This is a genomic window from Pseudomonas sp. 05L36, from assembly GCF_056398125.1.
In genome coordinates this window covers 1-57,671 of record NZ_JBFTOU010000025.1, presented here as the reverse complement: position 1 = coordinate 57,671, position 57,671 = coordinate 1, and the positions used below count along the sequence as shown (strand labels likewise).

The window sequence follows — 57,671 nt, the reverse complement described above, 5'->3', positions numbered from 1 at the left end:
GGGAAGAAGGCATTGGATCGCTCAGGGTATTCAAAGACAAGGTCATAGGGCGCGTGCTCGTGCCGGGCTTAGAGAGACACCATCCGGCAGGGTTTCAATGGCGTGTGGGTGGCGCTTCAAGGCCGTGCCGTCGGCGTCGAACAGGTGCAGATTGCCGAGCTCCAGCTGCAGCTCGACCTGATCGCCCACCTGCCATCCGGCGTTGACCTCACAACGACAGATCAGTGGCTCGTCCTGACCTGTATCCAGGTGCACATAGGTTTCACTGCCCAGGTATTCGACCCCGGTCACGACGACGCCGGCAGTTCCCTGCGCCGCCTTGAGCGACACGTGTTCCGGGCGAATCCCCAGGCTCAGTGGGGCGTCCACCGCCAGGTTCGAGCTGTCGAAGGGCAGGGCGGTCATACCCAGGACGGGAGTATCGACCAGGCTGGTTTCACCCGGTACATGCAGGCGTGCCGCCAGAAAGTTCATTCTGGGCGAACCGAGAAAACCGGCGACAAAGCGGCTCGCCGGGCGCTCATAGAGTTCGCGCGGTGAGCCGACCTGCTCTACGCGACCGCCATTGAGCACAACAATTTTATCGGCCAGGGTCATCGCTTCCACCTGATCGTGGGTGACGTAGATCATGGTCGAGCCCAGTCGGGCATGCAGCCGGGCGATTTCGTTGCGCATCTGCACCCGCAAGGACGCATCCAGATTGGAGAGCGGTTCATCGAACAACAAGATGTCCGGTTCCCGCGCCATGGCCCTGCCCATGGCCACACGCTGACGCTGCCCTCCAGACAGTTCCTTTGGCTTGCGTTGCAGCAGTTTGTCCAATTGCAGGATTTGCGCCGTTTTCAGCACGCGCTCGCGCAGGCTGGTCTTTTCAGTCTTGGCCAGTTTGAGACCAAAACTGATGTTGTCGTAGACGCTCATGTGCGGGTACAGCGCATAAGACTGAAACACCATGCCGACGCCACGCTCGCGCGGTTCCAGGTCGTTGACCCGACGCCCGTCGATCAGCAGGTCGCCGCCGCAGATCGAATCCAGTCCGGCGATCAGTCGTAGCAGGGTCGATTTTCCGCAGCCCGAAGGGCCAACGAACACCACGAATTCACCCGCCGCGATTTCCAGGCTGACGTCGCGAAGAATCCGTGCGCCGCCCAATTGTTTGTTCACGTTGTCCAGTTTCAATTTGATCACGATGCTGTTCCTTGTCTTTGTTGGGCATCAACCCTTTAACGCGCCGGCAGTGAGGCCGGAAACGATTCGGCGCTGGAAGATCAGCACCAGAATCACCAGTGGGACGGTGACCAGCACCGATGCGGCCATCAACAATCCCCAAGGCAACTCATGGGGGCTGCCGCCGGAAATCAAGGCGATGGCGACCGGCACCGTGCGTTGGGTGTCGGTGAGGGTGAAGGTCAGGGCAAACAGGAACTCGTTCCACGCTGCGATGAAGGCCAATAAGCCCGTAGTGACCAGTGCGGGCCAGAGCAGCGGCAACAGCACGCGGGTCAGCGTGACCCATGGGGACGCGCCATCCATGATTGCCGCTTCTTCCAGTTCATGAGGCAATTGCCCCATGAAGGTGGTCAGCACCCAGACGGTGAAGGGCAGGGTGAAAATCGTGTAGCTCAGGATCAACGCCCAAGACGTGTTGTACAGACCCAGGGCGCGGATCACCTCGAACAGCCCCGACAACACCGCGACCTGAGGAAACATCGACACACCAAGGACCATCATCAACACCGTGCCACGCCCACGAAACTTCACCCGGCCCAAGGCATAGGCGGCGGTCACACTGAGGAACAGCGCCAGCGTTACCACGCACAGCGCAACCACCAGCGAGTTACCGATAGCCCGCAGGAATGAGGCTTGATGGAGTACCGCTGCGTAATTGGAGAAGTCGGGGTTATCGATCCAGTAGCTCACCTCGAACAAGGCGCTGGACGGCTTCAGCGAAGTCACGATGGCGTAGTAGAAAGGGAAGACCGCATACAGCAGCAATACCCCGATCAGACACCAGAACCCGAGGCGCAACAGTGCTTTTTTCAGTAGGCGCAGGTTCATGACCGGACCTCCAGTTGACGGCGTCCGAGGTAGAGGTAAAGCATGGCGATGACCGCAACCACCAGAAACAGCAGCGTCGAGGCCGCGCTGCCGTAACCGACGTCCTGGAACTCCACCAGGTGCTGGCGGGCATACACCGACATGCTCATGGTGCTCGACGAGTTCGAGGTCAGCACATAGATGACATCGAACACCCGCAACGAGTCGAGGATGCGGAAGATCGCCGCCACCAACAATGCAGGCATCAGCAGGGGAAGGGTGACACGCCAGAACACTTTCAGCGGATGAATGCCATCGACCCTGGCGGCTTCATAGCAATCGCTCGGCAACATCTGCAAGGCCGCCAGCATCAGCAGCGTGACAAAAGGGACGGTCTTCCAGACATCGACGATGATCACCGCCCACATCGACAGGTCCGCATCGGCCGTCCAGGCCAGGGGCGCGTCAATCAGGCCGACGCTCAGCATCATGTGATTGATGATGCCGAACTGGTCGTTAAGCATCCATGACCAGATCTTCGCCGAGACAATCGTCGGAATCGCCCAGGGAATCAGAATCAACGCACGCACCAAAGAGCGTCCGGTGAACTTGATGTTCAGCAGCAACGCCACCAGCAGTCCCAGTACGACTTCCAGTCCTACCGACACCACGGTGAAATGCAAGGTGTTGCGCACAGCGTTCCACCATTGAGGATCGACCAGGATGCCCGACCAGCTGGAACCGTTGTGGAACAGATAATTGCTCAAGCCGACGAAGGATCCGCCACTCGTATCCGACAGGCTGGCGTCGGTCAGGCTGAACCAGAATGTGCGCAGCAGCGGCCAGGCTGCCACCAGGACCAGACACAACAGCATCGGTGTCAAAAACAGCCAGGCAGCGCGTACTCGGCGACGTTGTACGGGCGTTTCCCTGGTGAGCAGAAGCTCCTCACAGGGGACATGGGTAGAAGAGACAGACATGGTGATTTCCTTCCTTGTGGCTTACCAGTTCCGGCGTTTGATGCGCGTGAGTTCGCTTTCCAGTTCGGCCAGCGCCTGATCGACAGGCAACTCGCCCGCCAGCACGCCATGCACTCGATCGAAGAACGCATTGGAGACCCTTGGATAGCGATCGGCAGTGATTGAGGCGGGGCGCATGACCCCATCGTTGAGAATGCTGTGCAGCTGAGCGTAATAAGGCATTGCCGCGAGCAATTCGGGATCTTGATACAGCGACTCGATAACCGGGTTATAGGCGCCTATCAGGGCACGACGTTTCTGCTCTTGGGCACGGGTCAGGTAGCTCACCAGCTCGGCGGCAAGTTTTGGATGGGCGCTGTAACGCGATACCGCCAGACCCCAGCCACCGAGGGTGGAGGCATGGCTGCCGGTCTCGCCGCCGCGGGGCAGGGGGGCGACCCCAACCTTATCCTTTACTGCACTGTCCTGGCTTTGCACCAGGGCCCAGACATAAGGCCAGTTACGCATGAACAGCGCATTTCCCGACTGGAATACGCCACGGCCTTCCTCCTCGGTGTAATTGAGTACCCCACGCGGGGAGATGTCTCCCACCCAGCTTTTCGCCAGGGTCAAAGCCGTTCTTGAGGCCTGACTGTTGACCACGATGTCGCCTCGTGGATTGACCAGTCCACCTTCCGGTTGGCTGCTGATCCACTCCAGCGCATTACACGTCAGGCCTTCGTAAGCGCGCCCTTGAAAGATGTAACCCCATGCATTGGGGTTCCCGGCAGTGCGCTCGGCCTGTTGAATATTCCTGGCGGTAGCGGTCATTTCCTCCCACGTCTGGGGAACCTGCTGGTTGTATTTCTCGAGCAAGTCCTTGCGGTAATACAGCAGGCCCGAGTCGGTGAACCACGGCATCGTCACCAGCCGTCCGTTCACCGTGGCGTTATCCACCTGTGCCTGGAAGTAGCCCTGGGTCGCATTGGCAGGAAGCACCTCGCGCAGATCCATCAGATGTTTGGCCAGCATCCCCGGCCACACCATGTCGATTTGAATGATGTCGATGTCGCTGGACTGCGCACTGAGGATCTGTTGGTAGAACGACAACCTCTCGGTTGCCGAGTTAGGTGTTGAGACCACCTCGACGTGGTTGCCGGTCTGTTTCGACCACGCCTCGACAGCCTCTTTGCAGAGTTGTAACTCCGCACCCACCGCGCCGCAGGAGATCGTCAAATCAGCTGCGTTCGAGAGGGATGGAAGCCCGGCACAAAGGGTGAGCAGTGCTGCTGGAAGAAGAGATTTAAGCTGTTTCATAAAGCCCTCTTTATTTTTGTTTTTAGAAAAGTTAACGTTAACATCGCCAAATGTAGCAGCGTATTCGCGATGAGGCATCCTTTTTTTCGTCGATTGCGACAATTCGCAACTCAAGAAAAATGGCCGGTCGCGGAAACTAGACAATAAAAACAAAACAGGAAATCCACATGCAGAAAGCATCAAGCTGGCTACTCGCAGGCGTGCTCGGCACCTCGGCGGTAACCTCTCAGGCCGCGACTCTGGAAGAACGCATGGCCGCGTTTGAAGCCCGTACCAGCGCAGCGGAGAAGCGTGCAGCCGCGGCCGAACAGCAAACCCAGGCACTTGCCAGGGAATTGCAGCAGATCAAACTCGCCACTGCTCCCTTGCCGCCCGCCGCGTCTACTGCGGCAGTAATTTCGGCGCCCGCTTTGGATACCCGAGTGGCAAAACTCGAAGCTCGTCAGCAAAGCCTGGAGAAAGAGGGCAGTACCGGACACCTCACTGATGGGTTCAGCTTCAACGGCTACGCCCGCTCCGGATTGTTGATCAACGATCGGCTGGGTGGTGGTCGTGGCGGCCCTTATGAAACTCCTGCCGGTTCAGTCGGTGGTGCAGTCGGGCGACTCGGTAACGAGGACGACACCTACATGCGTATAGACCTGTCGAAAGAAATCTATGCGCAAAACGGCACCCGTTCCAAATTCACGGTCTCCATCGCCGATGGTGTGGAAAGTTCCAATGACTGGACGGCCGACGAAAGCAAACTGAACGTGCGCCAGGTATTCACAGCGCTTGACCATGTCGCTGCGTTCAAGGGCAATTCAGTGTTCGAGAACGCCACCCTGTGGGCAGGCAAGCGATTCGATAGAGATAATTTCGATATCCACTGGCTGGACTCGGACGTTGTCTATCTGGCCGGCACCGGGGGTGGAATCTACGATATGCAGATGAACAAGAATTGGCGTTCGAACTACTCTTTGATCGGGCGTAACTACGGGGATTTCAGTCAAGGCGATCTTAGTGCCGATGTAGAAAGCTACATCCTGACCTCCAACCAGTTCTTCGAGGATGGTCAGTGGCAGTGGATGTTCAATGCCATCGGCGCAAAGAAAAACGATTTCGCTACCCGCACCAATGCGGCGGGTTTGACGCCTGCGGATTCCGGCTTGCACAGCATGCTGGCCAATCACCAGAAAAACTTTTTCGGCAGAGAAGGCTTCTTCAAAACGGCGCTGCTCTATGGGCAAGGTCTGGGAGCCGAGGTCAAGAACGTCGGCTCGGATGGTGAACTGATTGATGATGCCCGCGCTCTGCGTCTGGCACTTTACGGTGAGACACCCCTTGCGCCTGACTGGCGCATCGGCCCCAGCTTGCTGGCCGAACAGAGCAAGGATAGATACGTCAAGGGTGACGACTACCGCTGGCTGACCCTGAACGTGCGATTGGCCAATAAAATCAACAGCAACTTCGAGATGGCCTACGAAATAAGCTGGCAAACCATGAACCTCGACCCGAAGGACTATCTACAGCGTAATGCGGTCGACGGTAACTTTTGGAAATTCACTGTCGCCCCGACCTTCAAACCTGACGTTGGAGATCTTCTCACACGTCCCGAATTGCGAGTGTTCGCAAGCTTCATGAACTGGTCTTCGGATCTGGACAAGTTCAGTACCACAGACTCCTTTGGCATGACGGACTTCAAAGCCGGAGGTGTATGGCAATACGGTATACAGATGGAAACCTGGTTTTAATATTTGAACGGGTCCGGCCAACACGCCTTCAGCGCACCTGTCGGCAGTTCCCTACGACAAAATATTGAGGAAATGACGATGGTATTGCCTCGCGCAGTAGTGTTTGGCGAAGCCCTGACCGATCTTGTCCAAGGCACTCCTGGACAGTGGAAGGGTTACCCGGGTGGTGCTCCCTGGAACGTTGCACGAGCGCTAAGTCGCTTGGGTGTCAGCAGCGCTTTTGCTGGGGCGGTGAGTATGGATTCTCTGGGTGACGAGATAGTTTCGCAGTCGGAAGCGGCAGCATTGGATATGAGGTTTATCCAACGGGTAGACCGAGATCCTTTGGTCGCCATCGTTCCATCGAGCCGTCCTCCAAGATACTTTTTTGCTGGAGATGCCGATCTGTTTTTTGATCCGGATCTGATGCCCGAAGGATGGATCAACCAAGCAGAGCTGTGTCATTTCAGCTGCATCAGTTTGGCCCGACAGCCACTCGCAGACAAGCTGGTTAAAATTGCTCAGCAGGCCAAAGAAGCCGGTAAACGGATTAGCTATGATCCGAACTGGCGCAATTTAATGGATAGCCATTATCGGGAGCAGACCTTCCCTACGATGACCACCCTTGCTGACATGATCAAGCTTTCCGATGAAGACCTTCGGCAAATTTATCCAGGGCTGACAGAACACCAGGCAATGGATGAGCTTCGCGCTCTTAATCCTCAGGCGCAGATCCTTTTTACCCGAGGAGAACACGGGATGATTCTCCACACCCCGGACAGCCAACTCGATCAGCCGGCGATTGCCGTGAAGGTGGAAGACACGGTTGGAGCAGGAGACGCTTGTATGGCTGGTTGGCTGGCTGCGCAGTTGCTGGGGATCGCGGACTTGAGAGAACGCCTGCAATTTTCAGCGGCTTGCGCATCCATATCTTGCCGCCATGCCGGAGCCCATGCTCCAGCGCTAGCTGATGTGGAAGGTTTGCTGCAGCTGCTGAAACATACTTGACCATGGTTGCCGGCGCCGAGGAGTTGTCTAAGTAAAAAGACGCGGCACCGCCCCTGACCATAAGCGTTGCTGGCTCGGGGTTCTGGGGCTCAATGATTACGCACGAGCGAAAGTTGCTCGGTATGTGCGTTGAGATCATTGCGCAGGTTGGCGAGCATACTCTCTATTGCACGATTGCTGTTGAGCTCGGAACAGGAGATGCCGGTAGAGAAAAGATCTATCCGGCCTGTCTCTGGACTGTAGATACGAACAGTAAGACAGTTGTCAGATGAAACTGAGCATGCGCAATACATCGGGAGAAAGCTTCTCTCGACCAGGTATCGAAGCTCTAGACTGGAAAGCATGGTGGCTACCCTCAACAGGAGCCAACCAAGAGACTCATGCTATAGCGCGTAAAATCAGGAGCGTGTAACGATTACACGCTAGATCACCTTACCCTTGACCTTGGCGGAGAAGGTTACTTTTCAGTCTATGCTTTATCCGGCACCGACCGTTAGATCGTTTGGCAGCAGCCTGCAATCGGCTAGACAGAATCATCAGGGGGTGCAATATGCGCCTGATCACACCCTCGCCGGGCTTTTCGTATCTGCGACATGCTTTTCACGAAACGCTCACGGAATGGAGTGCAGATTGAACGAACAAAAGGATTTGACCCCGTACAGAAAGCCCGCCACTGAGCGGGCTTTTTGCTGCCTGCTACGCTTTTCGTCACACAAAGGAGGTGTCAGCAAGTTGAACAAGGTGCGCTCGCCATTGCCACTGCGCAAAACCGGTTATCCAGCGTGAATCGAATCATGGTCTGGAGGCTAAGCCAGTCCCGCGGAACTAGCTTGTGCGTTCCTGAGTTGAATACCTGACGCGACGCTCGCTCAACATCAACGTCGCTATGGCAACCAGCACAGGTACAAAGGCAAGCGCACAGATAACGGTCCAACCGTATCGATTCAATATACCTCCCGATGCAAACGAGCCGAGTACCATGGCGCCAAAGACAATGAAATCATTGAGCGCCTGGACACTGTTTCTTTCGCTTGTTTTATGGCACTGAAGGACGAGCGCAGAGGCGCCGACAAAACCGAAATTCCAGCCAATCCCTAGAAGCACCAAACATAAATAAAAGTGGTAGGACTGCACGCCGGCAAGCCCGACAGCAACAGACGCGCCGGTTAACATCAACCCCATCAACACAACGCGGTTTGCTCCAAAACGGCGGATCAGATTTCCAGTGAAAAAACTGGGTGCGTACATTGCAATGACGTGCCACTGCAATGCCAGATTCGATGATTCCAGTGAAAGATCCTCATGCTTCATTGCCAGTGGGGCCGAAGTCATCAGGAAATTCATCAAGGTGTAAATAATGACACCACAGAGCATGGCGTTGATGAGTCGAGGCTGCCGAACAATCACCGCAAGCGGGCGACCTGGAGTACGAACAGCCGCCTCATGGCGTGGCAAATCGACACCTGACAGCACCGCCGCCGAAACCACTGCCATTAATGCGGCTGCAACGTAAGTAGCGATAAACAGGTGTGACTCCCATAGGTCCATCGTATAGGTGACCGTCTGTGGACCTAGTACACCCGCCACCAGCCCGGCAGCCATGACGATTGAAAGCGCCCAGGGCTGCCTGTTTTCTGGAACGCATTCTGCGGCGGCGAAACGAAACGTCAGCACCACAGCGGCATAAGCGCCACCAAACAGCATCGCAGCACAGAAGATGAAAAAGGAGGACCAATAAATGCCAATCGCAGCCAGCACTCCCATCAGGGTGCCGCACAACGCTCCCAGCATAAACACGGGACTGCGCCCATAGCGCTGCGCAATGGCACCGGCAGGTAGCGTGCAGCTCGCCATGCCCACGACAAAAATGGAGATAGGCAGCGTCGCCAATGCTTTATCCGGTGCAAGCATGTCTCCCACGATAGCGCCGGTTGCGTAGACGATGACTGAGTTACCACCCGCCAATGCCTGGGCGGTTGCCAGGCGAAAAATGTTGCTGTTTCCAGATGTGGCTGACACGACTTCTCTCCCTTGAATGAATCGTCCCTTAATGCAGCTGCAGCGTGCCGATTATCAATGAAAACTAATGGCCGCGCTGCTCCTTTCGATATCCAGGCGCCGGTACCGCGCAGGTCATCGACAAGGGCCTCCCGACAGCGGGTCTGCTAGCCCACGTCATGATGGCCAGGTTCGCCGACCATCTGCCGCCTCTTACACACCATCGTACTGATACACGGTCGCACTCCAGTACTGACTGCCGTTACGTTTTTGGCGAGCCCATCCGTCGGCCACCAGTTGATTGGCGATCATTCGATTCATAAAGCCATGACCGAGCAGCAGAACCGGTCCATCGCTGGCAAGGGACTGCAATCGTTTGGCTGCCACACTGGCGCGCATCCTCGCAGTGCCGGCGGATTCGACGTTGCGTGAGTAACCGCACAGCCATAAGACTCGAAGGATAAATGCCCAGGTAAACGGCGATAGCCGTGGCCGTTTCCAATGACCACAAGGCAGTTGTGCTTCGCAGAAAAGTGCGTCGACCAGTGCAGGCTTCAGGCCGAGCGCCTGGACGGAGGTCAGCGCACGAGGCGCGCTGCTTGAAACAATCACCGTGGCGGTTGCGGCGAGTTGCAGACTGGCAGGCGGGACCGGGTGGCGGGTAATTTCGGATCGATCGTATTGCTCGATCCAGTCTTTCATCTCGAACGCTGAGATTTTGTCGGTTGCGGCCAGTTTTGGCTGGCCGTGACGCATCAGGATTATTTCCCTGTTCACAAATTTACGTCCTTGTTCTTGCATGTGGTAAATGACCAGGAAGTGCGGTTTCGGGAACTCCAGGTACGCCTCGCGTGCCAGCATCAAACCGCACAATGAGGCTCGAGACTATCGGCTTTGGGGCTAGACGGTAAATCCGTTTCCGAAAGTCAGTTGTCGACCATGACGGATGAGCTTTTTTTCTTCGAGGCACGCGCACTGTGCTTTTCAAACCAGCCGTGATCGCGGTACCAAGCCACGGTATCAGTGATTGTCAGCTCTAGCGCCCGGAAACTCAGGCCAAGCTCTTGTTCACTCTTGCGGTGGTTGAAACAGGTGCGGTCCTTCTCTCGTACCAACAGGCGCAACGTGGCCATGCTCAGCAGAATGGGCTTGCCGGTAAGGCGCGCATAGATCTCCTGCACAGCCGCCAAGGTGTATAGAAGGGGGAGCGGTAGTTGTCGAACGGGTGTCTTGACGCCCGCGATACGTCCTAGAACAGGGACCAGCTGACGCATCGTCATATGCTGGCCCGCCGCGAGATAGCGCTCACCTCGTCGGCCCTGTTTGGCGGCAGCAATCAGCGCCCATGCCACATCACGGGCATCGACAACGGAGAAGCTGCCAGGGATCAGCCCGGGCAACTTGCCGTTCACGACATCGTTGACCAACTGTCCCGAGGAGGTCGGACCAATGTCGGCAGGACCCCACATCCAGCCGGGCAGGACCATGCAGGCATGCATCTCGGGATGTGCTTCCAGGAACGACAAGACGACACGGTCGGCGAGGATCTTGCTGCGGTAGTAGTCATCCGCGTCGGCATCGGCCCGCAGACATGTCTCATCGATGGACGAGCCAGGTGCGCCGTCGAGCACGGCAATGGAAGACGTATGGATGAACCGTCGTATACCGGCGCGGTAGGCCTGGTTAAGCAGGCGCCGCGTACCAGACACGTTGATCTTTTCGAGTTCTTTCCAGTGGCTGCCACCCTTGTAGTTATCGCGAAAGAACGCCGCGGTGTGAAACACCGTATCGCAACCTTGCAGCGATGCTGCGAATGCGTCGACATCGGCCATGTCACCCACGACCAGCTCCACCCCCGGCAGATTGTTGAACTGCTGTTCACCTTTGGCTCTTGAGCGGACCAGGCCTTTGACCGTGTAGCCACGAGCGACCAATTCACGCACCAGGTTGTTGCCCAGCAAGCCGGTTGCTCCAGTAACGAATGCGCTGCGCATGGTTCAACCCTCACCCTGTTCGGCTGACGGCATCAACACCGCACTGTCGAAGAAGACCTCTTCACGGATGGCCAGCCCGTTTCTGAAGGTGAAGTGTGCGGCGTAGTGCACGGTAATATGGCGTCCATGGGGTGCAATCACCCGGCCTGGCAGCACCAAGGGTGCGGCGAAGGTGCCAGTCAGTTTGGCAGTTAGCGCCAGAAGATCGCCAGCGACCATGAATGGGGTGAAGGTCACTTGGGCATCAGGGAACGCTTCGAACAGCGCAGTCTCTCGTTTGCGCATGGCGTCGCGACCGGTTTGAATCCCCATACCATCGAGGTAGATGAAGTCTTCGCAAACCAACGCAAGCATCGCCTCCACATCACGGCGATTGAAGGCTCTTGAGGCGCGTTGCGCATAGTCGTTGGGGCCAGTCGTCATTACAGTCCATTCCATTCGTGTCGAGGGCCTGTAGATATACCGTTGTGGCCTCTCCCGAAAAACAGCGACTACTGCATAATGGATTTGCACATATGCAGACCAGGGAGGACAGGACGCATGGCGTTGCAAGCAAATTGGGACGATCTTCGTCTGCTGTTGGCAGTCTCGCGGCGTGGCAGCTTCCTTCAAGCTGGCCAGTTGCTGGGTATCGCGGCGTCTACCGTGTCCCGCCGCCTGACCCAGCTTGAGGTCGCACTGGGCGAGCCACTCGTCGAGCGGGGCGTTGAAGGATGCTGGTTGACCTCGCGGGGCCAGTCCCTCGTGGAAGTTGCCCTGGCGGCGGAAGCGGGCTTGAGGCGTCAAACCGCTGCTGGCATATCCGAGCTACACACAGAGCTATCTGGCAGTGTCCTGGTCAGTGCAGGAGAGGGGTTCTCGTCTTGTGTGCTGGAGGCCGCGAGTCGCTTCACTTCTCTGCACCCGCGTTGCTCGGTGGAGCTGATGGTAACAGCCGACTTTCACAAGATCGTCCGCGGCGTGGCAGACATTGCTGTACGTACGGCTCATCTGGGTGAGCCGTCGCTGATTTATCGACCCATAGGCCGGCTCGCCTACGGTGTCTTCGCTGATGCAGGTTATCTGAAGCGGTTTCCAGGGGTGACCCCGGCCACTGCGGTCAATGTTGCCTTGCTTCCCCCGCTGGACATGTTGCCGCAAATGCGTGCGGCAAAGGCCGGTGGTCTGGACCGCGCGCAGATCAGCGTGAATTCGTTCGCCGTGCAGCTCGAATCGGTGAGGCGAGGTATGGGGGTGGCCGTACTGCCCCGTATACTGGCGAAGGATCTGATCGGGTTGTTCCCGGATCTCCACCTTCCAGATATGGAGGTCTATCTGGTGACCCGGCCTCAGGCATTGAAGCAGGCCCACATCAAATGTTTTTTTGCCATCCTGGAGCAGGTGTTGCTCGAAGCCCTGTCCATGGAAAATGTCGAAGGTTACCTCTTGGGGGGCGACCCGCGAGTATCGGAGCAATAACGACCTCTACCGCGTACGGGTCACCGTGCAATAGACTGGGTTTTGCGATGAGCGTGGAGCGCTTGTCAAATACCCACTCAAAGGATGAGCACATGAGCCGTACCGGCCATATCTGCCTGATGGCGACCTATAACAAATGGATGAACGAAAAGATCCATGGAGCGGCCAGGTGCTTGTCCGATGATGAGCTCTCAGCTGATAGAAAAGCATTCTTCAGGTCGATTCTCGGGACGCTAAACCACGTGGCAGCCGGAGACACCGTGTGGCTAAAGCGATTCGCCAAACATCCAGCGAACCACTCGGCATTGGAGCCGGTGAGGCGACTTCCTGATCCGAAAAACCTTGACCAGGCGTTGTTCTCTACTATTCGAGAACTCTCAGTGTATCGAGAGAGGCTTGATCAGATAATCGTCGAATGGGCCAGCTCTATTACAGAGTCCGATCTGGACCACACCCTCCATTACGCCAGCTTGAAGGGTGTCGTGTCCGACAAGGACTTTTACGGTCTGGTGATGCATTTCTTCAACCATCAGACCCATCACCGTGGCCAGGTTACTACGCTGCTTTCACAGGCTGATGTCGACATAGGCGATACAGATTTAGTCGTCCTCATCCCATCCCATCCCATCCCATCCCGATCCGTCGGGGGCTTTCGTTAACCCGCGCAGATCTTTTTCCAGCGTGCCCGATGCGCCAACCGCAAACAGCCCGGTTTAGCGCCCAATGCTGTTCAGTTAAGCGAATGTGGTCCTCTGTAGGAGCGAGCTTGCTCCGGGCGGCGTTCCGACGATGGTCGTTAACGATAGCGCGTATTTACTGGCTAAACGCGGCGCTCTTGAGTCCATCGCGAGCAAGCACGCTCCTACAATTTCCTTAACTGAACAGCATTGCGGTTTAGCGTCATCCTTCGACGGTCATGCGCATGGCCAAGCCCGCGAGGACCGTCCCCATCAGCCAGCGTTGCACGGTCTGCCACACGGGCCTGCTGGCGAGGAATGTCGCAATGGAGCCAGCCATGATGGCAATCAGGGCGTTGACGCTCACGCTAATGACGATCTGCGTAAAGCCAAGCACGATGGATTGCGCCAGCACGCTGCCGTGGCCGGCGGGGTCGATGAACTGGGGCAGCAGCGACAAATACATGACCGCGACTTTGGGATTCAGCAGGTTGGTGACAAACCCCATCATAAACAGCTTGCGCGGGTTGTCCTTGGGCAGCTCGCGCACCTGGAACGGAGAACGGCCGCCGGGCTTGACCGCTTGCCAGGCCAGGTAGAGCAGATAGAGCGCGCCGCCGAGTCGCAGGGCGTCATACGCATAGGGAACCGCCAGGACCAGGGCTGTGATGCCCAGTGCGGCGCAAAACATATAAACGACGAAACCCAACGCCACGCCACCCAGGGAAATCAGTCCGGCCATTCGCCCCTGGCAGATCGATCGCGAGATGAGATAGATCATGTTCGGGCCGGGAGTCAGCACCATGCCGAGTGAAATCAGGCCGTAGGCAAGCAGGTTGGACAGTTCGGGCATGGCGTAACTCCTGAAGGAAGAGATAACGAATTGAAGCTGCGCTAAATCTGTATAAAACGGCTTTCGCGATCGCTGAGGTATGCACCTGGATGGTGCGGACGATAGTAGGGCGGCCAAAGGGAGAACGTTAGATACAGATTGACTGACAAAACGTCATACAGCCGTCGCAGCACTTGATGTCGGTGGCTCGCGCCAACCGGGCGATGGCCGCCGCGCACGGCCGTGGTCCGGTTCACGCTGGACAACCGGTTTTGCGCGGTGGCGATGGCGAGCTCACCGGCAGGGTGCCAGCGGCTGTCTCGCGACCCACCTTGAACCATGCGGCGTACAACGCCGGGACGAAGAAAATCGTCAGCAGCGTCGCCACGGTAAGGCCGCCCATGATCGCAATTGCCATCGGCCCCCAGAACACACTACGCGTTAGCGGGATCATTGCGAGCACAGTGCGATCGGCAGCCCCGACGCCTATTCGGGCGAGGTGCCGGTCGCCTACGTTCAACTGCGCCCCGGGTACACCTGCAACGCTGAAGAACTTGAGTCGTTCGCTCAACTCAACATCAGCGAGCGGGCTGCAGTTCCCAAGCGCATTGAAATCCTCGAAACGCTGCCACTGACTGCCGTGGGCAAGATATTCAAGCCCGCCTTGCAGCAGCGCGAGATTGCCAGGGTAGTCCAGCTGGAAGTGGAGCACCTGTGTCTGCGGGAGATTGCGGTGGACGTGGTACAGGACGGTCGTCGCGGGCTAGTCGCATGCATACGGGCTGGGGCCGATGAGGAGAACCTGGCCCGCCTTCTGGGTCGCTACAGCTTTCAAGTGGAGTGGCTTGAATGAGCGCGAATTTGCCACCGTAAGCCCGGCAAACATGCCTTGGTGCTGTTCCGCCAGGGCCTTTACACAACTTCGGTCAACTTCAACTGGCACTGACAAGTGCACAGGAAGGCGAAGCCTTGCCTGCGTGCAATCAAAAAAATAATAAAGAGGTGGAAAATGAAACTGAATAGCCGTGCGATTCCTTATTTCTCCGCTCCGCGAGCAAGTGCTGCCTGGATTAAGTTTACCGGCGCCATCGCAATACTCACCGCCTCAACAACCGCGGGCGCCAATGGCATTGCCCTTAATGAACAGAGTGCAAGCAGTGCGGGAACGGCGTATGCGGGAAGGTCGTCTTCGGCGCTGGACGCCAGTACCATCTTTGGAAATCCTGCGGGCTTGACCAAGTTGAAGCGTAGTGAGATTTCCGGCGGAGCCGCGGTCGTCTCGGTGAGCGACGACATCAGTGATGCGCAGAGCAGTGCCTCAGGAACGAATAAAGGGGACTCGGTACCTTTGGGGGTCGTGCCCTTCGCCTATATGTCGACGCCGCTTGACGATCGTTTTTCGATAGGTCTGGGTCTTTATGCTCCGAGTGGCCTGATCAATGACTACGAGAGCAGTTTTCAGGGTCACTACCATGGTTCCTATAGCACGACCAAGGAAATAACCCTGCAGCCCACCATTGCCTATCGGATCAATGATTACGTGTCCATTGGTGGCGGACCGACCATAAACCATTTCAATGCCAAGCTTCAGAACTACCTGGCCACCGGCGCCCTGAACAACGGCGAGGACACACGGGTCACCATCAAAGGCGATGACACGGCATTTGGATACAACATCGGCGTCTTGTTTGATTTGAGTGATGCGACCCGTTGGGGGATTAACTATCACTCGAAGGTGAGCTATGAACTCAAAGGGCATACTGAGGTTTCCGGCTCCCCGAGCGTTATCCCGCTGGACGGAAACTATGACAACAAGATAGACATCACTATGCCCGAATCCGTGGACACGTCCATCACCCATCATTTCAATAGTCGCTGGACGGGATACCTGGGGACCACCTGGAAACGGTGGAGCCGGATCAAGAAGGTCGAGGCAGTCAACAGCGGTCTTTCCCCCCTGGGCCAAGCGGCTGGCCTGGGAAGTGTGACCGAAGAAATGAACTGGCACGACACGTGGTCCACCGCAGTCGGCGCCTCCTGGCAATTGAACCAACAATGGCTGCTGCGCGCAGGTTACGCCTATGATCCGTCGCCCATTGGCAATGCCGATCGCAGCGTGCGCGTTCCGGTTGGGAATCGCCAGGCCGTGACCTTGGGCGGTGCTTATTCGCCGAATGCCGATCTGACGATAGACTTTGCTTATGGTTATCTCTGGGATTCCAAAGTATCAGTAAAGCAGTCGAACAACTCCGGTCTTCAACCGGAATACAGTGCCGACTACGAAAATAGTGCGAATGGGATTTCAGTGCAGGCAACCTATCGGTACTAATCGATGCGACTCAATTCTTGATAGAGTCCATTTTTGCGAGCCTTTCCGAAGATTCACCTTTAATCGTTAATCAACTATCCAACTGGGGTGTGAGCAGTTCTGCTTGTTAATCAGCACCCTGGCCGTGGGTGGATTGGGAATGGTGGGCATCCAGAGGGTTTAGCGATCCCGCGATTGAGAGTCTATCTGGGTCGAAAGCCCTTGCCATGATTTATTCATTAGTCACGCCGCAATGGAAAGTAGGGCAGCAATCGTTCGGTTTCTCTTCTAACCACGGCGTAGCATTCGCAACTCAGCTCCTCGAGCCTGGCCCTGTCCAGGATCCTGATGTGCCCCCGACTGTATTCGATAACACCCAGGCGCTGTAGCTTGCCGGCGGCGTCGGTCACGCCTTCGCGGCGTACACCCAGCATGTTGGCGATCAATTCCTGGGTCATGGTCAGTTCATTGCCTTGCAGGCGATCGAGGGACAACAGCAACCAGCGGCACAGCTGCTGGTCGATGGAGTGGTGGCGGTTGCACACCGCCGTCTGGGCCATTTGCGTGATCAGTGCCTGGGTGTAGCGCAGCATCAGCAGCAGCATCTCTTCATGGCGGTTGAACTCGTCCTTGAGCTGCTGGCCGGGTAACCGGTAAGCATGCCCGGCACTTTGCACAACGGCGCGGCTGGGCGTGCTTTCGCCGCCCATGAAGACTGCAACACCGATCAGGCCTTCATTGCCGACAACCGAAATTTCGGCCGAGGCGCCGTTCTCCATCACATACAACAGCGACACGATGGCGTCGGTGGGGAAGTAGACGTGCCGCAGAGCGCCGCCGGACTCATAGAGCACTTTGCCCAGTGGCAGCTCGACCGGTTCGAGGTGGGGGAGCAGGCGATCCAGCGCATGCGCCGGAAGCGCTGCCAGGAGGTAGTTCTGTTGTGGCTTGGGTACAGCAAACATATCAGCCACCGTTCAAGGGCGAATACCCTGATCGGGACAGGTTACTCCAAAGCGCACTATGCGGGGCAACGCACCGAAGCAAGCCCGGCAATCTGCGATGCTCAAGGGTACGGCGCTGCATCTGCAGCGCCAAACGTTGGAGGTTGTCATGAGCAAGCACATTGACCCGAATCTTCGCCAGGGCCCCGGCAAGCCCACTGCGAAACAGCCACAGAACATGCCGATCCCCCTTCATTACAAGCCTGGCCAGTCTGCCAACCAGCCGGTACACACCAAGCTGGGTGAGGCCGTGCAGCCGCACCACCAGGGCCCGAGTTTTCCTGTCTGAATCCAGGCCTGCCAAGAGCGCTGTATCTCAGCGCTCAAGATCGGCTTCGACGGTTCTATCCCACCCTGGGGTTTCGGGTTGGTGCGCTTTTACCGGGCATGTCACCAGGACCTGGTGTTCTTTACCGTCATCGAGCAATTCCAGCGTGTCATTGCCCAGCAGCTCGCCGTCCAGCGTGATCGAAGCTGTAGTGCTTGTGCCGGGGCGTACATTGATTTGGTAATGCGTCGCTCCATAGCGGTAGCGCAGCGTGTAGCCAGGCCAGCCCTGCGCAAGCAGCGGTACGATATGCAATGCAGTCCCGACTCGCTGCACGCCGAGCAATGACTCCACGATGAACCGGTACGTCCAGCCGGCCGACCCGGTGTACCAGGTCCAACCCCCACGGCCCGCATGGGGCGGCGTGCCGTAGACGTCGGCAGCCATGACATAGGGCTCGACCTTGTAGGTTTCGATCCGGCTGGCGATTTCATGGCCCGCGGGGTTGATCATGTTGAGCAACCGCCAGGCCCTGGCGTTGTCGCCAAGCTCGGCGAACGCCATGCCGGCCCAGACTGCGGCATGGGTGTACTGGCCGCCATTTTCCCGTACGCCCGGCACATAGCCCTTGATATAGCCGGGCTCGAGCGACCCTGTGTCGAAGGGCGGATCGAGCAGCAGTACCGCACCTGTGTCGGGCCGTACCAAGTGCTGCTCGAATGAAGCCATGGCAGTGCGGCACCGCGTTTGCGAGGCGGCCCCCGACAGTACCGACCAGCTTTGCGAGATCGAGTCGATGCGGCACTCGTCATTGTTGGCCGAACCCAGGACCTGACCGTCGTCGAACCAGGCGCGCCGGTACCATGAACCGTCCCAGGCATGCTCCTCCAGACTGGCCTGCAGCATGGCGGCCTGCTGGGTACAACGCTGTGCGAAAACAGGGTCGCCATGCAATTGGGCGGTGATGGCGAACTGCTGGAGAACATCAAAGCCGAAGAAGCCCAGCCACACGCTTTCCCCTTGGCCCAGATGGCCGACCCGGTTCATCCCGTCGTTCCAGTCGCCCGTGCCGATCAAGGGCAAGCCGTGGCTGCCACGCTGCAGGCCGTGTTCGATGGCGCGTACACAATGCTGATAGAGGCTTTCTTCAAGGTGCGACTTGCCCGGCAGGTCGTAATAGGACTCCTCCCCGGCATTGAGCGGGCGGCCTTCAAGGTAACCCACGGGTTCGGCCAGCACGCTGAGGTCTGCGGTGACGCTGACATAGTGGCTGGTCGCCAGCGCCAGCCACAGATAATCGTCCGAACAGCCACTGCGCACACCCCGATCGAGCGGCGGGTGCCACCAGTGTTGAACGTCGCCTTCGGCATATTGATGGGCTGCACACAGCAACAAATGGCTACGCACGCTGGCGGGATCGGCATGGATCATCGCCATGCTGTCTTGCAGTTGATCGCGAAAGCCGATGGCCCCGCCGGACTGATAGTAGCCACTGCGGGCCTGGAAGCGACAAGCGATCACCTGGTACATCAGCCAGCCATTGACCATGACATCGATGCTCGGGTCGGGGGTCTGGACCTGAATCACGCCCAGCTGCGAACGCCAATGCTCGCGTACCGCCTCGAGTTGTGCGGTTGCCGCCCCCAGGCCCCGGTACTGCTGAACCAGGCGCAGGGCTGACGCGGTATCCCTGGCTGCACCGAGCCGGAAAACCACGTCCTGGTCATCACCGTTGTCGAGGTTGAGGGCAACCTGTATCGCCGCACAGGGATCCAGGCCACCACCGGTACGGCCCGACAGCCGTGCCTGCTGTAATCCGGCAGGAGCCTTGAGGCTGCCGTTGCGACCGATGAATTCACTGCGATCGCCGCTGATGCTGGTGTCGGTCGAATCGGTATCGAGGAACGCCACCCGTTCGCAAAACTCGATCGAATAGGCGTTCCTGGCGAAAAATGCGCCGCTGCTGGGGTCGGCTTCCGTCACCACATGCATCGCTGATTTGCTGCGCAAGTCGCCCAGCACCCACTCGACATAGCAGGTTGTCGACAGACGTCGGGCGCGGCCTGAGCGATTGCGAATCTGCAAATGCGAGAATTTGATCGAAGCATCCAGCGCCACATACACCCACAACTCGGTGTGGATACCGTCTTCATCGTGCTCGAAGACGCTGTAGCCGAAGCCGTGCCGAGTACGGTACTCACCGGTACCGGGACAAGGCTGTGGCGTCACCGACCAGAAATGCCCGGTTTCTTCATCGCGCACATAGATCGCCTCGCCACTGGCGTCGGTGATCGGGTCGTTATGCCAGGGGCTCAGGCGAAATTCGTGAGCATTTTCCATCCAGGTGTAAGCGCCACCACTTTCGGACATCACCGTGCCGAAATGCGGGTTGGCCAACACGTTGGCCCATGGCGCCGGCGTCGGCCTGCCAGGCTGCAAGGTCATGACGTACTCGCTGCCATCGGCACTGAAGCCGCCATAGGCGTTGCCCAGGAGCAAACCTTCGATAGCGGACAGGGGAGCGGCCGCCGTTGCTTTTGCCTGGCGCTTGAGTGTGGGGACCAGCGCCGGGTACACCGGGCTGGCGTGACGCCGATGAACCTGCTCGGCAATGCCGCCGTTGCCTTCGCTCAGTACCAGGCGCGCCACCGACAGGATCAGCGTCCGGTCCTCGTTCGACAACTGCTGTGCCGGACGCACGAAAATGCCCCCGGGATGGTCGATCAACGAGGCTTCGCTGCCGGACGTCACCACACCCATGATCAGGTCCTGGAGTTGCTGGCGATAGCCGGCCTGGTCTTCGTTCCAGATGACCAGGTCCACCACCAGCCCCTTTTGCCGCCAGTAGGCATGGGCCTTGACCATCTGCTGCACCAGCTCGATGTTCTCGACGGTGGCGATCTGCAGCAGAACGATGGGCAGGTCGCCGGAGATCGCCTGGCCCCAGAGGCTCGATTGATTACGTCGATTGGCCATCAATACGCTGTTTTCCGCGCGCATCGAGGCATTGGCGTAGAGGATCGAAGCGGCCATCTGTTCAAACAGGCGAGCATCTTCCGGCGCTACATTGAGTTGACGCAGCAACACCTGGCTGTGGGTCCAGGCTAGGTCGAAGACGCGATCGGCGAGGTGCCGGTCGCGGTATTTATTGATCAGGTACAGGCAACCCTCACGGCTGTCCGCGACGCCGGTCACCAGGTCGATGGTCGCCGTTTGCCCGGGTTCCAGGGCAATGCGGCAGCGGATCGCCACGATCGGGTCCAGCACCGAGCCGGCGGTGCCGGAAAGCTGCTGGACATGGCCATCGAGCGCCGCCGGTGCTGCAACGTCGCGCCCTCGACCGATGAATCGCGCTCGATCGGTCTCGTAGGAAATGGCGTCGATGTCCACGCCATGGGCAGCCAGCAGATGGCACATCCAGGGCACGGCTTCCTCACTGGAGCGCCGCCTGCGGGTGCAGACGATGGCTTGCAGCGCCGGCAACAGTTCGGTCTGCACGAACAGGTTGCTGAAGGCCGGGTGCATGGCATCACTGATGGCCGGCGCCAGGACCACCTCGGCGTAGGTGGTGATCTCCACGCTACGCCGTACGCGGCCGCGGTTGGTGATGTGCAGCCTGCGCAACTCGATATCGTCTTCGGGAGACACGACGATCTCGGTGTGCGTATCGAAATCGAGCTCGCGAACACGAAACTCGGCCCGGGCATCGCTGAAAATCGCTTCATGGCTTTCTGGCCGGTGCAGGGTCGGCTGGTGCGCCGAGGACCAGAACACGCCGCTGCTGACATCGCGCAGGTAGCAGAACATGCCCCAGTTGTCGCGGGTCGCGTCTTCATGCCAGCGGGTCACGGCGATGTCGTTGCAACGGCTGTAACCGCCGCCGGCACTGCTGAGCATGACGTGATAACGGCCGTTGGAGAGTAGCTGGACGGCGGGGCGCTTGCGCCCGGGATCGGCGAACACGCGAAGCCTGGTTTCCTGCATCCCTGCGTTGTCTCCCGTGGCAGGCGCCTGGGTCGCATGCAGGTAGGGCGCGGCGGTTTTCGGTACGCGTTCCTGCAGCAACAAGAGGGTGGCCTGGAAGGCCGGGATCGACTCGAAACGTCGCTGCATGGGTCGGTCCAGCAGCAGGCTGGTCAAGGCCAGCAGGCTCATGCCCTGATGGTGCGCCATGAACGAGCGCACGACCGCATAGCGCTGGCCGCGTGGCAGGCGTGCCTCGGTGTAGTCGACCGCTTCGTACAGGCCATAGCGACCGGCCGACCCCTGGGCAGCCAGGCGTTGCAGGTTGCGACAGGCCGCTTGCGGTTCGACCATCAGCGCCAGGGCGCTGGCGTACGGCGCAATCACGGTATCCTCGGCCAGCCCGCGCTTGAGGCCAAGGCCTGGCACACCGAACGCCCGATACTGATAATTGAAGTGGGCATCCAGGGTGTTGTAGCCCGACTCGGACACGCCCCAGGGGATGCCCAACTGGTGGCCATGCTCGATCTGCAAGGCGACGGCCGCGCGGCATGTCTGCTCCAGCAGCGTGCCTTCATAGCTGGGCATGACCAGGTTGGGCATCAGGTACTCGAACATCGATCCGGACCAGGAAAGCAGTACCGGCACCCCGCGATTGTTGCTGAGCAAGCGTCCGAGGGTGAACCAGGCCTGTTGCGGCAGCTGGCCCTGGGCGATGACCACGAAATTGGTCAGGCGCACCTCTGAAGCGAGCAGGTCGTAATAGCCGTTGTCCAGCCGGCGTTCGTCGGCGTTGTAGCCTATCGAGAACAGGTCACGCTGGGCATCGTAAAGGAAGGTGAAGTCCATGCTGGCCAGTGACGCGGACAATTCGGCCAGGCGCTCCAGCTGGCTGATTCGTGCGCGGGCCAGATGTTGTACCGCCTGCACTTGCGCCTGATCGGTGGGCAGCCACAGCGCGCAATCGAGCTCGGCCATGTGTCGCAGGGTGAGTGCTGGCGACTTGGCCCGGGCGGGTGCCTGCGGCAGCTCGAAGCGCAGTCGTTCTGCCCGCAGATCCGCACACTGCGCCTGCAATGCCTGCAGCCAGTAGTGTGCTTCTTCAGCAGAGCTGGCCGGACTGTCGATTGCCAAGGCCTGCGCCTGATCGAGTAACTGCAGGAGGTTGTCCGGGGTGTCGTGGACAATCGCCGACTCCACCTTCGCGCGCAGTTCAAGCACGGCAACGTCATCGAGGTCCGCGTCCTGCAGCGCCTGCTGCAGCACATCGAGGGTGTCGCCCAGGCCGCCAAGGGTGCGTCGGTCGAACAGGGGCGTGTCGACCAACCCCAGCAGCCCCGGCCGCAGGGTGAGCAACAGGCCCGCCAGGTTGCCGCTGTCCACGGTGGACACATACCGAGGCGCCAGCGGTTGCAGTGTCTGGGTGTCGTACCAGTTGTAGAAGTGCCCACGATGACGCTCAAGGCCGGCCATGCTTTCAAGCGTTGCCGTGATGCGTTCGAGCAAGCGTGAGCTGCTCAGATAACCGAAATCGTGGGCCGCCAGGTGAGAGAGCAAGGCCATGCCCATGTTGGTCGGTGAGGTGCGATGGGCAATGGTCGGCTTGGGTATTTCCTGGACGTTGTCCGGCGGCAACCAGTTGTCCTCAGGGCCCACATAGCGATCGAAGAACGCCCAGGTCTGGCGTGACAGCATGCGCAGGAATCGCAGGTCTTGCGCTGACGGACTGAACCCCGTCGGTGTTGTCGGCAGGCTGATCCACCAGGCAATCGCCGGGCTCGCCAGCCACACCAACAGCAAGGGCGCCGCCAGTGCGAGTACATGGAGAGAGGGGAGCAGGGCCGCGAATAGCAGCAGCGCCAGCGCAGGGGCAATCCACATGCTTTTATACATGCCGGACAGATCGTTGCCACTGGAACGCTCCACCTCACGGGAAGGTTGCCATTGCAGCAGGCGGCGTTTGCTGACCAGCATGCGCCACAGTGAGCGGCCAATCGCATCGAAGCTCAACAACGCATCGGAGGGCAACCAGACAATCGACAACAGCGCTCGCATGAAATGCTGGCCCGAGGTCCGCAATGCCGCGCTCAGGTGGTGCCCCAATGGAATATCGGCAGCTTTCTGTACCAGCGCGAGTACCGACTGCAGTACCGGTTGGAGAAATACCAGGCCGAGCACTGCCAATGTCCAGGAGACGGCCTCGCTCGAACCCAACCAGCCCCATGCCAGCATGGCCAGGAAGGCGCCTGGCTCCAGGCTGCGGCGCAGATTGTCAAAAATCTTCCAGCGGGCAAGGTTGCTCAGAAGGTTGGGCGCGAATCCTCCCTGGGGTTTCGGTGCCCAAGGCAAGGCCCAGTACAGCACTTGCCAGTCTCCGCGAATCCAGCGGTGTCGGCGTTTGGCATCGGCGCTGTAGCGAGACGGGTATTCCTCATACAGTTGTACATCGCTGAGCAGCCCGCAGCGGGCGTAGCACCCTTCGATCAAGTCATGGCTGAGGATGCGGTTGTCGGGCAGGCAGCCTTCGAGTGCCTGTTCGAAGGCGTCGACGGCATAGATGCCCTTGCCGATGAAGGAACCGTTGTAGAACAGGTCTTGATAAACATCGGAGACGGCGCGGGTATAGGGGTCGATACCTGCATCGCTGCCAAACAGGCGGGCGTAGGTCGAGCGTGCCGTGCTGGGCAGGCTGATCCCCACGCGTGGCTGGAGGATGGCGTAACCGCTGACGATCTTGCCGCTCTGTTCATCGAATACCGGATGGTTCAGCGGGTGCATCATGGTACCGATGCACTGACGCGCGACATCCCGTGGCAGCAAGGTATCGGTGTCCAGGGTGATGACGAAGCGTACGGCACTCAGTGGCGCGACATCACCGACGATCAATGCAAAGCGCTGTTTTCCTTTACCAGGCAGTCCTTTGTCACGCAGCAATGCGTTGAGCTCGGCGAGTTTGCCACGCTTGCGCTCATGCCCCATCCATACCCGCTCGGTAGAGCTCCAGTGCCTGGGTCTGTGCAGCAGGAAGAACCGGTCGACCTGGCCATCGGCATATTTGTGGTTGAGCGCCTCGATCAGTTGGCGCGCCAGTGCGAGCAATTCGGCATCCTCGGGCATCACCTCGGCAGGGGCGTCCATGAAGTCACTGAGCAGCGCAAAATGCAGGTTGGCATCGCGATTGGCCAGGAATCGCACTTCCAGGCCTTCCGCCAGGGCCTCGATGTCGCCAGCGTTGGCAAACATCGTAGGCACCGCCACCAGCGTACGCGCCTCGGCCGGTATGCCCTTGCTGTAGTCCAGGCGGGGCAGTAGCGACGGGGCTACCGTGAGGGTTACCAGCCAGTTGACCAGCCCGATCGCCAGACGGCTGGTCATCAATAGCGCGGGCACGGCGAGCAGGACCAGGCACCAGGTTGGCGTGCCGCTGCGATAAGCACTGCTGAGAAATGGCCAGGCCAACAGCAGTGTCAGCAGCAGTGCAGGGTACAGGTAGAACTTCAACGGGGCGCTCTGGAGCAGGCGCTTCCATCGTTCGAGCAGCGGCACGCTGGCGTGCAGCGCCTGCTCCAGGCTGAGCAACCCGTCAGCCACCAGGTAATAGCCCACGTGCGAGGTTACACGGCCGGCGGGCTGTGGGGTGCTGGCCAGTTCAATGGCGGCTTGTGCCACCTTGGTTTCAGACTGCACACAATGCCGGGCGAGGCGTTCGACCACATGGCGGTAACGATCGCGGGTAGCAAAATCCATGTTCGCGTAGACACCCGCCGGGTCCGTGCACAATACCTGTTCGACATGACTGAGCAGCTCGACGAACTCGCGCCAGTCGGTCGCCGCCAGCAACCGCAGGCTGGCGATGCTGTTGCTGATGGACACCTGGTCACCGGATTGCTGCTGGGCATCCATCTGCACCAGGCGCTCGACGGTAAGGCCGGACTCGCCGAGCGTTTGTTCTATCCACGCCATGGGCAATATCAGCGCGGCGCTTTGCCCGTGCAGGCGGCGCGCCAGCTCTGCAACGAATGAAGGCGTCATCGGCGGTGCCGACCGCGCCATGTCGGCAACGGTCAATACCACGCTCTTGGCGTCGCGCTCGGCCATTTCGATCAATCGATCGGCCCAGTCATCGGCAAGGTTACGGTCATCCCGGTTGGCCATTACCCGGGACGCCACACGCCGCAGGTTCTCGATCAGCGCCAGGCGCAGCATGATCGGGATTGCCCATAGCTCGCCCAGGGCCAGCGGCGTGATGGTCTGATAAGAGGCGATGAAACAATCCAGGCTTGGCGCGTCGACCCGGCCATCGCCATGAGCGATGGTTTCCAGGGCGATGTCGTAGACCCGCGGCAGGCCTGCCGAAGGACCTTCGGCCAGGCGTGGCAACTCGCGACTGTAGCCGTCGGGCAGGTGGGTCCTGGCGGTACGGATGTTTTCTTCGATGAGGTAGAAGTTGTCCAGCAGCCATTCCGCCGCAGGGGTGGCGCGCCGGCTGGACAGTTGTACGGTCTTGAGCGCTGCGCAACTACGTTCCAGAAGCAGTTGGTTGTCAGTCAGGCGGCCCAGCAAGGCGTCCTTTCTTGAAAGACGCCCGAGCACATGTTGGCGTGCCAGTACGATACCGTGGTCTGCCATCTGCTGCGCATTGAACAGGTCGGAACGCAGGATGGGCTCGTACTCGAACTTGTGCCGCGCTGCACTCCACCTGAGCCAGATGGCCGGTGAGCGCCAAAGGCTGGACAGCGTGCGAGTCAGGATATTTTGCATGAAATCCTTCGTACGACCCGCGCAGGGCAGGTCGCATGTGGAATGAAGGCGGTTCTACGCCAGGCTAGGTGTGCGGGCGTTGCGCCGCCGGGCGCAGCATTCCACCGATGAGTGTGGGTTATTCATCGGGGCGAAGTCTGTTCGCTAGCGAACATAGACAATGCCAGCCGCGGGGGCTGGGTGATTAGCGAACGATCCAGGCGGCCGCTTTTGGTCCAGGCTGTGTGAAAACGCATGCGCCGTATTGAGGTCTGCGTTGTTGGGTAAAATCTGCCAGTGTTTGGTTAATCAGCGATTGAAAGTTTGCGTAGAAACGCGAGGTCCCAAGCTCCGGTACCGAGATCTTCCAGTCCCATCTCAGCTTGCAGACTTCCTGCTCCCGCGTGCCGGTGTTCACCTTGAACAGCGCCATCGTTTGCAAGTTAGACGGTAACTCTCCGAAAAGGATCTATGCCTGAATTCCTATCTCACCCTGTGCAGCTTGTAACGCGCGCTCCTCGGTCAGCGGCATGAAAATCGGCTGTGTATTGCTGGCGTGCTGGTAAAGAAAGTAGTGCCCGGAATCGTCTAACAATATCCGGTACAGTTCTGATGGCCGAAAGTTGTTGCCGATAAAAATACTTTCCTTGAGGATCTCGAAAGACTTGATTTCATGCTGTCGCATTGTGGTTTCAAAGGCTTGGTAAAGACCTTCTCGGCGGCGTCGATTGTTTTGAGCATTAAGCTTGAAAAAAAGCACCATCAGCACCGCATAACTGATAAGGAGAATCACAAGGGCGCTAGTGCGCATGCGTGGAGCTCCATGTCCGCTCAATCGTTGTGCATTTCAGTGTAGGCGCGCTCCTGGTGTTCTTCGTCGAATGGCAAGTGTCGCGACACGTTTCGCGTATCAGCAAATTGTGTCGCGACATTGGAGTCGGCATGGCGAACATGAATGCGGCACAGATAAATCAAGGTTTTGAGTACTCAAGATAGAGTTTCTCAAGCGCTTCCTGGTACTTATCTCCGGATAGTGTTTCTTTCAATATCGCCACGGCTTCGAGAGCCTTGACTGCGGCCATGGCTTCGTTTTCTCCCCGACAGCTGGCGCGAAGCCTGGCTGCTGCGTACACAGCTTCTTCAGTCGTTGGCATTGCTTTGCCCTCGAAGGATTCGGATTCACTGATCAGCACCGCAGCGTGGTTCATGGAGGAACACGCGCCCGACTTGATCCAGCGCATGCTCAATGAAATTAACAACAGCCAATCGCCAAAGCTGCTCTTCTACAGGCGTTGCGATCTTCATACAAGCGCCAGAGTTTTGATGCAAATACCGATCAACCACAGCATTCGCCGATACCAAGAGGATGATTTGCTTTTTTTTACCGGGCTCGTCAGAGCGCTCCAAGTGTCAACTCCATCGCCATTGCAGCGGACAACGCCAGCATAATCAGCAGCGCGATAAACATTAGGCACAACTGAGCGACCTGCTTATAAAGGGTTATCGGCCTTTTCGTGATACGAGCAATTGATTTATTAGAGGATGCCATCACCAGTTCTCACTTTTGCGCGGAACATTAATAGCTCCAGAAGGTGTACATCAGGATCACCTGCAGGATGAACAGCGCGCCGATCAGGGCGAGCATAAACGGCCCGCGCGGCCTTGGGGGCGGCCAGCGGGTTGGTAAACGCCGAGGGGGCTATCGGTGGTGGCGGGCCGAAATCATCCAGCGGCACGGCGTTGGCGGTGGTCAGGGTAAGGAGCATCGCACAGGGCGGGCTTGACCTGAGCAGCAAGGTGATGGAGCTGCATGGCGATGTCGCGCGTTTCATTTTTCACCCCTCGCCTCATGCCGAATCTGGCTAGCCCCGCTGTCTCCATGATGTCCGGGACGACAGCTGTTGCGGGTACCAGGGGGGGCTGCAACTAATGAGCCATTTCAATAGGGCGAAGAAAAAGCTCAAATTAATTAACGGGCTGTTTTTGAGTGTTCCAAGCGAGAGAAAGGGTGAGGGGGGAATATTCCTCAAATTAGGTGGTAACCGCCCGGTTGGGTGGGTGTAATGCCCCATTTATGGCGATGGTAGCGGCCCTGTTTCACCGACCGCTTTTGCTAGGGGCTGCGAGCTCATCGCGGTTGTGGCTGTCAATGCGATAAGGCGTGCCGGCAATAGGCTTACCGCAGCGAGCGATAGGCAATGGGGTCGATGTAAGCCGACTGCAGGTCCCGCTCCGGGATCTCCCAGATGATTTGCTTTGGCGGCGTTTCTTTGGAGGCCGGGTTGTTGAGGTAGCTGTTGGCAGCACCAGAGAACGCTCCGCCGTCTTTGGCGAAGTTACCTACGGGGGCGCCCAGTGCCTGCTGCACAAACCCTGCGAAGTTGGAGTTGCGTGAGAATGAAGTGCCGATGAGCACGGTATTGGGGAGGTCGGCATCGCCAAAGAGGTCTGCCTCGGTGTCAGGGCTGGCGGCTGACGCAACGGGAAGTTCGTGGGTGCTGGTCTGGGCGACCATTTCGGGTGCGGGTTGCCATTTGAGCGGCAGCCAGTCGATGCCCGCCAGATGGACCAGGTCGCCAGGCCGCACCGCGAGCGAGGCATGACTTTCGTTGAACGACCTGCGTGGCGTTGCGCTGATGCCCAGGGTCTTCAGGCGCTGCGCGATGGCCTCGGCCGCTGCCTTCGCGCCAGATTCGCTCCAGTGCGTATCGGTGCGCAACCAGGCACTGGCCCCCAGTGGCGTCAGCGCACCGGTGAGGTCCAGATTCGACACACCACCCACATCCAGCTTCGAGGTCCAGGCCTGGATGCGCCCTTCGAGAGCGGCCGGGCGGTGCAGTGCGCAACGCTGCCCGGCAGCGATGCGGCTCTTGTCTGGAACGATGACCACCAGCAGGCTGATGTCACGCTGGGAGAGCTGCTGCTTCAGATCAATCACTGCCTGGACTTTGGCATCGGCATTGCGCTGTGCTTGATGATTGACCTTGAGCTCATCGGCCAAAAACAACCAGTCAGGACAACCCGAGCGAACCCTCGGCCCGGTGTCATTGAGGAGCAGCCAACTGGCACCGCGCTCCAGCTCGGCGAAGGTCGTGGGGAGGTAAGCGTTCGACAGTTCCTTGGCAATCCGATGGGTGATATCGCCATCAAGAATCTGCGGGGCCAGTACCTTATCGGGTAGCAGCGAGATCTGCCCTGAAACGATCAGACGGCCAGTGGACAGCAGCCCGACGACCAGGAATATCAGCAGCGCCACGCCGGCCAACCGACTGTTGCGTGTCGCCAGATCAGGCTGAGTGGAGGGCGGGGTGTGCTTGGGGATCGTCATCAGAATTGGAAATACAGGAAGGGTACGGTTTCGCGACTGGCGATCAGTGCGAACGACAGCATGAAACCGGCGATGGGCCAAAGGGCGGCGGTGTAGAGCGAAAGGCCGCCCAGTCGTTTCTCACAGTAAGGGCGCAGCAGCGGTGCAACGACACCGAACACTCCCAGCAAACCCGCAAGGCCGTGTACCGGGCGCAGGGTCGTGGACAGTTCGTCACCGAGGGCGATGCCCTGCAGGCCGAACTGTCCGGCATACAGGCTGAGCGCGCTGTGAAAGTCGGGGGCGCGGAACAGTGTCCAGGCCAGGCACACGAACAGCAGTGTCAGGCCATGGGAAAGCACCGGCGGCACCGGGGGCAGGGAAGAGCTGTTCCAGGCACGATTCACACACAACGCAATGCCATGGGCGCTGCCCCACAGCAGATAATTCCAGCTATCGCCACCGTGCCAGAGGCCGGCGATGGCCATGATCAGGAACAGGTTGCGGTAGGTTTTCCAGGTGCCGTTGCGATTGCCACCCAGCGGAATATACAGATAGTCACGTAACCAGCTGGACAGCGACAGGTGCCAGCGACGCCAGAAGTCCTGGATGCTGTTGGCCAGATACGGACGGTCGAAGTTCTCGGGAAAGTGAAAACCCAGCATCAGCCCCAGCCCGATGGCCATGGCACTGTAGCCGGCAAAGTCGAAGAACAGTTGCAGTGAATAGGCAAGGCAGCCAACCCAGGCGTCGGAGAAGCTGGGGTTCGGCACATTGAACGCCACATCGACTACCGGCGACAGGGTGTCGGCCACCAGGACCTTCATGCACATCCCGACCATGAATCTGCGTGTGCCCAGCGAGAAATTCTGCAGGTTGAAGTAACGTTGATTCAGCTCACGCCGAACCCAGTCATAGCGAATGATGGGGCCGGCGACCGAATGGCCGAACATCGAAATATAGGTGGCGTAGTTAATGAAGCTGCGTTCGACCGGCACGGTACGGCGATGCACATCCACCAGATAGGAAATCGCCTGCAAGACGATAAACGACAGCCCCGCCGGCATGATGACCCGCTGCCAGTCCGGGGGCATGGCGCCGTACCCGGTGATGGTATCGATCAAGGTGCCGGTAACGATGTTGGCGTACTTGTACCAGCACAGCACCGCCGTGTTGAGCACGATCAGCGTCGCGAGTAGCCGCACGCGACCCTTGCCTTCTTCCCGCAAGGCGTCAATCAGCAAGCCGCCGATCCACGCCGTGATCGTCAGCACCACATGCACCGCGAGGAACCGTGGGCTCAACCAGCCATAGAACAGCCAGCTGCCGATCAGTAACGTGACGTTGCGCCAGGCGGCTGGGCACACGGCATAGGCCGCCAGGAACAGCGGCAGGAACAACGTCAGAAACTCGAGCGAGGCAAAAACCATGGTGGTGGCGCGATCCGATCAGTGGGCCAGGATGTCAGTCGCGAGCAACAGGTAAGGGCCATTTGCCCCAGGCAGCAGCACAACGCTGTAGCGCTCGCCAGCCTTGAGCTGGCCCAGGTCCAGCGGGGCACCGACGTTGGTTTGGGCGCAGACCAATTGCACCGACAGGCTGACCGGGTTGATCGCTCGGCGTTGTACGCTGCCGTCGGCCACCTCCTTGAACAGGTCGGCGTTCTTCCCCGCAGCGCGCAAGCCGGCCTGGATGCACGCTGGATCGGCGCTGATAAACGCCAGCGAGGCTCTCAGGCTATTGAAGTCGTCGGGTTGCTCACGGATGACAACCTGGCGGATACCTTGAGCGCTGTCTGACAAGGCGATCACACTGGCGAATTCGCCGGCTGCCACCTGGATGTCCAGCGGCTGGCTTTTGCCATTGCGTTCCAGGGTGCCCTTGATCGGCTGGTTGGCGGGCACGGGCAGGTAGTCGGACACGGCATTCGAGCCTTCCAGTTTGAGGCTTGCGCGCGAGCCTTCGGCCAGCAGCTGCAGCGGTTGGTCGGCGGCGTTGATAAAGCGCAGGAAGGCCGAGTCCTGATCCGGGCCCGTCGGGTACAGGGCAATGTCGGCGGCCTGGACGTGCAGGCTCAGCATCAAGGGCGCGAACAGCGCCCAGCCACAGGCGGATCGGGTCATTTGCCGGCTCCTGTGCTGCTGACAGTGTCGGCGGGCAGTTTGGCCAACGCTCCACCAATCGCATTGCCCCAGGATTGATAACCGGCGACGGTGAAGTGCTGACCATCGGTGGTGATCCACTGCCCGGGTTTGGAGAACGTCAGCGAATCGATGTAGGTGCAAGGCGCCACGTTCGCGGCCAGAAACTGCGACATCAATTGGGTGCGGGGATCATTCTTCTGGTACATGCCACCGGCTTTGCCCCAGGCCGGGCCCACCCAGGCGCAGCGGGTTCCGGTGGCGGCAATGGCCTTGGCCAGGCCGGTGACGCTTTGCCATGCCCAGGCCTTCGGAAACACCGGTTTGTCATAGGACGCCATGGTGTCGCCGATGACCAGTACCACCAGGTCGGGCTTGTCGGCGGCGATCAGGTCCTGGATCGGTGTGGTGGTTGCTTCGCGCCCCTTGATCACGATCTTGTCGTTGCCTTTGCGCTCGGCACCGCAGTCGACCTTCTTGCTGATCAACCAGTCACCGGCGCTGGCGCCGCAGGCACCGATGGAGTGGACCTGGGCGCCTTGGCGGGTCAGGTTGTCGTGTAGCGGCTCCAGCAAATGGTCCGCAAGGCTCATGTGGCTCTCCCCAAGGACAAGGAGAGTCAGGCCGGCAAGGGCAGAAGTGGGCATCGAAACCTCCAGAATGATCAGTTGGAATAAGGCGAGGCGTACGGGCTGACCGGCAGGCTCATGGGGCCGCTGATCTCCTCGAACTGGTAGCGCAAGGACAGGACACCGCTGAGTTGTTGGTAGTCGCGGGCGTTGTCCAGGCCCAGATTGGCGCCCAGCAGGAAGTTCGAAGCGACCTTGTATTCAGCCGCCGCGGCGACGCTGTAGCCGATCCCGGTTTTGTTTTGCCCTGCGTAACGCAGGCCCGAGGCCGCCTGCTGGGCTTTGTCGGTCGGGAAATAGTCGACGCTGTCCTGCTCGAAATGCTGCACGCCGACCGAGCCCTTGACTTGATACGTCAAGCGCCCGGTGCGTTGTGCCCAGGTCACCGGAATGCCCAGGGCGAAGAACGTCTGCGGGCTGAAATAGCCGCCGTGGCCGTAGGTGAAAAAGTCCTGGTTGTTGGCGTAGCTGATGCCGGTCATGCTCAGGCCGACGGTCAGTTTGCTGTCCGTTGCATTTTGCAGGTACCAGTACACACCGCTGCCCAGTTCACTGCGGCTGTTGGACTCGACATGGTTGCCCAATAACTGGTGCCAGGAGGCGTAGCCATAGGCGCCGACTTCGTTGTCGTCAAAGCTCAACTGACCACGCCCGCCGTTGGCGGTTACGCCGCCCCAGGACTGCCCGCTGCGTTTGTCCGTGGTGCCGGCAAACGAGGTGAGGCTGTCAGTCACCGGACGCCGGGAAACGTTCACGCCGTAACGGACATTAGAGCTGTCGCTGATGGGGCGATCAACGCTGATGCCGCCCGTGGCGGTGGTGTATTTGAAGCCGAGCGGGGTGGTGCCGAGATCGGCCTTGAGCCCATCCGCGGGCCGTTGAATGGCGACGGAAAGGCCGACACCCTCGGCTTTCTGCGAACCGACGCTGCCGCTCTGCGCACCGTTGCCAAAACGCGACAGCGCCTCGCTGCTGGCACTGCCGGCGTTCAGCGAGACCGGCGTCACGCGCAGCGCAACGCGGCTCTCATCCAGCGGAATATTGATTTCCAGCGGTGTTTCAATGTCGGTGAGTTTGCTCAGTCCCGACTCACTGTTGTTGCTGCGAATGCTCACGCCCTGGGTGACGTAGGCACTGCGCTCCTGAAGGATTTTATTGAGCGCCAGTTGCGCGGGGCTGATGTCCTCGCTCACCAGCGCTGCGCGGGGCAACTGCGACTCGAATGGATTGCTCGCCTGCTGTGGCCTTGGCGGGGCGTCGATGGCAAAAGGGGCGCTGCCCGGCATCTCCTGAGCCGGTGGCGGGATGGCTGCCAGCAAGGTGTCGCGACTGACTTCATTACGTGAACCCGACACCCCGGCAAAAGGGTTGGGCGCCACCGTCGAGCCGGCCAGTTGGCCGCCCTGGCTTCTGCGTTGCTCGCTCTGTTCGATGGCCACGGCTTTGCGCAGCAGATCGGTCGCCGTGCCGGACTTGCCCATGTTCTGGTAGAGGCGTGCGGCCTCGGTCAGCGTTTGAGGGTTACCGGATTCGGTCTTGAGCAGCTGTTGCAGCGCCTGTTCGGCAAAGGCCGTGTCATGTGCCAGCACCGCCGCGTCGGCAGCACCCAGCAGCAGTTGCGGGTCGTTTGGCTGGCGCTGTAACAGCGGTTTGTAGAGTTCGAGGGCTTTTGCCGTGTCGCCGTTGGCCGAGTACATCCGCGCCAAGGCCGCGACGGCAGCGCTGTCACCGGGACGTTGCGCCAGTGCGGGCGCCAGCGTGTCATAGGCGTTGGCCAGATCGCCGCGTTCACGCAGCTGGTCAGCCTGGCGGATGCGATAGAGATAGAGCAGGTCGTCGAATCGCTTGCGAGCTGGCGCGTTCAGGGGCTTGTTCTGAAGGTCGCGCAGAATCTGGTTGACCTGCGTGTCTTCTCCGGTTTTAAGCAGGACAGCGGCGTATTGCAGGATGAAGTCCGCCGAGGGCGCTGTAGTCTGTTGCAACCGGCCGCGCATGAGGGCCAGCGCACGGCTCGGCTCGCCGATGTCGACATAGGCCGAGGCCAGGCTCGCCGTGCGGTCTGGACTGTTGTTGGCCATCGGCTGAATACGCTCGAGCAAGGTCAGGGCTTCCTGGCGTTGTCCGCGCTTGCCCAACTCGATCGCCTGGCTGAGTTGCAGGTTGAGGCTGACGTCAGCGGCCAGCGCTTGCATGTCCGGGGTGCGCTGGTCGGGGCGCAAGCGTGCCAAGGTTGTCTGGGCGGCTTTCCACTCACCCATCTGGACCGACAGCAAGGCGCTGACGTAAAGCGCATCGGCATTGTCGGGATGGGCCTGGAGCATGGCGTTGATCAGGTCCCGAGCCTTCTGGGGTTCGCCCATCGCCAGGTTCAGGCGGGCCAGGGCGAAACGCGTCCAGATGTTGTCCGGCTCAACGCGCAGCGCGTCTTGCAAGGCGTTGCGTGCAGCGGGCAGGTCGTTGCGTTGTTCGGCGAGCGCGGCCAGTTGCGTCGCACGCAAGGCTTGCAGGCGTGCGGACTGGCCGATCTTTGCCTGGCCGGTGGCCGGCAGGCTGTTGATCAGTTGCAGGGCTTCATCGTTCTTGCCGCTCTTGAGCAGCACGTTGACCAGCCCTTCCTGTGCTTGAGGGTCGTCACGGCGCAGGCTCAGTACCTGGCGATAGTTGCGCTGTGCGTCATCGAACTGGCCCGCGTTGGCCTGAATATCCGCGAGGGCGAGGCGAGCGTCCACCCCGTTTGGATTGAGCCGCAGCGCCTGGTTTACCAAGGCCACTGCCTGGGCTGTCTGGCCTTTGGCCTGGGCGTCGCGGGCCTGCTGCAACGCCGACCAGTAGCGCACGTCGTTCAGCGCAACTTGCCAGTGGCTGCCGTCCTGTTGTCGCGTGGCCTGACCCAGGAGCTTCTCCGCTTCGGCCAGTCGGTGTTGCTGCTGGCGAACAACCCCAAGACCACCCAGCGCGTCGGCATCGTCGGGCCGGGTTTTCAAGCGCGCTTGAAAAGCCTGTTCGGCGGTGGCCTGATCGCCTTCTTTGAGCGCCTTCAGACCGCGCGCAACTTCGGCGGGCGGTTGCCATTCCTTGCTGGCTGTCGTCGCTGCCTGTTGCTTGCCCTTGTTCATCTGTGCCCGGATTTCCACGTCATCCGGATGCGTCTTGAGGTACGCCTCGAACAACGGCACTTGTGCCGGACTGGGCGGGCCGATCCAGGTCAGCGCCAGGCGCCAGCTTTCGTCGGCATCACCGGCAATGTCGGTACGCTGGGTCAGCGCGGCCAGGGCGCGGATGCCCTCGGCACGGCTGTCTTCATGGCGCACCAGATGCTTGGCGTAAAACAGCGCGACGATAGAGTCGTTGGGCATCTCACGTTGCAGGCGCTGAAGTCCGCTGCGTGCCTCAGCCCAGTCAGCCTGATTGAAGGCAAGGTTGTTGTAATACTCGCGGCCGATCGTGCCTTGAGGCGGATGGCCATCGAACAGCGAGCGAAACTCGGCGGTCGCCTTGTCGCGCTCACCAGCATCGACGAGGCGCCGAGCCTCTTCCAGGCGCTGCTGGTTCTGCGGTTGTGCCAGGGCGATGTCCTGTGCCAATTGCAGTGCCTGCCGAGGCAAAGGCTGGATGGCCTGCAAGCGGGCGAGGTATTGCTGAGCCTGTTGTGGCTTGTCCTGTTGCACGCCGATCAAGCCCAGGCCATACAGTGCGTCAACCTGGACCGGGTCCAGCAACAGGACTTTCAGCCAGACTTCCGCCGCGCGTTGAGGGTTTTTGTGCAACTGCCAGTACTGCCCTTGCTCGACGAGTAATGTCTGTGGCGTCGGACTTTGAGCGTGGGCAGCAGCGGCCGTCCATGCGCTCATGACGGCGATGGCTAGCGTGCGGTGGTGCGGGTGCATGCGGTCTCCCAGGAAAGTTTCAGCGTTCCGTCTTCCCGGAATCGATAATGTTTATCTGCCCAGCCGAGCGCGAACAGGCTGAGCATCAAGTCGTAGTAACGCGGCGGACCAACGTCGGTATCAGGCCTGGCCAGTGCTTCGCGCAAGGCGAGTTCCACGCGGCCTCGTTGCTGATCGGCCAACCTGGGTTGCCCCTTGGCCTGAAGGTAGGGAATCAGTGCAGCCCGGAATCCGAAAGGGCTCTGACCCTGGACACTGCCGTGCAGAACCTGGACCGTTTCCGGGGGGGAGCCCGTCGAGACAGTGCTGCGGGCCATACCGTCCAGCCGTTTGAGCAGCAGCGCTGCCTGCGGTTCGGAGGTATCACCCATGCCCAGCCAGAGGTACACGCGAATGGCGTCGTAGCTGCCCGTGTCGCCGTTGATCGGGTCGCTCACGAAGACACCCGATTGTGTTGAAATGCCTTGATAACCGACCCAGTCAGCGATGAAACCGTGGCGGCTGGATTGGGCAATCATCGTCGCGGTGTTATCGGCAATCGCTTGCCAGGGCCCGGAGGGTGCTTCCTTGGCCAGCCGCCGTAACAGCGGCAGTGGCAGGTAGCTGGGATTCAGGCGCCAGAGAGCGTCCGGCTGGACGAAGCCCTGTGGTCCAGGCAATACCATCGGACCCAGCCCGGGCAAATTGACGACCAATTGCGCTTCGATCGTCGCCATCAGGTGCAGGGCGTCCTGGTGATAGTCCGGCCGATGCCACAGGCGTGCGGCTTCGAGCAGGGCGTAGGCGATCCACAGGTCGGCGTCGGCGGCCGAATTGGCGTCTTGCAGGCGCCACTGACCGTCCGTGCCTTGTCCCCATAACCAGCCCGGCAGGCGTGTGGCAGTGTCTGCGCCTGCGAGGTTGGCTGACGTCCAGCGCCAGAGTTTGTCAAAGCGTGGCTGATCGTTGCCGATCAGCGCGAAGAGCATGCCGTAGGACTGCCCTTCAGAGGTGCTGTGATTGTTCTCAAGGCTCGATTCCAGAACCCGGCCGTCGGCCTGGACGAAGCGTGTTGCATAGGTTTGCCACAGCGGCCAGGCCGGCGGCTCGCAGGATTGTGCGGCCGCTATCGTTGGCGCCAGCAGGGCGAGCGCAAGCACAGCGCTCAACCTGCGCGCGTTACCGCGCAGGCTCTGGCGAAGTGAAGTACCCCGGCTGCTCATGGACGTCACAGGCCTGCGCGGCTCATTGGCCAAGACGGCGTTTGGCCCGTAGGCGCAGGGCCAGGTAGGCCATGCAAGCAAGCAGCAGGACCCCGAGGAGGGTGAACAGCATGAGCGCCATGACGTTCTGCGAGAGGTACCACTGCAGATAGCGCAACGGACCCAGGCGACCGACGTAGTAATCCTGCTCGGCGACCAGCGAATCGACCTGCTTGCCCCTGACCACTACCAGACTGCCTTGCAATTGCCGGGCATTTTCTTCGCTGCTGAGCAGGGCACTGGTCACGTCGGCCAGGCCGCCGGGCCTTGTGCCGGCGATAAACACCACGCTGCGCCCACTCTTGAGCGGCGATTCGAATCCGGTCAGATAAGCACTGCCGTCCTCGGCGCTAAACCTGAAGCTGCTGCGCGCTTCACGCCGATTGGTTTTCGTATCCGGGCTGATCCAGTTGCGCAGACGCAAGGGCAGGTCAGACAGTTCAAAGTACTGCGCAGCGTCTTCGCCCTTGGCGGGCAGAAGGTGCTGCCATTGATCCAGCAGAGGCTGGTTGTTGCCCGAGGCGAGCACCAGCAAATCCCGGTCGCTTTGCTCGGCGAGCTGGTCGGCGTGGACCACCTTCACGCCGGTGGCCGGATAACCGGTGGAGTCGCCGAAGCGGCCCAGCAGGGTCAGATAGGCGCTCAGATCGGCCGGGCCCGGCTCGTTGGGCAGGATCACCGATGTTTCAGACAGGTCGGCCATGCGGGTGAACGGGAAGCCACTGTCCTTGAACACCCCGAGGTTGGGCATGGCCATGAAATGTTCGTATTGGCTGAGGTCCAGGGTCGAGTCCGGGTCGATCACGCCGCGCATGTTGTCGATGATGATGTCGCGGCATTCGCCCTGTTTGATGTAGTCATACATGAAACGAAATTGCAGGCGCGATTGCAGCGCGACTGAATTGAGCGGCAACAGCATGCGCGACGTGCGGGCCAGGCTGTCGTCGGTTTTGAGCATTGCCAGCAGGCTGTCGCTGTTGCCGAGTTTCTCGATCGAAGGCAGGTCGATCGACTTGATGAAGGTGTCGTTGAAACTGATCAGCAACGAAGAATTGGTGGAGACCGGTTGCGGCGTAAAGCGGTACTTCAGGTCAAGTTGCGCACCGGGCTCACGCCAGTTGAACAGATCGGGTGGCAATCGCAGGGCAACGGTCATTTGTCCCGGGTTATAACCCGACACATTGAGTTCTGCGGGTTTCGCCAGTTCACCCAGGCGAACCGGACGATCGGAGGGCAGCCAGTTGGGCGCGTCGTACGGTTGGCGTGGCTTGAGCGAGTCGATCCGGTCGATCACTACGCTCTGCCCGGAAAAGGCCGAGCCGCCGAGGGCCAGCGCGGTCGCGGCGACTTTGAGATCGGCGCCATCGCGCCCGGAGACGATCAACAGTTTGCCCTGAGCATCATTCGGGTTGCTCATGAGGGTCAATGTCGGCCCCGTGGCCTCTTTGATCGGCAAACCACTCAGGGTCGTTGATTCGCTGCCGCTGACAAACACCACTGCGTTGCCTTTTGCCGGCAGGCTGGTGAGGCTGGCGGGGAAGGTTGCGCCGCGGTAGCTGGCCAGGGCGCCGAACCAGGAAGACAGGATGCCGGCGGCTTCAAGCTCCGGACCGCTTGGGCGCGCGGCGAACACGAAGGGCAGCTTCAGGGGCGAGGCGTCTCGACGATCGAACAAGGGCAGCGGCAGAGCGGACAGGTCGTTGGGCTGTTTAATCGAGGACACCTGGAGACTCAGTTGGCTCTCGTTGCCGATCCTGGCCCACAGGCTGGAGTGCAAAGGGTCTTCACATTGCATCGTGTAATGACCGATGAACTGCAGGCTGAGCCGGTTGAATTCGGTGATGGTCTGCGGCGGAATCTGCACGGTCCGGGTCTGCAATTTACCGGCCTCTTCCTTCGGGAGGGGCAGGCTGGCGGCCACTTGATCGTTGATCAGCACGTTGATTTGCGAAAGATCGGCCAGCAGCGCCGGTGAGTAGCTGTACTGCAGCGTGACCTGCGCAGCCGTGACGACTTCATCGGCGCGCACATCGAAATTCACGCTGTCGGTAGCCTCCACGCCTTTAAGGGTCATCGAATAGCTTTTGCCCAGCTCCTTGAGGGTGCGGGTATAGCTATTGCCCGGGGCATCGGTCCCGGGCAACGATGCGACCGGCATCACTGCCGGGTCTGTGGCGCTGATTTGGGCGGCAGCACTCAAGGCACAGCCGCTCCAGCCCACTAGCGAGCAGGCGATCAGCATGAGTGTGCGGCGAGGAAGAAAGGTCCGGCGAGTGGAAGGCTTCAAGATCGTTGCGTGTCCGCGGTGGAGTCGATAGGTGATGGAGCGACCGGGCGTTTGCGCAGCAGCGCGTGGCTGTCCTTCAGGGTTACAACGAACAAGCGCAGGATGGCGCGCAAGCCAATGCTGCTGACCTCGCGCAATGCCGACATGGGCGCGTCGAGGCGGCCGTTACCCCAGGTGTTGGCCCAGGTGTCGGCCCGTGAAAAGGTCAGTCGCACCAGTTCACTTTGCTGGCGCAGGGTCAAAGCCTCGAATTGCACGCCCGTCACGTTGTCGTTGTTGAAGATCGTTTTTGCGGGAAAGAGGCTTGAGGGCGGTGTGCGCAGAATGCACAGCCGCAGCTTCTCCTCGACGCTGAGCTGAACCTGCGGTGGCAGTACCAGACCCACGCCGTTTTGTGAGAAGTCCTGGGTTTTGCAATCGAACGAGGTGCCGTCTTCGCGATAGACGCGCACAGGCAGATCTGCGGGCACCCTGGGTTCGTTACGCACCTGAGAGGACTCAGTGGCCACCGCCACGGCGGTGCTGACGATAATGATGTTGTACACAGTCCAGGCCAGGTTGATCAGCAGGGTCGTGACCTGGGCCGAATCACTCCCGATCAGTTTCACCACGCCGATCACCAGACCGATCATGTTCAAGGTCAGCAGGACGATGTAAGGCCGCGCGAGCTTCCAGTCGAAATAGTCCTTTTCGATGGTGCCGCCCTTGTCGGTCACGTTGAACTTGCCCAGCGTAGGGCTGATCAGGGCCAACAGTACCGGTCGCATGATGTACCAGGCCAACACCGACTCATACACTTCGTTCCAGAAGGAGTGGCGGAAGCGCCCCTGAATGGCGGAGTTGGTCAGGCTGGAATGGAAAATATGCGGCAGCACATAGACCATGACCATCAACGCCGATGCATGAAAAATCTGCGCGTCGAACATCAGGTAGGCCAAGGGCGCGGTCAAGAACACCAGGCGGGGCAGGCTGTAGAAAAAATGCATCATGGCGTTGAGGTAGCAGATGCGCTGCCCCAGGTTCAGTCCTTTGCCAAACAGTGGATTGTCGGTCCGAAAAATCTGCGCCATACCCCGAGCCCAGCGTGTGCGCTGACGGATGTGCCGGGAAAGGCTTTCCGTAGCGAGTCCTGCTGCTTGTGGAATGGCGAGGTAGGCGGTGTTGAAACCACGGCGATTGAGCTTGAGTGCCGTGTGCGCATCCTCCGTCACGGTTTCGGTGGCGATACCGCCCACTTCCAGCAAGTGAGTACGCCGGATGACCGCGCAGGAACCACAGAAAAACGTCGCGTTCCAGAGGTCGTTGCCGTCCTGCACCAGGCCGTAGAACAGCTCACCTTCATTGGGCACCGAGCGAAAGGTATCGAGGTTCTTTTCGAACGGATCGGGTGAATAGAAGAAGTGCGGCGTTTGCAGCAACGCCAGGTTCGGGTCCTTGATAAACCAGCCCATGGTGATCTGCAGGAAGGAGCGGGTGGGCACGTGGTCGGCGTCGAATATGGCGATGAACTCGCCATCGGTGACTTTGAGCGCCTCGTTGAGGTTGCCGGCCTTGGCATGTTGATTGTTGTCGCGGGTGATGTAGTTGACGCCGATTTGCTGGCAGAAAACCTTGAACTCGTCCCGACGTCCGTCGTCGAGCACGTGCACCCGCAGCTTGCCCTCGGGCCAGTCGATGGCCTGGGCCGCAAGCACCACCAGTTTGACGATGCCCAACGCTTCGTTGTAGGTGGGGATGAAGACATCTACCGTCGGCCATTCAGCGGGCGGTTGTTGCAGAAACTGCGGTGTGCGATGCAGCGGCCAGGCGGTCTGTACATAGCCGAAGACAAGGACGAGCAAGGCATACAGTTCGGCCAGCACCAATCCGTAGCCAAATACGGCATCCTGCCAGTTGTCGAAGCCCAGGGTGTCGGTCAGGCGCCAGTACATGTAGCGAAACGAAGCGATCAGCGAGAGGGTGACCAGGGTCAGGATCGCCAGACGCCCGGCTTGCTTGCGGATGATCAGGCTGGCGGCAAAACAGACGGCGGCAAACGCGGCCTGGGAATACAGGTTCAGCGGCGCAGTGAGGATACCCAGCACCAACAATGCAGCGATCAGCCCGGCCGAGATCTTCAGGCCTTGACGCCAACGCAGGGGCCAGCGACTGACGCTTGCCACGAAAGTATCCAGTAGCTCCTGCAACCACCACGTCTTTGCAGGTAGCTGATTGAGCCGGGCGGTCATGGCGTGCCCTGCTGGCTGCAAGCATCCGCAAAAAGCAGGGCATGGACCGCGCCTGACAGCGAATGAATGTCCTGACAGCCAATGCTCTCAGGTGCGTACTGCAACAGGTCCCGACCATAGGCCAGCGACTCGTTGAACTGGTGATCGAGACGAATCGTCCCGATCAGGTTAGCGCCGAGCCGCCGCCGAAACAGCACGCCCATGTCCCTGCAGAACGAACGCGAGTCATCCCGTTGGTTGAGTACATACCGGTGCCACTGCGCGCGTCGTCGGCTGGTTTCCAGCCACTGGGTCATGGTGTCCAGTGCCAGGTAGGAAGCCGCGTCGGCCACCGTCATCACCAGCACCAGATCGGCGGCATCGAGTGCCTGTTGCGAATAGACGGTCGCACCCGAAGGCGTGTCCAGGATCACGGTATCGTTTTCGCTGAGGTCCATTGACGCAAGGTGCTGATTCAACCAGTCAGAATCTTCAAGCATCAACTGCTTGAGCAATCGGCGATCGCTCACCTCGCCAGTGCCGAAGGGCAGGCACTCGCTGTCGCCAAAGCCCGGCAGGCGATGAGCGCCCCAGTCGGCGCCCTGCTCTTTGAGCTGGATCAGCCCGGGAACCTGCCTGGTGATACCCAAGTGGCAGGAAAGCGCGTTCTGAGGGTCCAGATCAATTGCGATGGTTCGCCCGCCAGGGCGCCGAAGTGTTTTTGCGAGGCCAGCGGCGACGGTGCTTTTACCCACCCCACCATTCGCCGAAACGATAGCAATGACCTTTGCCCTGGTCCGCTTGCGAGTCGTTTCTGGCAGACCGTCTCGACGAACCTGGTTGAGTTCACGTAACAAGTCGCTCAATCGCTGACGGTCACCCGTAGCAGAACTCGCAGGTGGCTTGGTCAGGAGAGGGGATATTGGCGAAGTTAGCGAGAGGGCAGCATTCTGCACAGGCTCGACCGGCGCGCCAATCAATAAAGAAGGCTGTGGCTCGTCCAGTAGAAACACAGGGGACGTTGGCGTTGGTATTGGGGGAGGCAAGGCCACCGACGGTTCTGGCTCAGTCAGCGCAGGTGTAACCGGGTCGTCTTTGAAATCTTTATAGTTCGGTTGTATTTCCTGGTAGCTCTGCGCACTGGCGCCAAAATGTGTAAAAAGTTTCGTAATGTCGTCTACATATTTCATGCGTTGTACCAGGAATGAAATAGCTCAGAAACTCAGCATTCCATTAACTTGACAAAGTTGATGCGTCGTCGTGGTGTTGGCAGAGTGCCACTAATGTAGGGTGGCTGCGTGTTAGTGTCAACGAATGTTATAATAAGTCAGTGAGTTTTATTGGTGTTGGTCTGAGTGTTATCAGGGGGTTATGTTATTCGTTGAAAGTGCAGGTGTTAGCGTGCGTCCAATAATTACTGTCCAGTGAGTTGTAATATGATGATAGGTAATGGATGTGTTTGTCGGGATAAATAACTTTCGGTGCGATGGGGTGTGAGTGTTGATCGCCTTCGATGGTTTTATGACGGATTATTTATTAATGAAGTTGACTGCTGTATTTGAAGGAATAGTGGCGGTTTCCAGCTACCGGAAATGAGCTGGTACTGCTGGCCTGGCACAGCGAAGCCGTGGCACTCGCCGCACATGACGCTTGCGAGCGGTGGGCGTGGGTTCCATTTGAAAATCGGACATGGCGATTCCTCGCCCGTCGTTCACCGGCAGGCTCAATGTTAATTTTGTTCAGGGTTGTCTTCGGGACACTTGGCGCTGCGCTGGGTAAAGTCATGACCGCTTGCCCGGCCTGGTGTGTTTCAGATGGATTACTGAATGGCCAGCAACTGGTCAGGGTGGGCACCAATTCAGACAAGGTGCAGGCGACAATCCAAGTCGTTCAGCTAACGTTCGATCGTTCGCCTCGCCAGTGGCGTTACACACACTCCCCCTGAGGTGACTGGCGGGGTGAACCCTTGGTGGCGTGGCCCCTTGTAGATGAGCCAGAGCATCTAGAACGGCGCTGCTATCAGTAAGATGATCATGGGGGCACCGCCCCGAGCAGGCCTTGGGCATCCACCCAAAGCGGTGCCCTGACGCCTCCATTGCATGCGCCACCCTCCGTGACTGAATGCGACGGAGGTAGTGGCATTTTGATTTCTTTTGAGCTATTTATCTCTATGGCCGGCATGGAGCCGGTTCAAGGAGATGAAATGGTCACTGATCGCGAAATTGCACTTGAGCAGGCCCTTGTAGCAATTATTGGAGAGGCCATCGCCAGCGGGCTTGATGTCAAAAGCCTGATGGACAACGCGGCAGCCGGCTTACTTGGAAGTGCTTCATACCGCTGGGTTGGGCATCCGCATGTGTCAAACGCCCTTCAGGTGATGATTGATGCTCATGCGCAGGCATTGGACGCCATGCCTGCGCAGTAACTGCGATTTCAGGTCGCGACATGCTCGCAATGCGGGCGGACTCTTCGGCCGGCACCGTAGCGAGGGTGATCAGGAGCGTTGACACAGTCTCCTGCCATTCCGTGACCTGAAGCGACAGGTGGAGATTCCAGGTTTTGGTGTTCAGCTATGCTTTCAGCACTTTGTTCAAGAAATGGATTTCACTATGAGCAGCGTAAGAAAACCGACACAGCGAGAAATCTCCGATGCCTTGGAACTTAGCGAAAGCGAGGTCGCGTTGTACGTTGCAGACGTAGAGGAAAAGGCTGACGGCTCGGGGCACTGGATCTTTTTCAGCCCATTGACGCCTAACGACATACTGTTCTGGCTCAGGGTCGGTAACAACCTGAGGCTTGAAACAGATGCCATAAACCTCCTCTGGACAAAACAATCACCGAGTATCGCTCGGTAGGTTTGCGGGATCGCGCTTTAACTCCGCCAAGCTCGCCCCTGCAATTTCCTTAACTGAACAGCATTGCATCCATGAGCCGGAGACTTAAAACTCATTCAGGATTTATTGTTTGGATAAGGCAGTAACCGCGACTTCTTACTGAACGGAGGAGGTTGTCGCCTTTGGTGAATTTCTTGAATTTCGCTTGCAGTCTACTGAGGCACATGGGCAATCCTTTGTAATTATGAGGGTCCTTATTTAACTTCATAAGGATGTCCTCGTTGCTGATGACGCGTTCCTCGCTGCTTGTTAATAAGTCAAGCACTACGCATTCCATGCGAGTTAAATTGATAGTCGTTAGATTGTTAGAAAGCAGGCGTTGGGGTTTGTTGAACACCCAGGTATGTAACTTCGGCATATTGATGCGATCAGACACACACGTAGAGCCGCGGTGGTCGATCCAGGCCGCAACCTCATCGATAGTATGCCCGAGGGCAATAGAGTCTTCGTCGCAAGAATTGAGCGGGGTGGGGGCAAGATCTTCTGGCATCGCGCTTCCTCCATGCACAGGAAAAGCGTAGCACCCAGAGCTGCGCCCACTGTAAGTAGCGCGTGAAAAAACCGCATTGGCGGACTTAAAAGGGGTCGAAGACCCCCTGAAGGATGCCAGTGATTGTCGAGCAAGGTCTTCAGCATTCGGTGAGTCACTGCTGCCGCCAACTCTGCCGACTGGCGTACAAACAAGTGGCTGACCGTCACCAGTTCAGGCCGTAGTACTGTCACGTCGCCGCTTACCTGCCTGGAAAAATCCAGAGTGAAACTCTCGAAGCTTTCAAGAAGTATGAAAAAGAAGATGGGGAGCCAGGGGGGGATCACTCCGTCCCGCCCCCTTTTTATTTTTGAGTGTTCGGCTGACATCCTTGGCAGTCAGCGACTCGAGATCTTTGAAAAAATACCGCGTCGCGTTGAATCAGTTTCGCTGATCAGGACGGCTGCTCCAAAAGCATTAGTTGGCCAGCATCACCCGCTTGAATTTTGCTTTCGAAAGCTGCGACCCGTAACTTCTAAGTGGAGTTTCCACAAATTGGTAGGAAAACTCTGCAATCACTCCAGTTAGTACTAGTGCGATGAGGACGGCAAATATTTTATCGGTTTCAAGTGTGAGATCCGTATACCCTGATTGAAGGCATATTTCTCTTACAATTGCAAATATAGGGTTGTGAACAAGATAAATGGAGTAAGAGCGCGATCCGATGTGAATGGCGATCTTTCGGAGGCGGCCATTTGAGCCCGTAAGGTTTAGATTTCCCGAACACAGGAGCACAACCAGGCTTGAAGTGATTGCGACAAATCCCATGAAATAGGGGGACCAGCCGATTTTTGCTGTGATGATGGGTAAGGGAATACAAATCAATAATGCAAGTTGTAATGTTTTTTTGTTCTTGGTAGAGAAAATACTTGATATCCGCTGTGGGTAGTAATGCCAGGCCAGCGCGATGAGGGTGCCGTAAAGCAATGCGTCGCTTCGAATAAACCAAAGCAATGTACCCCACGGACGTATCTGTGTGGAATGGTAAATTGCCACTGCAAGAAAAGGGATGATCAATAATTTGCGATTAGGGGTGAAGAACAAAATGATGGGGAGAATTACATAGAACTGTTCTTCTAGCGACAAGCTCCAGTAGTGCCATAGTGGAGTTGCGCTGTTTGAATTTTCAGTGTACCAGATGTATATATTTTGGATATTCAACATGCCGAATGTCCAAGAGTTTACCATGTTCTCTTGTGAGCCAAATGTCCTGGAGACGTCAAAGGCAAATGAAATTGCCAACGTTATGGTCGACCAGAAAATCGCGGCGGGCCACAATCGAAACAACCGCCTTGTCCAAAAAGATCCGGCAAAACGCAGGAACTGATCTTGCTGGTTCGAAGCTTTTATCAATGATGTCGTTATAAGGAATCCGGAAATGCAGAAGAATAAATCTACCCCTCCACCCAGCCAGAAATAGGTAGTCCATTTAAACCAATCCGGATTTAAAAGACCCAGATGGGCAACGAAAGTAATAGCGATGGCATAGGCACGCAATACTTCGATGTCCAGATTCTTTGTTTCGCTAACGGAGGGTGTCATGCGCTACCTGCGAATCAAGAAAGTTTTATTTTTTTCGGCGCACGATTCTATAAGCTAAGCCATGCGCTGTCGATAAGTCGGTGGCCAGTCGTTTTTATTCAGGACGATCTACATTCGAAGCGATGCAGACATGAGCATCACACCGCAGCAATTGCTGCAAATCTTACCCCGTGGCCGGCGCCTGATCCGGCTTTTTACGCTCGCTCTAACCCCGCCTGTTCCCGATTTCAGCATGTTGGCGCCAGGCGCGTAGTCGTGCGGGCACCATGGCATCAAGGAGTACGCAGTGCTGTGGGGGCGCCCCCCCCCAAGAAATATCACTTTTTCGGCGATTTACTGCTGGAAGGAATATGCAGGTAAGACATCACGCTTTCGGTCAGCTCTGTCGCCAACTTGACGGCTTCTTTATTGCGGGCCATCACACCCGCCACCAATCCTTCGATCAAGGCGAGCACGGCGATGTTGGAGCTGGTCATGACCGGATGGTCGGCGGGGGCAAATAGCACGTGTTCAGCAATGCTGGTGAGAGGCGAGGCAGGTGAGTCGGTGATTGCCAGCACCGAGGCGCCGCGCTCATTGGCAAAACGCGCGAGTTGCAGGGTGTCGAGGGAATAGCGCGGCAGGGAAATCGCCAGCAATACATCCTGATCGGTGATTGCGGCCAGGCGGTAAGCGGCGTTTTCGTTGCCGCCTTCCATGCTGATGGCGGTGGCGTCCGCACAGAAGGGCATCAGGGTCGAGGCGGCCAGGCCTGCGAAGTAGACGCTGTTGCCAAAGCCGAGGATGTAGATTTTACGCGCCTCGGTCAGGCGGGTGACGAACGCTTCAAAGGCATCTTCATGGTTGTTGGTCGCCGCCGTGGCGAGGTTGCTGGTGGCGCTCTGGATTTGCTCATGCAGGCCAAATGCGCCACCCGGTCGATGCGCCAGTTCATTACGAAGCTTGTCGACCGGCGACACCATCTGCTGCAAAGTCGCCACCAGCTCGGCCTTCATGCCGGTGTAGCCACCCAGGTTCAGAGCCTTGGCCAAACGATTGACCGCGGCTGGCGAGGTGGATGTTTCATGAGCCATTTCTTCGATAGTCAGCGTCGCAGCCCTTAGCGGGTGACGCAGGATGAAATCCGCCACTTTGCGCAGTGATGGCGGTAAATCGGTAACGATTTCCGTCAGTTTGCGCATCACCGGCGCGGCATAGACCGTGGTGTTTTTCGTGGGGGTCGGCATGTCCGGCTCTGCAGTTCCTGAGGGTTGGAGATGGGGCTGGGGCGGGGGCATAAGTTGGCTGGAGTGTATGATTATTTCAAGCTGCCGGACAGAAATTGCTGGAGACGCTCGGACTGTGGATTGACCAGCACTTCACGCGGATTGCCGCGCTCTTCGACCCGCCCCTTGTGCAGAAACACCAGTTGATTGGAAACCTCGCGGGCAAACCCCATTTCGTGGGTCACGACCACCATGGTGCGTCCTTCGAGTGCGAGATCCTGCATGACTTTAAGTACTTCGCCGACCAGCTCGGGGTCGAGTGCCGAAGTCGGTTCATCGAACAGCATCACTTCAGGTTCCATGGCCAGTGCGCGGGCAATCGCCACGCGCTGCTGCTCACCACCGGACATATGCGCCGGCCAGGCGTCCATGCGGTGTGCCACGCCGACTTTGTTCAGGTAGTGTTCGGCTTTTTCTCGGGCTTCTTGCTTGTTCATGCCCAGCACATGCACCGGAGCTTCCATGACGTTTTCAAGGGCAGTCATGTGCGACCAGAGGTTGAAGTGCTGAAACACCATCGATAGCCGCGAACGCATGCGTTGCAGCTGCCTGGGTTCGGCAGCCTTGAGCCCGCCGAGTTTGTTGGTCACCAGTTTGAGCTGTTCGCCATTGAGCACGATGTTGCCAGCGTTGGGCTGCTCCAGCAGGTTGATGCAACGCAGGAAGGTGCTTTTACCAGATCCACTGGAGCCGATAATGCTGATGACGTCACCGGCTTTCGCTTCCAGGGACACGCCCTTGAGCACTTCGTGGGCGCCGTAGCTTTTGTGAAGATCCTGAATTTCAAGTTTGTACATGGTTTCAACTCTCTGGAATCAGTCGCTGAGCAAACGGCCTTGGCGAATAGGGGTATTGCCGGCCACTTTGGCCAACCACAAACCAGGCTGGGCAAAGCGCAGGCGTTCACGGGCATACAGGATGCCGTCGGTGCTGGCGTGCACCACGCTGTGCTGATCGGTCAGCGGATCGATCACTTCGAAGAGCGGATCGCCGACCTTGACGTGGGCCCCCAACGGTTGCAGATAACTCACCACCCCCGGATGCGGCGCATAGGCGTACTGCGCACCGGCGAACGGTGTCGCCTCACAACGGCTCGGTGGCGCTGCAGGCCAGTCGCCGCTGATCAGGTCTTGCTCGGCGAGATAGCCGAGAATGGCCTGGGCACTGTCGACGCATTGCTCGCGTTCGGTGTCGGCCATGCCGCGCAATTCAATCGTGGTGGCCACGCACGCCAGCGGAATATTGGCTTCAGGAAAGCGCTCGGCCAGGTGCAGCCAGGGGATTGCGCAGGCTTCATCGAAGGCGTTGCCTCCCGCAGCCTCGGCGAGCAGGGCCACGCCGGCGCCGAGGCGGGCGGCCAATGAGCGCAAGCGTGACCAGTTTTGCGGCATGGCATACAGCAGCATGATCGACTCGAAGTCGCAGTGCAGGTCCAGCACCACATCGGCATCACAAGCATGCTGCATCAACAGGCGCCGCAAGCCATCGAGTTCCGATGTCGGTGCCGGCATGTTGGTGAGGGCATCGCCCATGGCGCGGCGGATCAGCGCGATGTTGGCATTGGCATCGTCGCCCAGTTGACCTTCCAAATGCTGCGCCACGGCTTCGGCGAGCTCCGGGAAGTCGCGATTGAAGTTCTTCCCGCTGGAGAATTCAAAGCGCCCCTGATGGGTGGCCTGGAACATCTGTGCGATACCAATCGGATTGGCCATCGGCACCAGTTCGATCACCCCGTTCAACAGGCCTTGCTCTTCCAGTTCCAGCAGACGGCGCTTGAGCTCGACGGCGACGCGCATCCCCGGCAGTTCGTCGGCATGCAGGGAAGCCTGGATGTAGGCCTTGCACGGCCCGCTGCCAAAACGAAACAGCGACAGCTTTCGTTCTGTGCCCGAGGCACTCCACGGCAAAAGGTATTGAATGTGCTTCATAACGCTCCTTAGTGCTTGCGTGGTGCCAGATAGGCCAGCCAGCGGCGCTCGGCCAGCTTGAACAGGCGAACCAGGATGAAGGTCAGGGCCAGGTAGATGAGACCGGCGGTGATGAATGCTTCGAACGGCAGGTAGAAGCGCGAACTGACGGTTCGCGCGGCTCCGGTGATATCCACCAACGTGACGATGGACGCCAGGCTGGTGGTCTGCAGCATCATCAGCACTTCGTTGCTGTACTGCGGCAGTGCCCGGCGCAAGGCCGACGGCAGGAGGATGCGGCGGTACAAGGTCAGGCGCGACATGCCCATGGCTTTGGCGGCTTCGATCTCGCCGTGGGCCGTGGCCTTCAAACTGCCGGCCAGGAGTTCCGCGCTATAGGCGCTGGTATTGATTGCGAAAGCCAGGCAGGCACAAAAGGTTGCGCTGGACAGATATGGCCAGAACGCGCTTTGGCGTACCGCTTCGAACTGCGCCAACCCGTAGTAGATCAGGAACAATTGCACCAGCATCGGGGTGCCGCGAATCACGTAGGTGTAGAGCCAGGCCGGGAAGTTGATCAGTGGTGATCGGGAAACGCGCATCAGCGCTATCGGAACCGCAAGCACCAGGCCAACGGCCAGGGAAATCAGCAGCACTTTCAGGGTCACCAATGCGCCGTTGAAATACAGCGGCAGGTTTTCCCATATCAGGTTGTAGTCGAGAATCATGGGGGGGGCTCCCAGTCACAGTTCGGCGGCTTTGATGCCGACCGAGTAGTGTTTTTCCAGATAGCGCAGCACCAGCAATGACACGCTGGTCAGCATCAAGTAGAGAGTGGCAACCGCGAGGAAAAACGTGAACGGCTCATGGGTGGCGTCCGCTGCGTTTTTGGCTTTGAACATCATGTCCTGCAAACCGATCACCGAGATCAGCGCGGTGGATTTGGTCAGTACCAACCAGTTGTTGGTGAACCCGGGAATGGCGAAACGAATCATCTGCGGCACCAGAATCCGCCAGAACACCTGAGCGCCACTCATGCCATAAGCCGCGCCGGCCTCTGCCTGACCTTTAGGGATCGCCATGAAGGCGCCACGAAAGGTCTCCGAGAGATACGCACCGAATATGAAGCCCATGGTGCAGACACCGGCGATGAAGGGGTTGATGTCGATGTACCGGGTGTAACCGAGTGCGAGGGCAATGCGGTTCATCAGATCCTGGCCGCCATAGAAGATCAGCAGGATCAGCACCAGGTCAGGAATACCGCGAATCAGGGTTGTATAACCTTCGCCCAGCACCGCCAGCCATTTGAACGGCGACAAACGAAAGGCCGCGCCGATCAGTCCCAGGGAAATGGCCATGGTCATGGAGGTCAGGGCCAGATTAATGGTCAGCCAGGCGCCATCGAGAATGCTCGATCCGTAGCCGTGGAGCATGATGAAGTTCCTCAAGCGAGCGCCGGGAGGCGCACGAGACAAGCCAAAAGCGGCGCCCGCATGGGGCCGGCGCCAAGGTTTCGGATGAAGGCTTATTCGCCGTAGATATCGAAGGCGAAGTACTTGCCCATCACTTGCTGGTACTTGCCATTGGCGCGGATCGCATCAATCGCTGCACTCAGGCGTGCAACGTTCGCGCTGTCGCCTTTACGCACCGCGATCCCGGCGCCTCTGCCGAAGTATTTCGGGTCGTTGATGTCCGGCCCTGCCAGTGCGAAACCCTTACCCAATGGTGTTTTGATAAAGCTTTCATCGGTGTTGACGATGTCTGCAAGCGTGGCGTCCAGGCGACCCGCTGCCAGATCGAGGAAGGCTTCATTTTGCGAGGAGTAGCGCACCACCAGGGCGCCGGCTTTCTCAAGCTGCTCGGTGGCGAAACGGTCATAGGTCGAGGAGCGTTGCACGCCGAGTTTCTTGCCTTTGAGATCGACCAGCGGGTCGTTGATCACGCTACCGGCCTTCATCGCGAACTTGCCCGGCGTGTGGTAGTACTTTTTGCTGAAGTCGACCGACTTCATACGGTCTTCAGTGATCGACATCGACGACAGCACAGCATCGATCTTGCGCACTTTCAGCGACGGGATCATGCCGTCGAATTCCTGGATGACCCACTCGCATTTGACCTTCATCTCTTCGCACAGCGCGTTGCCAATGTCGTAATCGAAACCACTGACGTTGCCCTCTGGCGTCTTGAAGGAGAAGGGCGGGTAGGCGGCTTCGATACCGATACGCAGGCTGTCGTCGTCGGCGTGTGCCAGCAAGCTTGCGACGCACAGTGCCAGAGCGCCTAGAAGTTCTGTCTTGTACATATTGTTGACTCCTTGGATGGGGCGTTTGGGTGGTAGGGGGGCTGCCGTCCGGTCTGGCAAGGTGGACTGTCCCGATGATTCACGAGGGTATGAATGACATAAAATAATTCATAAATCAACTTAATGAAAAAAAACATATCAGAGCAAGGCGGCACGCAGGGAGCTGGTGGGCAGAACCTCGCCTGTGTCACCAATCTTTTGAGCAAAAAAAACGGGCGCCGATAAGGCGCCCGTTTTTTCATTCCAGTATCAAGGTTTTTGCGCTGTCCTTAGCGCCGATCCAGCCAAACCGTCTGTGCATTACAGAATTCGCGCACCCCGAAGTGCGAGAGCTCACGGCCAAAGCCACTCTTCTTCACGCCACCAAAACTGACACGCGGATCGCTGGCGCTATAGCCGTTGATGAACACGCCACCGGTTTCAAGTTCGCCGGCCATCTGCCGGGCGAGTTCGACATTGCGCGTGTAGAGGGTGGCGGTGAGGCCGAACTCGCTGTCATTGGCCAGTTCCAGCGCATGGGCTGCGTCTCGGGCCGTGATGATTGAGGCCACAGGGCCAAACAACTCCTGTTTGAATGATGTCATCTGATCGGTCACGTCGCCGAGTACCGTAGGCTCATAGTAATTGCCGGGGCCTTCAGCCTTCTTTCCACCCAGCAGCAGCGTCGCGCCTTCTTCCAGTGTGTCGCGAACCTGTTGATCCAGTTCGTCGCGCAGATCGAAGCGAGCCATCGGGCCGATGTAAGTGTTGGTGGCGAGTGGATCACCGACGACCAGCTGCTGGGTGGCCTCGACGAACTTGCGGGTAAATTCCTCGACGATGCCTTGCTCGACAATCAGGCGTTTGGCGGCGGCGCAGACTTGTCCGGTGTTTTGAAAGCGCCCGATCACCGCGGCTTTCACCGCCTCGTCGAGGTCTGCGTCGTCGAGCACGATAAACGGGTCGGAGCCGCCCAGTTCCAATACACATTTCTTCAGTGCCGCTCCAGCCTGAGCGCCGATGGCCATGCCTGCACGGACGCTGCCGGTGAGGGTGACAGCCGCGATACGTGGATCGGCGATCGCCCTGGATACACCCTCCGGGGTGACGTTGATGACCTCGAAAACGCCTTCAGGAAAGTCCGCTTGCTTGACGGCTTCCAGCAGCAGGTAGGCGCTGCCCATGACGTTTGGCGCGTGCTTGAGCACGTAGGTGTTGCCGGCGAGCAACGTGGGGACCGCGCCGCGCAGGACTTGCCAGATGGGGAAGTTCCACGGCATGACGGCGAGAATCGGGCCGAGCGGGCGATATTCAATGCGTGCCTTGTCGCCTTCAACCAGGGTCGTTTCTGAGCTCAGCATGGCGGGACCGTGTTCGGCGTACCACTGGCAGAGCTGCGCACATTTTTCAATTTCACCGCGGGCCTGGGCAATCGGCTTACCCATTTCCAGGGTGATCATGTTCGCCATGGCCTCGGCATTGTTGCGCAAGGCCAGGCCGAGGTTGATCAAAAGCTGTGCGCGCTGCTCAACCGGTTTGCGGCGCCAGGCGCGAAACCCGGTAGTGGCCCGCGTCAGCGCGGCCTGTAATGCCGAATCGGATTCGAAAGGGTAATGGCCGATCTGCTCGCCCGTGGTCGGGTTGATCGAAATGGCATGGGTAAGGCTGGATACGTGGGTCATGGCACCGTCCTGCGAGGTAGGAATGTGCTCAGGTTATGGGGCTATATGTTTTCTGGAAACTGAATAATACTGAGTATAACGTTCACGTTTGGAGAATGAATTGGATCTGGTTCAGCTCGAAATCTTCAAGGCTGTCGCCGAGCACGGCAGCATCAGCGTGGCCGCCCAGCATATCCACCGGGTGCCATCGAATCTCACGACCAGAATCAAGCAGCTTGAGCTGGACCTGGGGGTGGATCTGTTTATCCGCGAGAAGAGTCGCCTGCGCCTGTCGCCGGCCGGCTGGAGCTTTCTGGATTACGCTCGACGTATTCTCGACCTGGTTCAGGAGGCGCGCGCCACCGTGGCAGGTGAAGAACCGCAGGGAGCCTTCGCCCTGGGCTCGCTGGAAAGTACTGCGGCGGTACGTATTCCAGAGCTATTGGCCGCCTATAACCAGAAACACGCCAAGGTCGAACTGGACCTGTCCACCGGCCCCTCCGGGACCATGATCGATGGGGTGCTGTCAGGGCGGCTGGCCGCGGCATTTGTCGATGGTCCGGTGTTGCATCCGGCACTGGAGGGCGTGCCTGCTTTCGAAGAGGAAATGGTCCTGATCGCACCGCTCAACCATGAGCCGATTCATCGGGCCAAGGATGTGAATGGCGAAAACATCTATGCCTTCCGCTCCAACTGCTCCTATCGCCATCATTTCGAAAGCTGGTTCGCCAATGGTGCGGCGGTGCCCGGCAAGATTTTCGAAATGGAGTCCTATCACGGCATGCTGGCCTGCGTCAGCGCCGGTGCCGGCCTGGCGCTGATGCCTCGCAGCATGCTCGAAAGCATGCCTGGATGCACGACGGTCAGCGTCTGGCCGTTGTCGGAGTCGTTCCGTTATCTGCGCACCTGGCTGGTTTGGCGCAGGGGGACGGTGTCGCAGAGCCTGACGATGTTTGTGCGTTTGCTTGAGGAGCGTGGGGTGGTGTTGGTCGAAAAATAGTGGAAAGTTAACGGTCTGTGCTGAAAAACCGGATAATGGCGGCCAAATCGTTTAGCTCGTTATTCTGGTAAGCACGCATGGAAATCAAGGTCAACTTTCTCGACAACCTTCGACTTGAGGCCAAGTTCGACGACTTCACGGTGATTGCCGATCAACCCATTCGCTACAAAGGCGATGGCTCGGCGCCGGGGCCGTTCGATTACTTCCTGGCTTCGTCGGCGTTGTGTGCGGCGTACTTCGTGAAGTTGTATTGCGAGACTCGCAATATCCCCACCGAAAATATCCGCCTGTCGCAGAACAACATTGTTGATCCGGAAAATCGCTACAACCAGATTTTCAAGATTCAGGTCGAATTGCCGGCGGACATCTCCGCCAAGGACCGTCAGGGGATCTTGCGCTCCATCGACCGTTGTACGGTAAAGAAGGTGGTGCAAACCGGGCCCGAGTTCGTGATTGAAGAGGTCGAAAACCTCGACGCCGATGCCCAGGCGTTGCTGATGCCGCATTCGACTGGCGAAGCGGGCACCTACATTGTGGGCAAGGACCTGCCGCTGGAGCAAACCATCGCCAACATGTCGGGCATCCTGGCCGACCTGGGCATGAAGATTGAAATCGCTTCGTGGCGCAATATCGTTCCCAATGTGTGGTCGCTGCACATCCGCGATGCGCACTCGCCAATGTGTTTTACCAACGGCAAAGGCGCGACCAAGGAAGGTGCGCTGGCATCGGCGTTGGGCGAGTTTATCGAACGGCTCAACTGCAACTTCTTCTACAACGATCAGTTCTGGGGCGAGGACATCGCCAGCGCGGCGTTTGTGCATTACCCGGACGAGCGCTGGTTCAAGCCTGGCCCGAAGGACGAACTGCCGACTGACATCCTCGACGAGTACTGCCTGAAGATTTACGACCGGGATGGCGAGTTGCGTGGCTCGCATCTGTACGACACCAACTCTGGCAACACCCAGCGCGGCATTTGTTCACTGCCGTTTGTGCGCCAGTCGGACAATGAGGTGGTGTACTTCCCGTCCAACCTGATCGAAAACCTGTTCCTGAGCAATGGCATGAGCGCTGGCAACACGCTGGCCGAAGCCCAGGTGCAGTGCCTGTCGGAGATCTTCGAGCGCGCGGTCAAGCGCGAAATCCTCGAAGGCGAAATGGCCTTGCCGGATGTGCCGCAGGAAGTGCTGGCGAAATACCCGGGCATTCTGGCCGGTATCCAGGGTCTGGAAGAGCAGGGCTTCCCGGTGTTGGTGAAGGATGCGTCGCTGGGCGGGGAGTTCCCGGTGATGTGTGTGACCTTGATGAACCCGCGTACCGGTGGCGTGTTTGCCTCGTTCGGTGCGCACCCAAGCCTGGAAGTGGCGTTGGAGCGCAGCCTGACGGAGTTGCTGCAAGGCCGCAGTTTTGAAGGCTTGAACGATCTGCCTCAGCCGACCTTCGAAGGCCAGGCGGTGACTGAGCCGAACAACTTCGTCGAGCACTTTATCGATTCCAGCGGTGTGGTCTCGTGGCGCTTCTTCAGTGCCAAGCCGGATTTCGAATTCGTTGAGTGGGATTTCTCCGGTCAAGGCGAAAACTCCAATACCGAAGAGGCAGCGACCTTGTTCGGCATTCTCGAAGACATGGGCAAAGAAGTGTACATGGCGGTCTATGAGCACATCGGTGCCAAGGCCTGCCGCATTCTGGTGCCGGATTACTCGGAAATTTATCCGGTAGAAGATTTGATCTGGGATAACACCAACAAGGCGCTGCAGTTCCGCGCTGACATCCTGAACCTGCACAGCCTGAGCAAAGTCGGCCTTAGAACGCTGGCCAAGGGGCTGGAAAACAGCGAACTGGATGATTACACCGACATCACCACCTTGATCGGCATCGAGTTCGACGACAACACGCCTTGGGGCAAGTTGACGATCCTGGAGCTGAGGCTGCTGATTTATCTCGCCTTGCAGAAGTTTGATCAGGCCAAGGATCTGGTGGAAGCTTTCTTGCAATACAACGACAACACCGTCGAACGCGGCTTGTTTTATCAAGCCGTGAACGTCGTGCTGGAAATGCAGCTGGACGATGATCTGGAACTGGGCGACTACGAGGTCAACTTCCGCCGGATGTTCGGTAACGAGCGGATGGACGCGGCGATAGGATCCGTAGACGGCAGCGTACGTTTCTATGGTCTGACGCCGACGAGCATGAAACTGGAAGGGCTCGACAGGCACCTTCGCCTGATCGACAGTTACAAGAAGCTGCACATGGCGCGGGCCAGGGTGGCGACTTCGTTCAGCTGACAGCGATAACAAAAAAGCACCTTGGGTGCTTTTTTGTTATTTGGCTATGGCATGGGCTGTGGCTGCCTATGAGGAAGCTCTTCTATATAGAGGGGCGTTCTGGTCCTTCTATATAGGCGTCCTTTGGGGCGATTTGCAGGTTGTTGATAGAAAACCCGAATCAGTGCTTGACGGAAGATTATAGATGTCTATAATTCGCCCCACTTCCGGCGCAGTCGAAACGGAAAACTCCTTGGTAAACAATGAGTTATGCAGTTTTCGGCAGCAGGTTGCTTCAGGTCATCGAAGCCAAAAGGGAGTTGAAAAAGAGGTGTTGACAGCAGCGTGTAACGCTGT

At 58.7% G+C, this 57,671-nt stretch carries 44 protein-coding genes and 3 pseudogenes (1 of these 47 running past the window's edge); 10 read left to right on the top strand and 37 right to left on the bottom strand.

What is annotated here, in order from left to right; genetic code table 11:
- The 5 genes in view from AC1DKH_RS23640 to AC1DKH_RS23620 are tightly spaced (at most 27 nt apart) and all read right to left on the bottom strand, a layout consistent with a single transcriptional unit that may run on beyond the window.
- Positions 1-46, bottom strand: partial view of a glycoside hydrolase family 32 protein gene (locus AC1DKH_RS23640; RefSeq protein WP_477799461.1) — the 5' end (the start) only. It extends 1,457 nt beyond the left edge of the window; the window shows 46 of its 1,503 coding nt (coding positions 1-46); the start codon lies at positions 44-46; the stop codon falls past the left edge of the window.
- Positions 43-1,188, bottom strand: a complete 1,146-nt coding sequence (locus tag AC1DKH_RS23635; protein ID WP_477755232.1) for an ABC transporter ATP-binding protein — start codon at positions 1,186-1,188, stop codon at positions 43-45. The genes AC1DKH_RS23640 and AC1DKH_RS23635 overlap by 4 nt, the downstream gene beginning before the upstream one ends.
- 27 nt (positions 1,189-1,215) lie before the next feature.
- On the bottom strand, positions 1,216-2,058 hold the full coding sequence (locus AC1DKH_RS23630) for a carbohydrate ABC transporter permease (RefSeq protein WP_477799460.1): 843 nt from the start codon (positions 2,056-2,058) through the stop codon (positions 1,216-1,218).
- Positions 2,055-3,017 (bottom strand): carbohydrate ABC transporter permease, encoded by a 963-nt coding sequence (locus AC1DKH_RS23625; protein ID WP_477799459.1) that lies wholly within the window; start codon positions 3,015-3,017, stop codon positions 2,055-2,057. The genes AC1DKH_RS23630 and AC1DKH_RS23625 overlap by 4 nt, the downstream gene beginning before the upstream one ends.
- Before the next feature lie 21 nt (positions 3,018-3,038).
- On the bottom strand, positions 3,039-4,313 hold the full coding sequence (locus AC1DKH_RS23620; RefSeq protein WP_477755236.1) for an ABC transporter substrate-binding protein: 1,275 nt from the start codon (positions 4,311-4,313) through the stop codon (positions 3,039-3,041).
- 167 nt (positions 4,314-4,480) lie between these two features.
- On the opposite strand from AC1DKH_RS23620, the gene AC1DKH_RS23615 reads away from it, so the two are divergent.
- Both AC1DKH_RS23615 and AC1DKH_RS23610 read left to right on the top strand, forming a co-directional pair.
- Entirely contained in the window at positions 4,481-6,046 is a 1,566-nt protein-coding gene (locus AC1DKH_RS23615) for a carbohydrate porin (protein WP_477760515.1), read from the top strand.
- A 78-nt stretch (positions 6,047-6,124) separates the two neighbouring features.
- Positions 6,125-7,033 carry a carbohydrate kinase family protein gene (locus AC1DKH_RS23610; protein ID WP_477799458.1) on the top strand — a complete coding sequence of 303 codons (909 nt, stop codon included), beginning with the start codon at positions 6,125-6,127 and terminating at the stop codon, positions 7,031-7,033.
- An 89-nt stretch (positions 7,034-7,122) separates the two neighbouring features.
- Here the strand turns inward: AC1DKH_RS23610 and AC1DKH_RS23605 are convergent, their stop codons facing one another.
- The 5 genes from AC1DKH_RS23605 to AC1DKH_RS23585 all read right to left on the bottom strand — a co-directional run bounded on the left by AC1DKH_RS23605 (position 7,123) and on the right by AC1DKH_RS23585 (position 11,448).
- A complete protein-coding gene (locus tag AC1DKH_RS23605; protein WP_477755228.1) occupies positions 7,123-7,377 on the bottom strand; it encodes a DUF1652 domain-containing protein in 255 nt (84 codons plus the stop codon).
- A gap of 481 nt (positions 7,378-7,858) precedes the next feature.
- A complete protein-coding gene (locus AC1DKH_RS23600; RefSeq protein WP_477799457.1) occupies positions 7,859-9,052 on the bottom strand; it encodes an MFS transporter in 1,194 nt (397 codons plus the stop codon).
- Positions 9,053-9,244: 192 nt separating this feature from the next.
- Complete coding sequence (locus AC1DKH_RS23595) at positions 9,245-9,787, bottom strand: histidine phosphatase family protein (RefSeq protein WP_477799478.1); 543 nt, start codon at positions 9,785-9,787, stop codon at positions 9,245-9,247.
- A gap of 170 nt (positions 9,788-9,957) precedes the next feature.
- The gene (locus tag AC1DKH_RS23590) at positions 9,958-11,025 is read right to left on the bottom strand and encodes an SDR family oxidoreductase (RefSeq protein WP_477799456.1); all 1,068 of its coding nucleotides are present in this window, start codon (positions 11,023-11,025) and stop codon (positions 9,958-9,960) included.
- Positions 11,026-11,028: 3 nt separating this feature from the next.
- A complete protein-coding gene (locus AC1DKH_RS23585; protein ID WP_477799455.1) occupies positions 11,029-11,448 on the bottom strand; it encodes an ester cyclase in 420 nt (139 codons plus the stop codon).
- A gap of 117 nt (positions 11,449-11,565) precedes the next feature.
- Between AC1DKH_RS23585 and AC1DKH_RS23580 the strand changes: the two genes are divergently transcribed.
- Together AC1DKH_RS23580 and AC1DKH_RS23575 are read left to right on the top strand one after the other, a co-directional pair.
- Complete coding sequence (locus AC1DKH_RS23580; RefSeq protein WP_477799454.1) at positions 11,566-12,483, top strand: LysR family transcriptional regulator; 918 nt, start codon at positions 11,566-11,568, stop codon at positions 12,481-12,483.
- Positions 12,484-12,575: 92 nt separating this feature from the next.
- Positions 12,576-13,142: a DinB family protein gene (locus AC1DKH_RS23575; RefSeq protein ID WP_477799453.1), complete on the top strand. Its 567-nt coding sequence runs from the start codon at positions 12,576-12,578 to the stop codon at positions 13,140-13,142.
- Positions 13,143-13,383: 241 nt separating this feature from the next.
- On the opposite strand, the gene AC1DKH_RS23570 is transcribed toward AC1DKH_RS23575, so the two are convergent.
- Positions 13,384-14,013, bottom strand: coding sequence for a LysE family translocator (locus tag AC1DKH_RS23570; RefSeq protein ID WP_457266161.1), 630 nt, complete (start codon positions 14,011-14,013; stop codon positions 13,384-13,386).
- A gap of 232 nt (positions 14,014-14,245) precedes the next feature.
- Positions 14,246-14,467, bottom strand: a pseudogene (locus tag AC1DKH_RS23565) (hypothetical protein); the annotation flags it as partial.
- Between AC1DKH_RS23565 and AC1DKH_RS23560 the strand changes: the two are divergent.
- Together AC1DKH_RS23560 and AC1DKH_RS23555 are read left to right on the top strand one after the other, a co-directional pair.
- Positions 14,456-14,845: pseudogene (locus AC1DKH_RS23560) on the top strand (AMP-binding enzyme); the annotation flags it as partial. The pseudogenes AC1DKH_RS23565 and AC1DKH_RS23560 sit on opposite strands and share 12 nt — an antisense overlap.
- A gap of 156 nt (positions 14,846-15,001) precedes the next feature.
- Positions 15,002-16,321: an outer membrane protein transport protein gene (locus AC1DKH_RS23555; RefSeq protein ID WP_477799452.1), complete on the top strand. Its 1,320-nt coding sequence runs from the start codon at positions 15,002-15,004 to the stop codon at positions 16,319-16,321.
- A gap of 218 nt (positions 16,322-16,539) precedes the next feature.
- On the opposite strand, the gene AC1DKH_RS23550 is transcribed toward AC1DKH_RS23555, so the two are convergent.
- Positions 16,540-17,265, bottom strand: coding sequence for a Crp/Fnr family transcriptional regulator (locus AC1DKH_RS23550; RefSeq protein ID WP_477756429.1), 726 nt, complete (start codon positions 17,263-17,265; stop codon positions 16,540-16,542).
- A 148-nt stretch (positions 17,266-17,413) separates the two neighbouring features.
- On the opposite strand from AC1DKH_RS23550, the gene AC1DKH_RS23545 reads away from it, so the two are divergent.
- The gene (locus tag AC1DKH_RS23545; RefSeq protein ID WP_477756428.1) at positions 17,414-17,593 is read left to right on the top strand and encodes a hypothetical protein; all 180 of its coding nucleotides are present in this window, start codon (positions 17,414-17,416) and stop codon (positions 17,591-17,593) included.
- A gap of 27 nt (positions 17,594-17,620) precedes the next feature.
- Here AC1DKH_RS23545 and AC1DKH_RS23540 read toward each other — a convergent pair whose 3' ends face one another.
- The 15 genes and pseudogenes from AC1DKH_RS23540 to bcsQ form a co-directional block, all read right to left on the bottom strand.
- Positions 17,621-26,296, bottom strand: a complete 8,676-nt coding sequence (locus tag AC1DKH_RS23540) for a glycoside hydrolase family 94 protein (protein ID WP_477799451.1) — start codon at positions 26,294-26,296, stop codon at positions 17,621-17,623.
- 310 nt (positions 26,297-26,606) lie between these two features.
- Positions 26,607-26,744: pseudogene (locus AC1DKH_RS23535) on the bottom strand (tyrosine-type recombinase/integrase); the annotation flags it as partial.
- Positions 26,745-27,086, bottom strand: a complete 342-nt coding sequence (locus AC1DKH_RS23530; protein ID WP_477799450.1) for a hypothetical protein — start codon at positions 27,084-27,086, stop codon at positions 26,745-26,747.
- 160 nt (positions 27,087-27,246) lie between these two features.
- Positions 27,247-27,483: a hypothetical protein gene (locus tag AC1DKH_RS23525; RefSeq protein WP_477799449.1), complete on the bottom strand. Its 237-nt coding sequence runs from the start codon at positions 27,481-27,483 to the stop codon at positions 27,247-27,249.
- On the bottom strand, positions 27,455-27,682 hold the full coding sequence (locus AC1DKH_RS23520) for a hypothetical protein (RefSeq protein WP_477754309.1): 228 nt from the start codon (positions 27,680-27,682) through the stop codon (positions 27,455-27,457). The genes AC1DKH_RS23525 and AC1DKH_RS23520 overlap by 29 nt, the downstream gene beginning before the upstream one ends.
- Positions 27,683-27,810: 128 nt before the next feature.
- Positions 27,811-28,107: a hypothetical protein gene (locus AC1DKH_RS23515; protein ID WP_477799481.1), complete on the bottom strand. Its 297-nt coding sequence runs from the start codon at positions 28,105-28,107 to the stop codon at positions 27,811-27,813.
- A gap of 344 nt (positions 28,108-28,451) precedes the next feature.
- Entirely contained in the window at positions 28,452-29,603 is a 1,152-nt protein-coding gene (locus AC1DKH_RS23510; protein WP_477799448.1) for an alginate O-acetyltransferase AlgX-related protein, read from the bottom strand.
- Positions 29,603-31,012 (bottom strand): MBOAT family O-acyltransferase, encoded by a 1,410-nt coding sequence (locus AC1DKH_RS23505; RefSeq protein WP_477799447.1) that lies wholly within the window; start codon positions 31,010-31,012, stop codon positions 29,603-29,605. The genes AC1DKH_RS23510 and AC1DKH_RS23505 overlap by 1 nt, the downstream gene beginning before the upstream one ends.
- An 18-nt stretch (positions 31,013-31,030) precedes the next feature.
- Positions 31,031-31,705, bottom strand: coding sequence for an alginate O-acetyltransferase AlgF (locus AC1DKH_RS23500; RefSeq protein ID WP_477799446.1), 675 nt, complete (start codon positions 31,703-31,705; stop codon positions 31,031-31,033).
- Positions 31,702-32,370 carry an SGNH/GDSL hydrolase family protein gene (locus tag AC1DKH_RS23495; protein WP_477799445.1) on the bottom strand — a complete coding sequence of 223 codons (669 nt, stop codon included), beginning with the start codon at positions 32,368-32,370 and terminating at the stop codon, positions 31,702-31,704. The genes AC1DKH_RS23500 and AC1DKH_RS23495 overlap by 4 nt, the downstream gene beginning before the upstream one ends.
- A 17-nt stretch (positions 32,371-32,387) precedes the next feature.
- On the bottom strand, positions 32,388-36,239 hold the full coding sequence (locus AC1DKH_RS23490; protein ID WP_477799444.1) for a cellulose synthase subunit BcsC-related outer membrane protein: 3,852 nt from the start codon (positions 36,237-36,239) through the stop codon (positions 32,388-32,390).
- A complete protein-coding gene (bcsZ, locus tag AC1DKH_RS23485) occupies positions 36,215-37,441 on the bottom strand; it encodes a cellulose synthase complex periplasmic endoglucanase BcsZ (RefSeq protein WP_477799443.1) in 1,227 nt (408 codons plus the stop codon). Before bcsZ ends, AC1DKH_RS23490 begins: the two co-directional genes overlap by 25 nt.
- A 22-nt stretch (positions 37,442-37,463) precedes the next feature.
- Positions 37,464-39,767: a cellulose biosynthesis cyclic di-GMP-binding regulatory protein BcsB gene (gene bcsB, locus AC1DKH_RS23480; protein WP_477799442.1), complete on the bottom strand. Its 2,304-nt coding sequence runs from the start codon at positions 39,765-39,767 to the stop codon at positions 37,464-37,466.
- Positions 39,764-41,995 carry a UDP-forming cellulose synthase catalytic subunit gene (bcsA, locus tag AC1DKH_RS23475; RefSeq protein WP_477799441.1) on the bottom strand — a complete coding sequence of 744 codons (2,232 nt, stop codon included), beginning with the start codon at positions 41,993-41,995 and terminating at the stop codon, positions 39,764-39,766. Before bcsA ends, bcsB begins: the two co-directional genes overlap by 4 nt.
- On the bottom strand, positions 41,992-43,164 hold the full coding sequence (gene bcsQ, locus AC1DKH_RS23470) for a cellulose biosynthesis protein BcsQ (RefSeq protein ID WP_477799440.1): 1,173 nt from the start codon (positions 43,162-43,164) through the stop codon (positions 41,992-41,994). The genes bcsA and bcsQ overlap by 4 nt, the downstream gene beginning before the upstream one ends.
- A gap of 923 nt (positions 43,165-44,087) precedes the next feature.
- Between bcsQ and AC1DKH_RS23465 the strand changes: the two genes are divergently transcribed.
- Positions 44,088-44,399 carry a hypothetical protein gene (locus AC1DKH_RS23465; RefSeq protein ID WP_477799439.1) on the top strand — a complete coding sequence of 104 codons (312 nt, stop codon included), beginning with the start codon at positions 44,088-44,090 and terminating at the stop codon, positions 44,397-44,399.
- 521 nt (positions 44,400-44,920) lie between these two features.
- Here AC1DKH_RS23465 and AC1DKH_RS23460 read toward each other — a convergent pair.
- From AC1DKH_RS23460 to AC1DKH_RS23420, 9 genes are all read right to left on the bottom strand, one after another.
- Positions 44,921-45,358: a winged helix-turn-helix domain-containing protein gene (locus AC1DKH_RS23460; protein ID WP_477799438.1), complete on the bottom strand. Its 438-nt coding sequence runs from the start codon at positions 45,356-45,358 to the stop codon at positions 44,921-44,923.
- Between the two features lie 456 nt (positions 45,359-45,814).
- Entirely contained in the window at positions 45,815-46,939 is a 1,125-nt protein-coding gene (locus tag AC1DKH_RS23455) for an acyltransferase family protein (protein ID WP_477760617.1), read from the bottom strand.
- Between the two features lie 317 nt (positions 46,940-47,256).
- Positions 47,257-48,165 (bottom strand): MurR/RpiR family transcriptional regulator, encoded by a 909-nt coding sequence (locus AC1DKH_RS23450; protein ID WP_477760618.1) that lies wholly within the window; start codon positions 48,163-48,165, stop codon positions 47,257-47,259.
- 71 nt (positions 48,166-48,236) lie between these two features.
- The gene (locus AC1DKH_RS23445) at positions 48,237-49,001 is read right to left on the bottom strand and encodes an ABC transporter ATP-binding protein (protein WP_477757033.1); all 765 of its coding nucleotides are present in this window, start codon (positions 48,999-49,001) and stop codon (positions 48,237-48,239) included.
- Between the two features lie 18 nt (positions 49,002-49,019).
- A complete protein-coding gene (locus tag AC1DKH_RS23440) occupies positions 49,020-50,132 on the bottom strand; it encodes a succinylglutamate desuccinylase/aspartoacylase family protein (protein ID WP_477799437.1) in 1,113 nt (370 codons plus the stop codon).
- An 8-nt stretch (positions 50,133-50,140) separates the two neighbouring features.
- Positions 50,141-50,839 (bottom strand): ABC transporter permease, encoded by a 699-nt coding sequence (locus AC1DKH_RS23435; RefSeq protein WP_477756739.1) that lies wholly within the window; start codon positions 50,837-50,839, stop codon positions 50,141-50,143.
- 15 nt (positions 50,840-50,854) lie between these two features.
- Positions 50,855-51,544, bottom strand: coding sequence for an ABC transporter permease (locus tag AC1DKH_RS23430; RefSeq protein WP_477799436.1), 690 nt, complete (start codon positions 51,542-51,544; stop codon positions 50,855-50,857).
- Positions 51,545-51,636: 92 nt separating this feature from the next.
- Positions 51,637-52,413 carry an ABC transporter substrate-binding protein gene (locus AC1DKH_RS23425; RefSeq protein WP_477756741.1) on the bottom strand — a complete coding sequence of 259 codons (777 nt, stop codon included), beginning with the start codon at positions 52,411-52,413 and terminating at the stop codon, positions 51,637-51,639.
- A 269-nt stretch (positions 52,414-52,682) separates the two neighbouring features.
- Positions 52,683-54,074, bottom strand: coding sequence for an aldehyde dehydrogenase family protein (locus AC1DKH_RS23420; RefSeq protein ID WP_477799435.1), 1,392 nt, complete (start codon positions 54,072-54,074; stop codon positions 52,683-52,685).
- Between the two features lie 100 nt (positions 54,075-54,174).
- Between AC1DKH_RS23420 and ptrR the strand changes: the two genes are divergently transcribed.
- Together ptrR and AC1DKH_RS23410 are read left to right on the top strand one after the other, a co-directional pair.
- The gene (ptrR, locus tag AC1DKH_RS23415) at positions 54,175-55,053 is read left to right on the top strand and encodes a putrescine utilization regulator PtrR (protein WP_008047600.1); all 879 of its coding nucleotides are present in this window, start codon (positions 54,175-54,177) and stop codon (positions 55,051-55,053) included.
- Between the two features lie 77 nt (positions 55,054-55,130).
- Positions 55,131-57,335 carry an OsmC domain/YcaO domain-containing protein gene (locus AC1DKH_RS23410; RefSeq protein WP_477799434.1) on the top strand — a complete coding sequence of 735 codons (2,205 nt, stop codon included), beginning with the start codon at positions 55,131-55,133 and terminating at the stop codon, positions 57,333-57,335.
- Positions 57,336-57,671: the final 336 nt, after the last annotated feature.

Coding starts and splice junctions, on each gene's coding strand:
- AC1DKH_RS23630 (WP_477799460.1), bottom strand. CDS start 2,058: ATGAACCTGCGCCTACTGAAAAAAGCACTGTTGCGCCTCGGGTTCTGG.
- AC1DKH_RS23625 (WP_477799459.1), bottom strand. CDS start 3,017: ATGTCTGTCTCTTCTACCCATGTCCCCTGTGAGGAGCTTCTGCTCACC.
- AC1DKH_RS23620 (WP_477755236.1), bottom strand. CDS start 4,313: ATGAAACAGCTTAAATCTCTTCTTCCAGCAGCACTGCTCACCCTTTGT.
- AC1DKH_RS23615 (WP_477760515.1), top strand. CDS start 4,481: ATGCAGAAAGCATCAAGCTGGCTACTCGCAGGCGTGCTCGGCACCTCG.
- AC1DKH_RS23610 (WP_477799458.1), top strand. CDS start 6,125: ATGGTATTGCCTCGCGCAGTAGTGTTTGGCGAAGCCCTGACCGATCTT.
- AC1DKH_RS23605 (WP_477755228.1), bottom strand. CDS start 7,377: ATGCTTTCCAGTCTAGAGCTTCGATACCTGGTCGAGAGAAGCTTTCTC.
- AC1DKH_RS23595 (WP_477799478.1), bottom strand. CDS start 9,787: ATGCGTCACGGCCAGCCAAAACTGGCCGCAACCGACAAAATCTCAGCG.
- AC1DKH_RS23590 (WP_477799456.1), bottom strand. CDS start 11,025: ATGCGCAGCGCATTCGTTACTGGAGCAACCGGCTTGCTGGGCAACAAC.
- AC1DKH_RS23585 (WP_477799455.1), bottom strand. CDS start 11,448: ATGACGACTGGCCCCAACGACTATGCGCAACGCGCCTCAAGAGCCTTC.
- AC1DKH_RS23580 (WP_477799454.1), top strand. CDS start 11,566: ATGGCGTTGCAAGCAAATTGGGACGATCTTCGTCTGCTGTTGGCAGTC.
- AC1DKH_RS23575 (WP_477799453.1), top strand. CDS start 12,576: ATGAGCCGTACCGGCCATATCTGCCTGATGGCGACCTATAACAAATGG.
- AC1DKH_RS23570 (WP_457266161.1), bottom strand. CDS start 14,013: ATGCCCGAACTGTCCAACCTGCTTGCCTACGGCCTGATTTCACTCGGC.
- AC1DKH_RS23555 (WP_477799452.1), top strand. CDS start 15,002: ATGAAACTGAATAGCCGTGCGATTCCTTATTTCTCCGCTCCGCGAGCA.
- AC1DKH_RS23550 (WP_477756429.1), bottom strand. CDS start 17,265: ATGTTTGCTGTACCCAAGCCACAACAGAACTACCTCCTGGCAGCGCTT.
- AC1DKH_RS23545 (WP_477756428.1), top strand. CDS start 17,414: ATGAGCAAGCACATTGACCCGAATCTTCGCCAGGGCCCCGGCAAGCCC.
- AC1DKH_RS23540 (WP_477799451.1), bottom strand. CDS start 26,296: ATGCAAAATATCCTGACTCGCACGCTGTCCAGCCTTTGGCGCTCACCG.
- AC1DKH_RS23530 (WP_477799450.1), bottom strand. CDS start 27,086: ATGCGCACTAGCGCCCTTGTGATTCTCCTTATCAGTTATGCGGTGCTG.
- AC1DKH_RS23525 (WP_477799449.1), bottom strand. CDS start 27,483: ATGAACCACGCTGCGGTGCTGATCAGTGAATCCGAATCCTTCGAGGGC.
- AC1DKH_RS23515 (WP_477799481.1), bottom strand. CDS start 28,107: ATGAAACGCGCGACATCGCCATGCAGCTCCATCACCTTGCTGCTCAGG.
- AC1DKH_RS23510 (WP_477799448.1), bottom strand. CDS start 29,603: ATGACGATCCCCAAGCACACCCCGCCCTCCACTCAGCCTGATCTGGCG.
- AC1DKH_RS23505 (WP_477799447.1), bottom strand. CDS start 31,012: ATGGTTTTTGCCTCGCTCGAGTTTCTGACGTTGTTCCTGCCGCTGTTC.
- AC1DKH_RS23500 (WP_477799446.1), bottom strand. CDS start 31,705: ATGACCCGATCCGCCTGTGGCTGGGCGCTGTTCGCGCCCTTGATGCTG.
- AC1DKH_RS23495 (WP_477799445.1), bottom strand. CDS start 32,370: ATGCCCACTTCTGCCCTTGCCGGCCTGACTCTCCTTGTCCTTGGGGAG.
- AC1DKH_RS23490 (WP_477799444.1), bottom strand. CDS start 36,239: ATGCACCCGCACCACCGCACGCTAGCCATCGCCGTCATGAGCGCATGG.
- bcsZ (WP_477799443.1), bottom strand. CDS start 37,441: ATGAGCAGCCGGGGTACTTCACTTCGCCAGAGCCTGCGCGGTAACGCG.
- bcsA (WP_477799441.1), bottom strand. CDS start 41,995: ATGACCGCCCGGCTCAATCAGCTACCTGCAAAGACGTGGTGGTTGCAG.
- bcsQ (WP_477799440.1), bottom strand. CDS start 43,164: ATGAAATATGTAGACGACATTACGAAACTTTTTACACATTTTGGCGCC.
- AC1DKH_RS23460 (WP_477799438.1), bottom strand. CDS start 45,358: ATGCCAGAAGATCTTGCCCCCACCCCGCTCAATTCTTGCGACGAAGAC.
- AC1DKH_RS23455 (WP_477760617.1), bottom strand. CDS start 46,939: ATGACACCCTCCGTTAGCGAAACAAAGAATCTGGACATCGAAGTATTG.
- AC1DKH_RS23450 (WP_477760618.1), bottom strand. CDS start 48,165: ATGCCGACCCCCACGAAAAACACCACGGTCTATGCCGCGCCGGTGATG.
- AC1DKH_RS23445 (WP_477757033.1), bottom strand. CDS start 49,001: ATGTACAAACTTGAAATTCAGGATCTTCACAAAAGCTACGGCGCCCAC.
- AC1DKH_RS23440 (WP_477799437.1), bottom strand. CDS start 50,132: ATGAAGCACATTCAATACCTTTTGCCGTGGAGTGCCTCGGGCACAGAA.
- AC1DKH_RS23435 (WP_477756739.1), bottom strand. CDS start 50,839: ATGATTCTCGACTACAACCTGATATGGGAAAACCTGCCGCTGTATTTC.
- AC1DKH_RS23430 (WP_477799436.1), bottom strand. CDS start 51,544: ATGCTCCACGGCTACGGATCGAGCATTCTCGATGGCGCCTGGCTGACC.
- AC1DKH_RS23425 (WP_477756741.1), bottom strand. CDS start 52,413: ATGTACAAGACAGAACTTCTAGGCGCTCTGGCACTGTGCGTCGCAAGC.
- AC1DKH_RS23420 (WP_477799435.1), bottom strand. CDS start 54,074: ATGACCCACGTATCCAGCCTTACCCATGCCATTTCGATCAACCCGACC.
- AC1DKH_RS23410 (WP_477799434.1), top strand. CDS start 55,131: ATGGAAATCAAGGTCAACTTTCTCGACAACCTTCGACTTGAGGCCAAG.